The organism is gamma proteobacterium symbiont of Axiagastus rosmarus (assembly GCF_059730925.1).
In genome coordinates this window covers 3,704,195-3,761,167 of the sequence record NZ_AP035925.1, presented here as the reverse complement: position 1 = coordinate 3,761,167, position 56,973 = coordinate 3,704,195, and the positions used below count along the sequence as shown (strand labels likewise).

The window sequence follows — 56,973 nt, the reverse complement described above, 5'->3', positions numbered from 1 at the left end:
TGGCAATTGCGCGCCATCTGCAACTGCTGGAAGGCGATCAGGTGTACCGCATTCGCCGCCTGCGCCGCATAGATGGCCGCGCAGTGCTGTACGTCGAGCATTACCTCAATCCGGCCTTCTTTCCCGGTCTGCTGCGTGAAGATCTCACCCGCTCGCTGACCGATCTGTATGACCAGCGCTACGGCATTCATTACGGCGGTGCGCGATTTACTATTGTACCCGGCCCGCTACCGGCACGGGCGGCGCCAGCACTCAATGTGGCGAGCGGTACGCCCGGCCTGCTGATTACGCGTATCAACCGTGACCAGCATAAGCGGGTGATTGACTGCGACTGCGAGTACTGGCGTTATGACGCGCTGTGCGTTGATGTTGAGGTGTGATGTATTGTGATTTAGATCACATTACAGCATGATAGCGCCAGAAGAATCTCGTCATCTGAGGCGCAAAATAATGACAACAAAACCAGCGGCGGGGCAGCTTATTGCTTCGGTATTACAGTGGGTACTGAACATTGGCCTGGTGATTCTGGCCGTTATTCTGGTGGTGTTTCTCGGTAAAGAGACCATTCACCTGGCGAATGTGCTGTTCAGTACCGGTGAGCAGGCGTCCTCGTATCTGCTGATCGAAGGCATTGTGATCTACTTTCTCTATTTCGAGTTTATCGCGCTGATTGTGAAGTACTTTCAGTCCGGCTATCACTTTCCGCTGCGCTACTTCGTCTATATCGGGATCACGGCGATTATTCGTCTGATCATTGTCGACCATAAAAATCCTTTCGATACGTTGTGCTACTCGGCGGCCATTTTGATTCTGGTGGTGACGCTGTGGCTGGCCAACAGTAACCGCCTGAAACGCGAGTAATTCCTCCCGCGACGCCAGCGTGGCACAAGCAGATGTGTCACGCTGAGCGCGGTGCGCTACACTAGGGCAACTTTTTTACCGGAGATGTCCTGATGTCGCATGACGCGCTGCGCCAGTTACGCGCACTGCACTGGCTGCCAGCCTCTTCCCCGTTACTTTCACCGCCGCTGCTTGACTGGCTGCTGGAAGAAGACTCAATGACGCGCCGCTTTGAGCAGCACTGCCAGCAGGTTACCGTACAACTGCTGCGGGAAGCGTTCATTACCGCCGATGAGATGCCGCAGGAAGCGGCGTTTCTGCCTGCCGACACGCGCTTCTGGCTGCGTGAAATCGTGCTGTGCGGTGACAATGAACCCTGGCTGATTGGCCGAACCGTGGTGCCGGAGAGCACGCTGAACGGCCCGGAACAGATGCTGCAAAATCTCGGCACGCGGCCACTGGGACGCTACCTGTTTTCCTCCTCGACGCTGAGCCGCGATTTTATCGATCCGGGCCAGATTGATGACCTGTGGGGACGCCGCTCGCGGCTGCGCCTGTCCGGCAAACCGCTGCTGTTAACTGAACTGTTTTTACCGGCGTCGCCGCTGTACCGCGCGCTGAAGCAAGGATAATGCCCCGTGCAAAAGACTTTAACCATGAGCAAATGGCAGGCCTATAGTCGCCTGATGCGTATTGATAAACCGATTGGCACGCTGCTGCTGCTGTGGCCGACACTGTGGGCGCTGTGGCTATCCGGCATGGCGATTCCGCCGCTGTCGGTGCTGGTGGTGTTCGTCCTCGGCGTGTTTGTGATGCGTGCGGCGGGCTGCGTGATCAACGATTATGCCGACCGTAACGTCGACGGCCACGTGAAACGCACCGCCGCGCGACCGTTAGCCAGCGGCGCGGTAACGGAGAAAGAGGCGAAGCTGCTGTTCGCCGGCCTCGGTCTGCTGGCGTTCCTGCTGGTGCTGACTATGAACCGCATGACCATTCTGCTGTCATTTGGCGGGCTGGCGCTGGCGTGGGTTTATCCCTTTATGAAGCGCTATACCCATCTGCCGCAGGTGGTGCTGGGCGCAGCGTTTGGCTGGGCGATTCCGATGGGCTGGGCGGCGGTTAGTGAGTCCTTACCCTTTGTCTGCTGGCTGGTGTTTCTCGCCAATATTTGCTGGACGGTGGCTTATGACACCCAGTACGCCATGGTTGACCGCGACGACGATCTGAAGATTGGCGTGAAATCGACGGCGATTCTGTTTGGGCGTTACGACAAGCTGATTATCGGGCTGTTACAGCTGGCCGCGCTGGGCCTGATGGCGCTGGTGGGCATTTTACTGCATCTGAACGGTGCGTTTTACTGGTCGCTGCTGCTGGCGGGCGGGCTGTTTGTGCATCAGCAGAAACTGATTGCCGGGCGTGAACGTGAGCTGTGCTTCCAGGCATTCCTCAACAACAACTACGTTGGCCTGGTGCTGTTTATTGGCGTGCTGCTCAATACCCAGCCGTTTGTCGCGCTGTTTTGATGGTGGGGTGATTAACCCCGGCGGTGCGTCGGTCGCCGCAGTGGGAAGCGCGTTCTTTCCGCGTCTGAATTCTGACAACGAAAACCGCGGCGCAATCTGGCGTGTGACAGATGCGCCGCGGTTTCCAGTCGTCCATTAGTCGTGCGCCACGGCACTCTCAATGGTCAGACGGACATCGCTGGTGACCAGTTCGGCCAGCATCTGCCACATCATATTGGTACGTTCAGCATCCGCATCACCGGAATCACTGATATAGCCTTCATCACGCAGCGACAGCACCAGCGCGGTAAAGACCGCCTTATCAAAGAACTCCGGCGCATTGATACCGTGCAGCACTGACAGACGCTGAGCCAGCGTGCGGCTCTCTTTCTCCAGCGTGCCACGGTTAATGGTCGGCTTGGCGCTGAGAATGGCGAAGGTGATGGCGAAACGCTGCAGCGTTTCACGAATCCCGGCCGCCAGCAGCTGCAGCGTACGGTAACGCGCCGCACTCATTTTCAGCTGGCCTTCCTGTACGGTGATCAGCCCCTGCCGCGCCATTTCGGCGCAGAGCGCATTCAGCAGGGCCGGCAGTTCGGCACTGTCCCAGCGCAGGAACAGTTCGCTCTTCAGCATCGGATAAACCAGGCTGACCTGACGCAGCAGTTCCGCCTCGCTGATCTCCCGATGCTGCTGCACGATAGCGGCAATCAGCGACGGCATCACCAGCATATGGTGGATGTTGTTGCGATAGTAGGTCATCAGCACCGCCTGCTCGCGCGGCAGAATAATGATCTCGCCAATACTGTCCTGCTCGGTCTCGAACTTGTTCATGCCCATGGCGTGATCGAGCAGCGCTTCAGCGCTGAGATCCGGCACGGTCGACTCGGGTGAGTACGGCACATTGCGCAGCAGCTGGGTGTAGCACTCCAGCTGTTCCGTCAGCTGTTCACGCGTCAGCGAACGCTGGCGCGATGCCAGCAGCGCGGTCACGCACAGGTTCATGGCGTTGGCCGCGCCGGCTTCGTTGATGCGCACCATCAGACGTGCCGCGATATCGTTCACCACCGGCGTCATCCACGCCGGACGCTGAGGATCGATAGGGTCAATCGCGTCGCGCCACTCGGGTACCTGCTTGTTGAGATAGTTAACCAGCGACAGCGGCTCACCGAAGTTCACATAGCCCTGGCCGAGGTTACGCAGCTTGCGCAGGCCGCGCACCATCTGCATGAAACCCTCTTTCTCTTTCGCGGCACCGCGCAGCTCTTTGGCATAAGTGCCGACTTCCATCACGTGCTCATAACCGATGTAGATCGGCACAAAGGTGATAGGACGGCTGCCGCCGCGCAGCAGCGCCTGTAACGTCATCGACAGCGTGCCGGTTTTCGGGTCGAGCAGACGGCCAGTACGTGAGCGCCCGCCCTCAACAAAATACTCAACCGAATAGCCGCGGCTGAACAGCTCGCCCAGATACTCGCGGAACACCGTGGAGTAGAGCTTGTTGCCTTTAAAGGTACGACGAATAAAGAAGGCACCGAGGCGACGGAAAATCGGTCCGGCTGGCCAGAAGTTGAGATTGATACCGGCAGCAATGTGCGGCGGCACCAGGCCCTGATGATAGAGCACGTAGGACAGCAGCAGATAATCCATGTGGCTGCGGTGGCATGGCACGTAAACAATTTCGTGACCATCCTGCGCCAGCTGGCGCACGCGTTCGCCGCCGTGCACGTTAATGCCCTGATAGAGCCGACTCCACAGCCAGCCCATCACACGGTCAGTCACGCGGATCGCTTCGTACGAGAAATCCGCCGCCACTTCTTCCATCATTTCGATGGCGTTCTGCTGCGCTTTTTCATGCGAAATTTTCTTGCTGCGCGCTTCGTCTTCAACCGCTTTCTCAATCGCTTTGGATTGCAGCAGTTTGTTGAACAGATCCTGGCGTGCCGGCAGACGCGGGCCGACGGCTGCCAGCCGCTGGCGGGCAAAATGAATGCGCGCGACACGTGCCAGTTTCTGCGCGATCGACTGATCGGTACCGTGTTCGGTGGCCATCTGACGCAGCGAAACCGTGGGCGAGAAGCGGACAAAGCTGTCGCGACCGTGCCACAGGATGGCAAAGAACTTCTGTATACCGTTAAGAATACGCAGATGTGGCGTCGGTTCGCCCTGAATTTCACGGCCTGGCGCACGGCCAAACATCACGGAAACCGGCAGCATCTGTACGTCCAGCGCCGCATTGTTGCGGTGCAGATCGAGGTAGTCATGGAAAAGCTTGACCGACTCCGGGTTCGCCACGAAATAGGGGAAGACGCGTGGCCCATCGTGAATAAATACGTGGCGCGGCAGCAGGGTGCCGTCAATCTCCAGCGGCGCCAGCGGATCCGGCAGATCGTGCTTCAGGCACTGTGCGCGTAGCGTGAGCAGGTCCGCCTTTGAATCATAAGGCAAAACATACATCACCGGACGGGTCGGATCGATACCGTGTTCCGAGATCGGATCGGTCGGAATGACCTTACTTTTTACCAAAATAGAGAGTGGTAAATTCAACAATTTGTAATAGAGTTTACGCCAACCTGACATAGACAACTTGAAGCCTCTTGTTAGCAAAGCGCGGCAAGCATACCAGAAAGTGCGGCGAAGATCTGTGGCTGTGCCACCTCGCGCGCCCAGACATTGACGTCAAAAACAGTTAAGGGTTCCACAACATGGCAAATAACGTCACCGGTTTCCTGAGAATCATTAAAGCCGCCGGTTATTCCTGGCAGGGGCTGCGCGCTGCCTGGCAGCATGAAGCCGCTTTTCGCCAGGAGGCGATTACCGCACTGGTCGCGGTTGCCATTGCCTGCTGGCTGGATGTCGATGCCATCACGCGTGTGTTGCTGATTGGCTCGGTGGTGCTGGTGGTCATTGTTGAGATCCTTAACAGTGCCATCGAAGCCGTGGTGGACCGCATCGGTCAGGAGCGCCATCCGCTGGCAGGACGCGCCAAAGACATGGGCTCGGCGGCGGTACTGCTGGCTATCTTACTGGCTCTGTTTGTCTGGATCGCGCTGCTTTGGTCGCATTTGCGATAAACATTCCACATTCATCAAGCCGCTGATTTTTCCCTCTGTTTCGGTTTTCATTTCGCCAATACCTGTATATACTCACAGCGACTGTATAAACAACCAGGGGGCGGGATGAAAGCGTTAACCAGCAGGCAGCAACAGGTCTATGACCTGATTCGCGACCATATTAATCAGACCGGCATGCCGCCAACGCGTGCTGAAATTGCTTCGCAACTGGGCTTCCGCTCGCCTAACGCTGCTGAAGAGCACCTGAAAGCGCTGGCGCGTAAAGGTGTCATTGAAATCGTCTCCGGTGCATCGCGCGGTATCCGCCTGCTGATGGAAGAAGAGGCGAGTGAAGGGCTGCCACTGATCGGTCGCGTCGCCGCCGGTGAACCGCTGCTGGCGCAGGAACATATCGAAGCCCACTATCAGGTCGACGCCAACCTGTTCAAACCCTCTGCCGATTTCCTGCTGCGCGTCAGCGGTATGTCGATGAAAGATATCGGCATTATGGACGGCGATCTGCTCGCGGTGCATAAAACACAGGAAGTGCGCAATGGCCAGGTGGTGGTTGCGCGTATTGATGATGAAGTCACGGTGAAACGCTGGAAGAAGCAGGGCGCGATTGTCCAGCTGCTGCCGGAAAACAATGATTTCAAGCCGATTGTCGTGGATACCCGTGAACAGTCGCTGACCGTGGAAGGGCTGGTCGTAGGCATCGTGCGCAACGGCGAGTGGCTCTGAAACCCGGTTGATCTCCCCCGCTGCGGTGGCGCTCGCGCGCTGGCCGCAGTCTGCTTTAATCATACTTTTGTTCCCGGCCCGTAAGGCGCTCGCTCAGGCCGACTACCGTAACCCTCGGGATGGGGCTGATGCAGCTATTTTCCTCTTCTGATAAAGCGCTGTGGCGACTGGCGTTGCCAATGATCCTCTCCAATATCACCGTGCCGCTGCTCGGCGTGGTCGATACCGCCGTGATTGGCCATCTTGATAGCCCGATCTACCTCGGCGGCGTGGCCGTAGGCACCACGGCAACCAGCTTCATCTTTATGCTGCTGCTGTTTCTGCGTATGAGCACCACCGGTTTAACCGCGCAGGCGTTCGGGGCCGGCGATAAACAGGCACTGGCGCGCGCACTGATGCAGCCGCTGCTGATCGCTCTGGCCGCCGGGTTGCTGCTGGCGCTGCTGCGTTCTCCTGCCAGTAGCCTGGCGGCAACGCTGATGGGCGGCAGCGCGGAAGTCCAGCAGCAGGCGCAGATCTTCATTGAAATCCGCTGGCTGAGCGCACCGGCTACGCTGGCTAACCTGGTGATTCTCGGCTGGCTGCTGGGCGTGCAGTATGCGCGTGCGCCGATGGTTCTGCTGATTGTCGGAAACCTGGTCAACATCCTGCTCGATCTGCTGCTGGTGCTGAAACTGCACTGGGGCGTTGCCGGTGCCGCCGCCGCCACGGCGCTGGCCGAATACGTGACGCTGGCAGTGGGATTATGGATGGTGGCGCGCGTGCTGAAACTGCGCGGTATCGATTTCAAACTGCTGAAAAACAGCTGGCGCGGTGACGCGGCGCGGTTATTTCGCCTTAATCGCGACATCATGCTGCGCTCGCTCATGCTGCAGATCTGCTTTGCCTCGCTGACCCTGCTGGGTGCACGCATCGGACCGGATGTGGTTGCGGTCAATGCGGTGCTGTTGATGTTCCTGACGTTTACTGCCTATGCGCTGGACGGCTTTGCTTACGCGGTGGAAGCCTGCTCGGGTGAAGCGGTAGGGGCAAAAGATCGCAGCCGGCTGCTGCTGATCTGGCATGCCGCCTGTCGCCAGGCGGGTATCGTTGCGCTGCTGTTTGCGCTTATTTATGCGCTCAGCGGGCCGCACATTGTTGCGCTGCTTACCTCGCTGCAGCCGCTGCGTGAGATGGCCGATCGCTTTCTGCTGTGGCAGGTAATTTTACCGCTGGTCGGCGTCTGGTGTTATCTGCTGGACGGTATGTTCATCGGCGCGACACGCGGCCGCGAAATGCGTAACAGCATGATCATGGCAGCAGCCGGTTTCGGTATCACTTTGCTGACGCTGCCGTGGTTAGGGAATCACGGTTTATGGCTGGCGATCACGGTGTTTCTGGCGCTGCGTGGCCTGACGCTGGGATGGATGTGGCGCCGCCACTGGCAGCGTGACAGCTGGTTCAGTCAGCCATAAGCGCAGCGCAGGCACCAGAATAATCTGTAATTCCGTGCACAATCCGAAGCGGCTACTATAATTATCTCAAACGGCGCAGATAAGTAGCGCGTTATATGGTTATTTCCGGCATTACATGAGAAATACACCATCTCACTCAGGAAGACGTGGAGGATTGTTATGAACAAAGACGAAGCGAGCGGAAACTGGAAGCAGTTTAAAGGGAAGTTTAAAGAGAAATGGGGCAAGTTGACCGATGACGATTTGACCGTGATCGAAGGGAAACGCGATCAGCTGGTGGGTAAAATCCAGGAACGTTACGGTTACGCCAAAGATGAAGCTGAACGTGAATTGAAAGACTGGGAAAGTCAAAACAAAGATTACCGCTGGTAAGTCTCCCGCTTTAAGGATGATGCTCCTACCCGCTGATCGTTACGATCGGCCTGGCACACGGACGTGCCAGTTACCCTTTACGCATCTTCTTCTTACTTTCGACTTCATGATCGTGATGACAGCTACCCGGCTGCGTGCAGGCAGCAACTTCAGCACAGTTTTCACACAGGCCGTGCGCCTCAATAACGCTATGACGTAAGGTAAAACCCGCCTGATCGGCCAACCCGGCAATGATCTTTTCCACGCCGTGCGCGTGCTTCTCACTGACGGCGGCACAGTTGTCGCACACCAGCATCACCGAGGTGTGCGCCGGCTCGTCGAAATGGTGGCACACCACATAACTGTTATTTGACTCTACCCGATGAATAAATCCCTGCTCCAGCAGGAAATCCAGCGCGCGATAAATAGTCGGTGGTTTCGCCTGGGGTTCACTGATGCGCAGCTGGTCCAGCAAATCGTAAGCGCTAATGGAACCGTTCTGCTCCGCCATCAGGCGCAACACTTCTGCGCGCTGCGTAGTGAGGCGCACGCCACGGTCAAGGCACAGAGATTCAGCCTGCGTGAGCAGTTGTTCGGGCGTGAGGTTTGGCATAAGCATTCTCCAGGTGATGGGTGATGTTATTTTATCACACAAACTTTTACGCTGCTGCCATTGCTTTTTTACCTTATATCACCCAGGAAATGTCCGGCTTTCAGCCACTTATCTGACGCGTTACGCCCTGGTACCTCCTTCTGTTAAGCCATGCTTTTCCTTCCTGAGTTTTTTCTCACAGGTTAACCCATCTTTTTGCTTTGCAACTCACTGACTTAGTGGCTATGGTTCAAAAGGTTTTAAGTAATTTCTGGCATCAATTTAGCTGACGTTCATATTTCTGCATAAAACAACAGCAGAATGGTGCGGGCGTGACCAATTCTGCGAATAGCAATGCTAATTCCTTTCAATTCACAGCAATAAAGCGTTAGCCAGCGTTCAGAATAGGGCTAATAAACTATTCCGTCGTAGAGACAGTCCACGACAATTAAAAGGTGATGGCAGACTCATGGTGAAGACATTATTCAGACGCAAGAAAATTGCTTATGTTGTTGGTTTTAATGCGGTATTTGTTACCTCATCAGCATTTGCTGCTGGCACCTGGTACGATGCGCGTAACGATGCCATGGGGGGAACTGGTGTCGCTTCCTCAACCTGGAGCTCGGCAGTGCTGGCTAACCCGGCATTGATGACCAAAGCGCAGCCTGAAGATAACGTCAGCATCATTTTTCCTTCAGCCGGTGTGCAGATTACTGACAAAGACAAATTAGTGGATCGCGTAGACGAAATTACTGATACGGTGGACCGCTATCGTGACGTGATCAACAACATCACGCTGCCGGAGATCATCAATGGCGCGCCTCAGGTCAGAGCCGCGGCAGGTGATATGGCCAATCAGCTGCGCGATCTGCGCGGTGATAAAGCGAATGGCACCGCAGGCGTGGCGTTAGCCGTCAGCATTCCCAACGAGACCCTTCCTTTCGCCTTCATCACCAAAGCCTACGGCACGGCGCACATCCGCGCTAACGTGGTACAGAGCGATATCGATTATCTGGATCAGGTCGCAAATGGCCGCATTCCCTTGCCGGGCGACCAAAATAATCTGCGCTCCAGTGCCAACGGCCTGGCTGCCCTGATCACCGATTACGGCGTCGCAATGGCGCACGAGTTCACCATCGCCGGTCACCCGGTCTCCGTTGGCGTCACGCCAAAGCTGCAGAAAACCTGGCTGTATAACTACACCGCCAGCGTTTATAACTACGACAAGAATGATATTAACGACAGCCGCTATCGCAGCACCGATACCGGTTTCAACGTCGATGCCGGTATCGCTACCGACTTCGCGGAGAACTGGACCTTCGGCGTGACCGGGCAGAACCTGGTCTCGCGCGATATCGACACCAAAGAGGTTAACGGCTATCGCGATACGTATCAGATTCGCCCACTGGTAACCACCGGCCTGGCGTGGAATCGCGGACCCTTTACCCTGACCGGCGATGTTGATCTGACGGAAACCAAACGTTTTAAATCGCAGGAGAGCAGTCAGTACGCTGGCGTGGGTGGTGAATATCGCGTGCTGGACTGGCTGGCGCTGCGTGCCGGCTATCGCGCGGATATGAAGTCGAATGACACCGATGTGTTTACGGCCGGTCTCGGCGTGTCGCCGTTCAACAATGCGGTGCATCTGGACCTGGCCGGTTCGGTCGGCAAAGACAATACCTGGGGCGCCATGGTGCAGCTCGGGTTTAACTTCTGACCACACGATGACGGGCGGCTGTGTCGCCCGTCACAGCTGTGATATCATTGCGCAGTTTCTCATCACTTAACTGCGGATTTACTGCGTTTCATGACCGATACATTCTCTTCGCAACGTTTCTCCATCGCCCCAATGCTGGACTGGACCGACCGTCACTGTCGCTATTTTCACCGTCAGCTGAGCGGCGACACGCTGCTGTACACCGAAATGGTGACCACCGGTGCCATCATCCACGGCAAAGGCGACTATCTGGCCTATAGCGAGGCGGAGCATCCGCTGGCGCTGCAGCTGGGCGGTAGCGATCCGGCCGCGCTGGCAACCTGTGCAAAGCTGGCAGAAGCGCGCGGATACGATGAGATCAACCTGAACGTCGGTTGTCCGTCCGATCGGGTACAGAATGGCCGTTTTGGCGCGTGCCTGATGGGTGAGGCGGCACTGGTCGCGGACTGTATCAAAGCGATGCGCGATGTGGTCAGCATTCCGGTCACGGTGAAAACCCGCATCGGTATTGACGACCAGGATAGCTACGCCTTCCTGTGCGATTTTGTCGGCACCGTGGCGCAGCAGGGCGGTTGTGATACGTTCATTATTCATGCGCGTAAAGCGTGGCTGTCGGGTCTCAGCCCGAAAGAGAACCGTGAAGTTCCACCGCTTGATTATCCGCGCGTGTATCAGCTGAAGCGGGATTTCCCGGCGCTGACCATCGCGATCAACGGCGGCATCAAAACGCTCGATGAGGCCAAAGCGCATCTGCAGCACCTGGACGGCGTGATGATGGGGCGCGAGGCCTATCAAAATCCCGGCATTCTGGCGCAGGTTGATCGCCAGCTGTTTGGCCGCGAGACACCGGTGGCCGATCCGGTCGCCGTGGTGCGTTCCATGTACCCTTACATCGAAGCCGAACTGGCACAGGGCACCTATCTGGGACACATTACGCGCCACATGCTGGGCCTGTTCCAGGGCATTCCCGGCGCGCGCCAGTGGCGCCGTCACCTGAGCGAAAATGCCCACAAACCGGGCGCCGACGTCCGCGTGCTGGAAGCGGCGCTGGCGCTGGTGGCCGACCGCATTGTGCAGGAAGCCTGATCCCGCGAGCCGGCCTGGTCAGGCTGGCAGGACGGTTTGAACCGCACGGTTTCATCGTGCGGTTTTTAATTCACCACCAGTTAGTCAATTTCACCAAATCAACGTCCCCTCTGCCCTGCATCAAAGCAATAAATCAATGACTTAGCGATCGTTACGACCTGGCACGTATCTTGTAATACCTTCTGCATTACTGATACAGGAGAGCGCTCGTGGAAATATTATTCGTTATCGGCTTTTTTATGATGCTGCTGCTGACAGGCGTATCGCTGCTGGGCGTGATCGCCGCGCTGCTGGTGGCCACCGTGGTGATGTTTCTGGGCGGGCTGTTTGCGCTTGTTATAAAATTGTTGCCGTGGCTGGTGCTGGCGGTGGTCGCCGTGTGGCTGTATCGCGCATTTACCACGCCGCAGGGAGAAGTGAAACTTAACCGGCTGAAAAGGAAAATCAGCGACTTAGAGAAGAGAAGCTGGCGCTAAATGCGGTTACGATCACAGAGTTGGTGATTGCTTAGTACGAATTCGCAATTAAACATATTTTTTACTTATGTTTTCTGTCAGGATAGGTAAAGAAATTCAGACGAATTCATCGCCGCTGTCCCTACACCAGCGCGAACTATAAAAAAGAAAGAAAAGGGCTTCCTTCGGGAAGCCCTTCATCATTTCTGCTATCAGGGAATTAACAGGCTGGAACCCTGAGTGGCACGACTCTCCAGCACCTGATGCGCACGTACCGCATCGCTCAGGGCAAATTTCTGCTGCTCCGGCACGTTAAGCTGAATAGCGCGGCTGGCGATAAGCGAAAACAGTTCGCCGCTGGCGCGATCGAGCTCTTCACGGTTGGTGATATAGCCAAACAGGGAAGGGCGGGTGACAAACAGCGAGCCTTTCTTGTTGAGAATGCCAAGGTCAACGCCGGTCACCGGGCCGGAGGCATTACCAAAGCTCACCATCAGGCCGTGGCGGCGCAGGCTGTCGAGGGAGGGTTCCCAGGTATCTTTGCCCACTGAGTCGTAGACTACCGCCACTTTTTCACCGTTGGTCAGTTCGCTGACGCGCTGGGCGATATCCTCTTCGCGATAATTGATGGTGGCCCAGGCGCCGGCATCTTTGGCGATCTGCGCTTTCTCCGCAGAACCGACGGTGCCAATCAAATGCGCGCCCAGCGCTTTCGCCCACTGGCAGGCAATCAGGCCCACGCCGCCTGCAGCGGCATGAAACAGGAAAATTTCATCGGCTTTTACTTTGTACGTCTGACGCAGCAGATACTGCACCGTAAGGCCCTTGAGGAAAGAGGCCGCAGCCTGCTCAAAGCTGATGCTGTCCGGCAGAATCACCAGCCGATCTTCCGCCACATTGTGCAGCTCGCTGTAGGCGCCCAGCGCGGCCTGGCAGTACACCACGCGATCGCCCGGCTTGAAACGCGAAACCGCGCTGCCCACTTTTTTCACGATGCCTGCCGCTTCAGTGCCGAGGCCGGACGGCAGCGAGGAGACCGGATACAATCCGCTGCGCACGTAGGTATCGATGTAGTTAATACCAATCGCCTTGTTCTCCACCTGAACTTCATGGTCGGCGGGATCGGCTGGTGTGAAATCGACCCATTGCAATACTTCCGGGCCGCCGTGCTGGTTGAACTGAATTCGCTTTGCCATTCTGACTCCTGTGATTGTTCATCCTGGGACGGTATACTTGCGCGTCCCTTTCACGATCGGTAATGCATTCACTATGGCAGGAAATAAACCCACCAACAAATCGAACGAACCCCGCGATCGGCAGCTCGAAGGCGTGAAAATGCCGCCGCACTCTCTCGAAGCGGAGCAGTCGGTGCTCGGTGGGTTGATGCTGGATAACGAACGCTGGGATAACGTCTCCGAGCGCGTGGTCGCGGAAGATTTCTTCAACCGTTCGCACCGCATGATTTTCTCCGAAATGCAGCGCCTGCTGGAAGCCGGTCAGCCTATCGATCTGATCACCCTGTCAGAGTCGCTGGAAACGCGTGGCGAGCTGGAAATGGCCGGCGGCTTTGCCTATCTGGCCGAGCTGGCAAAAAATACTCCAAGTGCGGCAAACCTCGGTGCTTATGCCGACATCGTGCGTGAACGTGCGGTGGTGCGTGAGATGATTTCGGTGGCCAATCAGATCGCTGATGCCGGTTACGATCCGCAGGGCCGCAGCAGCGAAGAGCTGCTGGATTTCGCTGAATCCAACGTCTTTAAAATTGCCGAACAGCGCGCCAATAAGGATGAAGGCCCGCAAAATATCGAGCAGATTCTCGAAGCGACGGTATCGCGCATTGAAGCGCTGGTGTCAACGCCACACGATGGCGTGACCGGCGTCGATACCGGCTATCAGGATCTCAACAAGAAAACCGCCGGTCTGCAGGGTTCAGATCTGATCATTGTCGCGGCGCGTCCGTCGATGGGTAAAACCACTTTCGCCATGAACCTGTGCGAAAACGCCGCCATGCTGACAGACAAACCGGTGCTGATTTTCAGTCTCGAGATGCCCAGCGAACAGCTGATGATGCGTATGCTGGCCTCGCTGTCGCGCGTTGATCAGACGCGTATCCGTACCGGTCAGCTGGAGGATGAAGACTGGGCGCGCATCTCGGCCACCATGGGCATCCTGTTAGAAAAGAAGAACATGTTCATCGATGACTCGTCCGGCCTGACGCCAACAGAAGTGCGTTCACGCGCGCGCCGCGTGTTCCGTGAAAACGGCGGCCTGAGCATGATCATGATCGACTACCTGCAGCTGATGCGCGTACCGGCGCTCTCCGACAACCGTACGCTGGAGATCGCCGAGATCTCACGCTCGCTTAAAGCGCTGGCGAAAGAGCTTAATGTACCGGTGGTGGCGCTGTCGCAGCTTAACCGCTCGCTGGAGCAGCGCGCCGATAAGCGTCCGGTTAACTCGGATCTGCGTGAATCGGGCTCGATCGAGCAGGATGCGGACCTGATCATGTTCATCTATCGTGACGAGGTATATCACGAAAACAGCGATCTGAAAGGCATCGCCGAGATCATCATCGGTAAACAGCGTAACGGTCCGATCGGCACAGTACGTCTGACGTTCAACGGCCAGTGGTCACGCTTTGATAACTACGCCGGACCGCAATACGACGACGAATAATCGCGCTTCCACAGTTGCATGCACGATTTGTGCATGCATTTCACGTCATCAGAAAATAGTGTTGGACAACCTCGTCAATTATCAGGTTATCTGTAGCAAAGCGAATCCTATAACGCTGTGGACACAGAATGACTCAGGTAGACGATTACGACCTTAAGATACTGACACTACTACAATCTAACGGCCGCCTTACCAACCAGGAACTCAGTGATTTAGTCGGACTTTCGGCGTCGCAATGTTCACGCCGGCGCATTAATCTCGAACAGGCAAATCTTATTCTCGGCTATCACGCGCGGCTCTCGCCGGACGCGGTAGGGCTGGGCATGGTCGGCTTGATCGAGGTGCGACTAAAAAATCACACGCCCGATTACGAAGAGAGTTTTCACCGCATGGTGGAGCAGGAAGCGGCGATTGTCGACGCGTTCAAAACCACCGGTGACGCCGACTATTTGTTAAAAGTCGCGGTGGCCGATTTAGCGGCGCTGAGCGCGCTGATCAGTCAGCTCGTCGCTGGCCATCAAAGCGTGGCGCATGTGAAAACCTCGGTGGTACTCAACCGTTTAAAAGAGAACGGCTTGATGATGATCCCCGAGCACAAAGTGCGCCAAAAGAGTGCATGATGTGCTAGTGTGGTGCAGATTTGTGCCGTTTTTCGCGCAAAGTGCGCACCAGAAACCGAATTTGTGCATGAATCGATTATTTTACAGCAGATTGATGCACATAAACCTGCAATAAAGCGCCTTAGTTATCAATTGGATAATCGCTGGCACCCATCGGCGGCGACAGGAAGCCGCCGATGTGGTGCGTTTTTTGCAAATGAACGCCATCATTTGCAAAGAGATCGCGCCATGGATAACGCTGTACAACCTTCCCGCATTCCCCACACCCGTACAGAAGATGCGCTGGCTATCGTGCTTGGCACGCTGATGGTGTCGTTTGGCGTCATTTTGCTGAAACAGGCGGGCGCGCTGACCGGCGGTACGGCGGGCGTGGCTTTTCTCATCAGCTACCTGTCGCCGCTCTCGTTCGGCAGCGCCTTCTTTCTGATTAACCTGCCGTTTTACTGGCTGGCCATTCGCCGCATGGGCTGGGAATTTACCCTGAAAACCTTCTGTGCGGTGGGGCTGGTATCGCTGTTCACCCATCTGCACCCGCTGTTTATCCATTTTTCTGCGCTAAATCCGTTTTATGCGACATTGTTCGGTAACGTGGTGATGGGGATTGGGTTTATAGTGTTGTTTCGTCACAAAGCCAGCCTCGGTGGTATCAATATTCTGGCGCTCTGGCTGCAGGATCGCTCTGGTCTGCGCGCCGGCAAACTGCAAATGGCGCTGGATACCTGTGTGGTACTGGCCTCGCTTTTTGTGGTATCGCTGCCGATGCTGCTGGCCTCCATCGCCGGCGCGGTGATGCTCAATCTCATCATCGCCATGAATCACCGTCCCGGCCGCTATTTTGTTTGATGACGTCGACCCACACATTTATGAATAATCATGGAGATCTGCACCGTGTTTCAAAACGTTGATGCCTATGCTGGCGATCCGATTCTGTCGCTGATGGAAACCTTCAAACAGGACCCGCGTGACCACAAGGTGAATCTGAGCATCGGCCTCTATTACAACGAAGCCGGCATCATTCCTCAGCTGCAGGCGGTGGCCGCCGCGGAAGAGCGTTTGCAGGCGCAGCCACATCAGGCTTCGCTCTATCTGCCAATGGAAGGGCTGGGTCCGTATCGTAACGCCATTGCCCCGCTGTTGTTTGGTAAAGAGCACCCGATGCTGCAGGCGGGGCGCATTGCTTCCATCCAGACGCTGGGCGGCTCCGGCGCGCTGAAAGTGGGCGCAGATTTCCTGAAGCGTTACTTCCCGGACGCCAGCGTATGGGTCAGCGATCCGACATGGGAAAACCATGTGGCGATCTTTAACGGTGCCGGTTTTAACGTTAACACCTACCCGTGGTACGACGACGCCACCAACGGCGTGAAGTTCGATGCCTTCATCGCCAAACTGAAAACGCTGCCGAAGCAATCCATCGTGTTGCTGCATCCGTGCTGCCACAACCCGACCGGTGCGGATCTGACCAACGCGCAGTGGGATCAAACCGTTGAGGTCCTGAAAGCGCAGGAGCTGATTCCGTTCCTCGATATCGCCTACCAGGGCTTTGGTGCCGGTATGGAAGAGGACGCTTACGCGATTCGCGTGATTGCCGCGGCGGGCCTGCCGGCGCTGGTGAGCAACTCCTTCTCGAAAATCTTCTCGCTGTACGGTGAGCGCGTGGGCGGCCTGTCGATTGTCTGCGACAGCGCAGAAGAGTCGGCACGCGTGCTGGGTCAGCTGAAAGCGACCGTACGTCGCAACTACTCCAGCCCGCCGAACTTCGGTGCTCAGGTGGTTTCCTGCGTGCTGAACGACGAAGCGCTGCTGAACAACTGGCTGGCGGAAGTGGAAGCGATGCGCCTGCGCATCATCGAAATGCGCCAGGTGCTGGTCAATGTGCTGAACAGTAAACTGCCCGGCAAAAACTTTGATTATCTGCTGAAGCAGCGCGGCATGTTCAGCTACACCGGCCTGAGCGCACAGCAGGTGGACCGCCTGCGCGAAGAGTTCGGCGTGTACCTGATCGCCAGCGGCCGCATGTGTGTCGCCGGTCTCAACAGCCGCAACGTCAATCAGGTGGCTGAGGCGTTTGCTGCCGTAATGTAATTGACGCGATGCCTGTCAGCCGCGCGGCTGGCAGGCACCCGTTCAGCCATCCACGCATTTTCTGTTCCCGCTGTACCTTCTGCCGCCCCCCGCTTTTCCACGCTCTTCTTTGCCGGCTATGCTGGCTGGCGGCCGCATTCCGCATGGCTATAACACCTTAACCCCGGGTAATCGGGACGGGTCTTGTGTGTTCCTGTTAGTGAGGGCGCTATTTTTTGCCGGCGCGCTTTGGCGCACTGCCAGAGCGCTCGCCAATCACAATAAGGAACCGCCCATGAGCTATTTCCCTTCCGCACTGAAACCCCTCTGCATTGCCATGACGCTGGCGCTCGCACTGCCTGCTGCGGCCGTTGAGCTGACGCGTGATAACGGCGCGCCGGTCGGCGATAACCAGAATTCACAAACTGCCGGCGCCAATGGCCCGGTGCTGTTACAGGACGTGCAGCTGATTCAAAAGCTGCAGCGCTTTGATCGTGAACGTATTCCGGAACGTGTGGTGCACGCGCGTGGCACCGGCGCGCACGGTGAATTTCGCGCCAGCAAAGATATCAGCGATCTGACTATCGCTGAGGTGTTTAAACCGGGAACGGTGACGCCGGTCTTTGTGCGCTTCTCCAGCGTGGTGCACAGCAAGCATTCGCCGGAAACGCTGCGCGACCCGCGTGGTTTTGCCACCAAATTCTATACCAGCCAGGGCAACTGGGATCTGGTTGGCAACAACCTGCCGGTATTCTTCATCCGCGATGCGATCAAGTTCCCTGATATGGTGCACGCGTTTAAACCGGATCCGCGCACTAACCTCGATAACGATGCGCGCACCTTCGATTTCTTCTCCCACGTACCGGAAGCCACACACGCGCTCACCATGCTGTTCTCCAACATGGGCACGCCGGCGACCTATCGCGAAATGGACGGTAACAGCGTGCACGCCTACAAGTTTGTGAACAGCAAAGGCGAAGTGCACTACGTGAAGTTTCACTGGAAAACGTTACAGGGCGAACGCAACCTCGATCCGGCTGAATCGGCAGCGATCCAGGGCCGCAGTTACAGCCACATGACAGAAGATCTGGTGGCGGCGATTAACCGCAAAGCGTTTCCGAAGTGGGATCTCTACATTCAGACCATTAAAGCCAGCGAACTGGATAAGTTCGGTTTCAATCCGCTCGACTCCACCAAAATCTGGCCGAACGTGCCAGAGGTGAAAATCGGGCAGATGGTGCTGAATCGCAACGTCGACAACTTCTTCCAGCAAACCGAGCAGGTGGCGATGGCGCCGTCCAATCTGGTGCCGGGCATTGAGCCGTCTGAAGATCGCCTGCTGCAGGGCCGCCTGTTCTCCTATGCTGACACCCAGCTGTACCGCGTGGGCACTAACGGCCTCAGCTTGCCGGTCAACGCGCCGCGCGTACCGGTCAGCAACGGCAATCAGGATGGCCTTATGGACAGCGGTAACGCCGATGACAAGGGCGTTAATTACCAGCCAAGCCGCATCTATCCGCGTGAAGAGCTGCAAAGCGCGCGTTACAGCCATACGCCGCTTAGCGGCAGTACGCAGCAGGCGATGATCGCCAAACCGCAGAATTTCCGCCAGGCAGGGGAGCTGTATCGTTCCTTTAACGCGAAAGAGCGGGGCGATCTGATTACCTCGCTCGGTGGCGCGCTGAAAAGCGCCGACGCGCAAAGCCGGCTGGCGATGCTCTCGTTCTTTTATAAGGCCGATAGCGAGTACGGCACGCGGCTGGCGGCGGTAACGCAGGACGATGTCACCTCGGTAAAAGCGCTGGCTGACAAGCTGAGCGACTGATATGCCGGCGGCAGAGCAAGCGCTCTGCCGCTTTTTCCCGCTGAAGGGTTTACCTTTCGCCGACATGCTGCACACTTAAGTAAACGGTTTAACCCAGGAATGTGGCATGTGGCAGCAACAAACTCTCACGCTGAGCGCGAAGGCGCGCGGCTTTCATCTGATCACCGACGAGATTGTCGGCCAGCTTAATGGCTTAACGGACCTGCGCATCGGCCAGCTGCATCTGCTGTTGCAGCACACCTCAGCGTCGCTGACGCTCAATGAAAATTGCGATCCTACGGTGCGCAGCGACATGGAGCAGCACTTTCTGCGGCACGTTCCAGAGGATGCGCCCTACCAGCACGACTATGAAGGCGCTGACGACATGCCGGCGCACATCAAATCGTCACTGCTTGGCGTATCGCTGCTGATCCCGGTCAGCCGCGGCAAACTGCTGCTCGGCACCTGGCAGGGGATCTGGCTGGGCGAACATCGGGTACACGGCGGCGCGCGGCGCATCGTCGCCACCTTACAAGGGGAATAAAACATGAACACGTCGGATTTACTGACCTACTGCATGAGCAAACCGGGCGCTTCACAAAGTTATAAAGATGAGTGGGACGCAACCCAGGTGAAAAGCGAAGGCGTGCTGTTTGCCATGGTGCATGACGTTGAAGGGCGACCGGCGTTGTCGCTGAAGACCTCGCCCGCACTGGCGGAGTTATTGCGCGATGAACACCACGATGTGTTTCCCAGTGAACATCTCAATAAGTCGCACTGGAGCACGCTGTGGCTGGATGGATCGCTGAAAGATTCGCAGATTTACTATCTGGTTGATGCGTCATGGCAACAGGCTGACGCCACGCGCGCGGCGGGCGTCAGCCATGATGATGAGACGCGCTGATTAAGCCGCAGACTCTTCACGCAGGGTGTTGATATCAATCACGAAGCGATACTTCACGTCGCTTTTCAGCATGCGCTCGTAGGCGTCGTTGATTTGGTTCATGGCGATCAGCTCGATATCCGAAGTGATGCCGTGCTTGCCGCAGAAATCCAGCATCTCCTGGGTTTCGGCGATACCGCCAATTAGTGAACCGGCAATGCTGCGACGCTTGAGGATCAGGTTAAATACCTGTGGCGCCGGGTGATCGTGCTCCGGCGCGCCGACCAGCGTCATGTTGCCGTCGCGCTTCAGCAGGGCGATAAACGGGTTGAGATCGTGCTGCGCGGCGACGGTATTTAAGATGAAGTCGAAGCTGTTGGCGTGCTGCGCCATCTGGTCAGCCTCTTTCGAAATCACCACTTCGTCAGCGCCGAGGCGTTTGCCGTCTTCAATTTTTGACGGTGAAGTGGTGAACAGCACCACGTGCGCGCCCATCGCATGCGCGATCTTCACGCCCATATGGCCGAGGCCGCCCAGACCAACGATACCAACTTTTTTGCCGGGACCGACATTCCAGTGACGCAGCGGGGAATAGGTGGTGATACCGGCGCACAGCAGAGGCGCAACGCCCGCCAGATCGAGGTTTTCCGGTACGCGCAGCACAAAGCTTTCATCAACCACCATGCTGGTGGAGTAGCCGCCGTAGGTGATGGCACCGGTTTCACGATCCTGGCCGTTGTAAGTGCCAACAAAGCCGTTTTCACAGTACTGCTCGAGTCCTTCCTGACAGCTTGGGCAGCTGCGGCAGGAGTCGACCATACAGCCGACGCCGACTAAATCGCCCACTTTATATTTGTGCGTGTGCGCGCCAACGGCGGTAACGTGACCCACGATTTCATGGCCTGGCACCACCGGGAATACGGTGTTGCGCCATTCGTTGCGCGCCTGGTGCAGGTCCGAGTGGCAGACGCCACAGTACAACACTTCAATCTGCACATCATGAGCGCGCAGTTCGCGCGGCTTATAATCGAACGGGGCGAGTTTGGCTTTCGCGTCCTGTGCGGCATAGGCATGCGTAATATTCATGGTGTCTCCAGTCAGATGTGTCGTGAGTATTTGCGAGGGGTCCGTTCAGTGAGGACACTGAAGGACAGAGGCGCGTCAGCGGCGCCAAAAGGAACGCAGTAAGAATAGTCAGCGGGACGCGATGCGTATATGCCTGAAGTTGTCTGTTTCTTGCCTGTTTCTGCATTTGCTAAGGCATTCAGACAATGGCACCGGCTGGCGAGTAACCGGAGCGGTAAGCCGTGGCGAGATCAGAAAAAACGCGCCGCAACAGCGGGTGCGGCGCGTTAAACCTACTTTTTCAGCATCGGCTTGAGGAAGCGTGCAGTATGCGATTTTTCGCACTGTGCAACGGTTTCCGGCGTACCAGCCACCAGGATTTCACCACCGCCGCTGCCGCCTTCCGGACCGAGATCGACAATCCAGTCAGCGGTTTTGATCACGTCGAGGTTGTGCTCAATGACCACGATGGTATTGCCCTGATCGCGCAGTTGATGCAGCACTTCCAGCAGCTGCTGGATGTCGGCAAAATGCAGGCCGGTGGTCGGTTCATCTAGAATGTACAGCGTCTGACCGGTGCCGCGCTTCGACAGCTCACGCGCCAGCTTAACGCGCTGCGCTTCACCGCCGGACAGCGTGGTTGCCGACTGGCCAAGACGAATGTACGACAGACCGACATCAATCAGCGTCTGCAGCTTACGCGCCAGTGCAGGTACCGCATCAAAGAACTCACGCGCCTCTTCGATGGTCATCTCCAGCACTTCGTGAATGCTCTTGCCTTTGTATTTAATCTCCAGCGTTTCGCGGTTATAGCGTTTGCCTTTGCACTGATCGCACGGTACATAAATGTCAGGCAGGAAGTGCATTTCGACCTTAATCACGCCGTCGCCCTGACAGGCTTCACAGCGCCCGCCGCGCACGTTAAAGCTGAAGCGGCCCGGATTGTAGCCGCGCGAACGCGCTTCCGGCACGCCGGCAAACAGTTCACGCACCGGGGTAAAAATCCCGGTGTAGGTGGCCGGGTTTGAGCGCGGCGTCCGGCCGATCGGGCTCTGATCGATGTCGATCACTTTATCGAAGTGCTCCAGCCCGGCGATCTCGCGATACGGCGCAGCTTCACCGCTGGTGGCACCATTCAGCTGGCGCTGCGCAATCGGGAACAGCGTATCGTTAATCAGCGTTGATTTGCCGGAACCGGACACGCCGGTGATACAGGTAAACAGCCCAACCGGAACCGTCAGCGTGACATCCTTGAGGTTATTACCGCGCGCGCCGCTCAGTTTCAGTACTTTGGACGGATCGCCTTTCACCCGCTCTGCCGGCACCGCGATTTCACGCTTGCCGCTGAGGAACTGACCGGTGAGAGAATCTTCGTGCGCCATGATGGCATGCACATCGCCCTCGGCTACCACCTGGCCGCCGTGCACGCCAGCGCCCGGACCGATATCAATAATATGGTCAGCGGCGCGAATCGCGTCTTCATCATGCTCAACCACGATCACGGTATTACCGAGATCGCGCAGGTGAATCAGCGTCGACAGCAGGCGCTCGTTGTCGCGCTGATGCAGACCGATGGACGGTTCATCCAGTACGTACATGACGCCAACCAGACCGGCACCAATCTGGCTCGCCAGACGAATACGCTGTGCTTCACCGCCGGACAGCGTTTCCGCTGAACGCGACATCGACAGATAATTCAGGCCGACGTTGACCAGGAAGCTCAGACGGTCGCCAATTTCCTTCAGCACTTTCTCGGCGATTTTGGCGCGCTGGCCGCTCAGCTTCAGATTGCGGAAGAAGTCCATGGCGTGGCCGATGCTCATATCCGAGATGGTCGGCAGGTTGGTATCTTCCACGAACACATGGCGCGCTTCACGACGCAGGCGCGTCCCTTCGCAGCTGGCGCAGGCGCGGTTGCTGATAAACTTCGCCAGCTCTTCGCGCACCGCGTTGGATTCCGTCTCTTTGTAGCGGCGCTCCATGTTATGCAGCACGCCTTCGAACGGATGACGACGCACCGAGGTATCGCCGCGATCGTTGATATATTTGAACTCAATGTTCTCTTTGCCGGAGCCGTACAGAATCACTTCGCGCGCTTTGTCGCTCAGGCTATTGAACGGCGCTTCAACATCGAAATCCAGATGTTCCGCCAGCGAGCGCAGCATCTGGAAATAGTAGAAGTTACGGCGATCCCAGCCGCGAATGGCGCCACCGGCCAGCGACAGCTCCGGATTTTGTACCACGCGATCGGGATCGAAATATTGCTGAACGCCGAGGCCGTCACAGGTCGGGCAGGCACCGGCCGGGTTGTTGAACGAGAACAGGCGCGGCTCCAGCTCACGCATGCTGTAACCGCACACCGGGCAGGCAAAATTGGCCGAGAACAGCATCTCTTCGGTATCGGGATCGTCCATATCCGCGACGATCGCCGTGCCGCCACTCAGTTCCAGCGTCGTTTCAAAGGATTCGGCCAGACGCGTCGCCAGATCGTCACGCACGCGGAAACGATCGATCACCACCTCAATGGTGTGTTTCTTCTGCAGCTCCAGCTTGGGTGGATCCGACAGATCGCACACTTCGCCATCGATACGTGCGCGGATGTAGCCCTGCGCCGCCAGATTTTCCAGCGTTTTGGTGTGCTCGCCTTTGCGATCTTTTACCACCGGTGCCAGCAGCATCAGGCGCCGACCCTCTTCCTGCGCCAGGACCTGATCGACCATCTGGCTGACGGTTTGTGCCGCCAGCGTGACGTTATGATCCGGACAGCGCGGCTCGCCCACGCGGGCAAACAGCAGACGCAGGTAGTCATGAATTTCAGTGATGGTGCCGACGGTCGAGCGCGGGTTGTGCGACGTCGATTTCTGCTCAATGGAAATGGCAGGCGACAGCCCCTCAATGTGGTCTACGTCCGGTTTCTCCATTAAGGAAAGAAACTGGCGCGCATAGGCAGAAAGCGATTCAACATAGCGGCGCTGGCCTTCGGCATACAGCGTATCAAACGCCAGCGAAGACTTACCGGAACCCGACAGACCGGTCACTACAATGAGCTTGTCGCGTGGGATGATCAGGTTGATATTCTTCAAATTATGGGTGCGAGCACCGCGGACTTCAATCTTATCCATTCACCTTTCCCGGATTAGGCAACGCTCGCCATGCCTTGCCAGCACGACCAGCAGAAACGCATCATTATGGCACAAAAAATAAACTGAATAAATATCCAGTGTTTTTGCTATCCTGTCACGGTCGAAAAACTGGAATCCCGCTCGAAAGTGGGAAGCGTCATTGTGACGTGATACAATTTTTCGCTTAGACTTTTAGCATCAACTCATCGGGAGACAGCAACATGGCCAGTCGTGGCGTAAACAAAGTGATTCTTGTCGGGAATCTGGGTCAGGATCCGGAAGTGCGCTACATGCCGAATGGTGGCGCGGTAGCCAACATTACGCTGGCCACGTCAGAGAGCTGGCGCGACAAGCAAACCGGTGAAAACAAAGAGATCACCGAGTGGCACCGCGTCGTGCTGTTCGGCAAGCTGGCTGAAGTCGCCGGCGAATATCTGCGTAAAGGTTCGCAGGTCTACATTGAAGGCCAGCTGCGCACCCGTAAATGGCAGGACCAGAGCGGTCAGGATAAATACACCACCGAAGTGGTGGTGAACGTGGGCGGCACCATGCAGATGCTGGGCGGCCGTCAGCAGGGCGGCAACGGCGGTGGCGCACCGATGGGCGGCCAGGGCGGCGGCAACAATAACGGCTGGGGCCAGCCGCAGCAGCCACAGGGTGGGGGCAACCAGTTCAGCGGCGGCGCGCAGCAGCGTCCACAGCAGCAGAGCGCACCGGCGAACAACGAACCACCAATGGATTTCGACGACGATATCCCGTTCTGAAGTAGAACTAAGACACTTTAGTAAAATATTTAAAACAAATCCCTGTATATACAGGGATTTTTTTATTTCTATGAACAAAAATTGTCAATTATCTATTGCCAAAATAATAACATAAGTATACTATGAACTAACTGTAAAATTGTAAAATATAAGGAGGTGTTTATGAGTTATGGAATATGCAATTTCATTTTAAAGAGTTCTGAACGCTACTGTATAGTAATAGATAAATCTTCAAACCTACCTCCTTATTATCCAAACCTATTTCTTACGTTACAAATCAGAAATAATAGTAAATCAGTATCTTCTGTAATCTCAAATGCCACCAACTTAACTATCTTCTTAAACTTTCTTGAAGAAAGAAATATAGATTTAGTAGATAGAATTCTTCAAATTAAATTTCTTGATATTTATGAGATTGAAGATTTGAGGAATTACACACAGAGAAAGAAAGATCAAAGTATAAAATCAATAAGACCCCAAGATTATGTCAATGAGACCTCTCAATATACAAGGCTTACAACTATTTATAAATATGTTGAATGGCTATCACTACACTTAATAACCGAGCAATCAGACATTTTCATTGATAACCTGAATAAATTTGTTGAAAGAATTAAAGTTATGCGCCCAGCTAAAAAAGGACGCAATGGTCATTTGAAAGAAAGATCATTATCTTCTAATGAGATTGAGGTCTTGTTTGAAATTGTAAAGATAAATTCTTCAATTAATCCCTTTGATAAAGCCCTTCAAAAAAGAAATCGAATAATTATTCTAATGTTATATTATTTTGGCTTGCGGTGTGGAGAATTACTTAACATAAAAATAAGTGATATTGATTTTTCTTCAAATATGTTACATGTCGTTAGAAGAGCTGACGAAAAAACAGATAACAGGATAAGACAACCGTTAGTAAAAACAAATGAACGAGTGATTCCTGTGAAAGAATCTCTTATTAAAGAAATCCACGATTATATATTGAATGAAAGAAAGCTTATTACAAAAAGACAAAAACATGATTACTTGTTTGTAATCCATAAGAGCAGCTCAAAAATAGGAGCACCTTTGAGTTATGCAGCTTATAGTAAAGTAATAAAAGTAATTGAAAAAGCTTCACCAAGTTTAAAAGGTTTAACTGGGCATATGCTTAGACATACATGGAATAATGAATTTTCCAAACGAATGGATTCAATGGATATTACACCAAGCGAGGAGAGGCAGGAGCAACTTCGTTCTTATTTAATGGGGTGGAAGCCTGGCTCCGGCACTGCAAGTACTTATAACAAGAGATATGTAGAAGAAGCTGCACATGAAGCCGCATTGAGGCTGCAAAATAGTATAGAGAAAAATTAATCATGTATAAATTATCTATAAATAATTATTTAAAAAATGCCAGAGCGAAACCATACAGTTTCTCATTATATGAAGATATATGGGTTCTGAGTAAGGAAGTAACATTAAACTTCGAGATAGTTAAGAAGTTAGTAGACAGAGAGCTATACGAAAACATAATAAATACTATTTCGTATTTTGCAGAAAAAAATAGCGCTAATTATGTTAAGATAATACTTTATACAGTAAAAAGTTATTTGCAATTCCAGTCTAATGAAAAAGTAAAATTTAGTTCGGAAGCTTTGATAAACTTTCGTGCAAGTTTAAATGAAAATAATGTTTGGCTACTTGGTATAGTAAGGATTTTCCTCAAAAAATGGTTTATTCTCGGATATTCCGGTATTCCTAAAAGTATTATTAATCTTCTAGAGAGTTGGAGGGTAAAAGGAAACCTCAAAGGAGACATGGTTAAAAGAAAAGACCCGAATTATGGTCCTTTAAATGATAATGAGCTTTCAGTTTTTAATGAGAGAGTTACCTATTCTTATGAAAAAAAATCGATTAGTAAAACTGAATTAGTTATTTGTCTGTTATTGAGTCATTCAGGAAGACGTCCAATTCAGATAAGTCATTTAAAAATTAAAGACGTAATCAGTACATTAAACAGAAAGAATGAAACGGTTTTTTTTATTAATGTACCGAGAGCTAAACAAGGTGGTGATTTTAGGGACAGTTTTAAGCTTTTTGCTTTGAAAGAAGAAATTTGGAACTTAATAAAATCATTGACCGAAGAAAATATCACAAAGTTCAAAAGTGAGGGAAAAGTAGGTTTGAAGGAGAGTGAGATTGCGGAACTACCTCTTTTCCCAAACTGGAATGAAATGTTAAAAATAGAAAATCATAATGATTTTATTTATTTACTTAACACCGACAAGTTCCATATTAAAAACCAAAGAATAGATTTTATAGTAAAAAAAGTAGTTAAGAAGGAAAAAATTCATTCAGAAAGAACAGGAGAATTATTAAGCTTATCTTCTAGGCGTTTTAGATACACAATCGGAACAAGGGCTGCAAAAGAAGGGTTTGGTGAATTAGTTATAGCTGAACTGCTGGATCATTCGGATACTCAAAATGCGGGTGTTTATATAAAAAATATCCCAGAGCACGTCGAAAGACTAGACGAAGCGGTGGGGTATCAACTTGCTCCGTTCGCACAAGCGTTCGCAGGGAAACTAGTTGATAATGAGGCTGATTCAGTTAGAGGAAATGACAGAAATAGCCGAATAAGGACAGAGGAAGGTAATGCTGTAGGAAACTGTGGTGATTTTGGCTTTTGTGGCGCTAATGTGCCGATTCCATGCTATACGTGCATACACTTCCAGCCTTGGGTTAATGGACCTCACAAAGAGGTGTATGAGAGCCTTTTATCAGAGAGAAAAAGAATTGAACAGATAACAGGCGACATAGCTGTAACTCAAATTTTAGATAGAAGTATCATTGCAGTAGCCGAAGTAGTACTGAAATGTGAAGAAAGGAAAGAGGAAATAATTAATAATAAAAAAATTCAGGAGAATATTAAATGAGTAACCTATTCCAATTTAAATCAAAATCCACGATAGAATCAGATAAAAATTTAGCGGATTTCATTTATCGCTGCAAAAATGAATTAACAGTTTTTGGAAGTGATTTAAATTGGGATAGTGTTGTTTGGCCTAATATTGCTGTATTCGCAAAGTTAGGAGTAATAACAAGAAAGCCCAAACCTGAAGAGTTAATGGAAGAAGAGTTCCTTGATTTTGCAAAGGCATATTTGAGATATCAGCAGGGCCATAACCCGACAGGTGCAAGAAATGAGTTGAAGGCACTTAGAGCAATCGATTCAGCCCTAAAAAATGTTACAGGTAAAAGTGATATTAGTAATATAAATATTACAGTTCTCAATAAAGCAATTGAAATGGCAATGCCTAACTATTCAGAGGGAGGAATGTACCAGTGTGGTCGAGAGTTAGAAAAATTAGCAAAATTTTTAACAACGAACAAACTCATTTCAAACAAACTTGATAGTTGGAAAAATCCCATAAGAAGACCCAGCGATAATAACAAAACAGGTAAAGAAGCAAAAGAAAATAGAGAGAAAAAATTACCTAACGAAGCTTCATTAAATGCAATTGCTGAAATATTCTCAAATAATCCTACATATCCACGTGATATTTTTACTTCTTCTATATTTACTATTTTAATGTCAGCACCTTGTCGGATTTCAGAAGTATTAACACTGCCAGTAGATTGTGAATATATTGAAAAAGATAGCAAAGGTGTTGAAAGATACGGCTTGAGGTTTTTTGCAGGTAAAGGGGCTGAAGGAGATATAAAATGGATACCCTCAGTCATGGTAAAAAATACTAAAGAAGCTATTAAAAGAATAAAAGAACTGACCGAGCCTGCAAGAAAATTTGCCGCATGGATAGAAAATAATCCAAATGAATTTTATTTTTTAAATCAATCTGTATGCGACAATAAAGACAGAAATTTGACAGTTAAAGAAATATGTAAGTATTTAGGAATCACTTATAAAAAGACTAATACACTTAATTTTTTAAGAAATAAGGGTTTTCTTGTAAACAATGACAAGAGCAGTTCTTTAAACAAAATGTGGACCGTAATTATTGATAATTTGCCTGAAGATTTTCCTTGGTTAAATAAAAAGACTCGAACAAAGTATAGCAATGCATTATTTTGTCTGAATGAAAGTCAGTTACATAAAACAAAAATGACAATAGCGCATTCATTATTTAAACCAGATAGTACCTATTTTAATAGTGATCTTATTAAACAGATTGGAAGAGATAATATCTTTGTAAGAAACGGATACTCTACTGCGAAAGGGAGTCCTTATGGTCTTACTAGTCACCAAGCAAGGCACTTATTAAATACATTAGCTCAACGTGGTGGTTTATCTAATCTGGAAATTGCGAAATGGTCTGGTAGGGCTGACGTAAAACAAAATCGTACTTATAACCATATGTCAGAATTCGAGTTGGTTAAAATGGCCGAGTTGGTCGATTTTTCTGCTAACAAAAAATCAGTCCTTGCTGAAACAAGCTATGGAAACATTCCTATTACTACACAGGAATTTAACCTTTTAGAAACGGGTTCTGTTCATGTCACTGAGTTCGGATATTGTGTTCATGATTACACAATGAGTCCTTGTGATAAATACAGAGATTGTATCAACTGCTCGGAGCAAGTATGTATTAAAGGTGATAGTGAAAAACTAGAAAGGATCAAAGAAAGATATGAAAAGATATCTCGCGCATATAATAATGCTTTATCTGACAGTGGGGAATTTTATGGAGAGGAACGCTGGATTGAACACCATAAAAAGACTCTCGAACGATTAGAAGAGTTAATTGGGATTATGGAAAATCCAGATATCGAGGATAATGCTCAGATAAAACTAAGAGGAAAAGATTTCAGTCAATTAACCAGGGTAATGAATAAAGAATCAGAGCAAAGACTGACAAATAATTCTGATAACATTGATTCTGATATGCTTAATGAACTTAAACTGATTATGGGAGATTAAAACCAATGGCTAAACATTTAACTGAAAATGACATAGAAGCAATTGTTAACATGATCAACGGCTGGGGATCTGAAAAGATTTCTTGGACTAAAATCTGTGAGTCAGCAGAACCCCTCATAGGGAAGCTTCCTACACGCCAATCCTTGAACTCGTATAAAGATATCGTATTCGCTTACACAGCTAAGAAAAAAGGGCTTAAAATCGCAGAGCCTGCGCCTAAGAAGGTATCGAGCTTAACTGTCGCTGCTCAAAGATTAAGTAGTCTTGAAAGCAAGATAGCTCAGTTGAAAGAGGAGAATAACAGCTATAAAGAAATGTTTGTTCTCTGGCAATACAATGCTTACAGATTAGGGATTAAGGAGCATGAATTGAATGCCCCATTGCCTAAGATTAATAGAGAAAGGACTGACGGGGAGAGAAGGTGAGTAATTATATGTCTTCAGATTCGTCAGGCTCGGTGTATGTTACTATGCCATTTATCCAAGGTAGAACTAGGTCATTGTAGAGATTATTATAGTAAGGCGTCCATTCTCCTCGATCATGAGCGTTTGGACCAATTATAGCTAAAATAAGGTATGCTTTGTTAATGCGGTCGTAAGCATAAATTAGCCAATAATCGTCTTCCGGCTTTCCTTTAGCCGTAGTTCTTTCATTCATATTAGTGATATTACGCCATTTATCGACTAAGTCTTTATTCCTGGCGAGGTGGATATGAGACAATAGGGGGGTATCTAACGGTGCGTCACGACCGAAAACGTCAATTATTTCACTACAAATTTTGTAGTTATAAAAATCAACGTAAAAGCCATAGAAGTTTTTTTCTTTTTTGAAGTCGTCAGTGACAAATACTATCCTTTCTTGGCTCAATTTGAATTACCTTGTAAACGGTAATTTACCATGTTCAAGAAAATAATTAAAATTTTCTGTTCCACGTTTTCCAGCAGCTTCGATATCTTCAAAGGAAACTCTTCTCTTAGATTGTTTTCTTTTAGGCATAGACTCAGACTTAAAAGAGGTGTGACCTTTAAAAGCATTAGGTTTCAGAAGAGTATCTTCTTCTGATTTATATAGTGGATTGATCGAGATAAAGTGCAACATTGCATACCCCCTAAATATTTTTTGCTCAAGCGATACAATTATGCAGTATTAATGCCAATATGTCAATCCTCAAAATTTTCTAAACTAAACATATTGAGAATTTGAATTTTATGTTATAGATAAATTAAACCAATTTTGAAGGGATATCATATGAACAATGAACAAAAAAAGATTGAAACGACATTTGCACTTGAACGCAGATTTCCTGACGTAAAAAAAATATTTACAGTATATGAAGAGTTAGATACTCAATCAGATAATGTGATCTATGTTTTAGATACTAACGTCTTACTTTTGCCTTATAAAAATGCCAAGATTGGTGCTAAGCAAATGGAAGAAATAAAATCTATTCTCACAGATCTTAAAAATGATAATAAATTATATATTCCTGAGAGGGTGATTAGAGAGTTTGCAAGCAATCATGGCGAAAAAATATCCAATCTTATCAGTCATTTAAATAACAACAAATCATTAATTAATTTCCCTGTAATTGAATTTCCTAAAATTCTTCAAGATCATGAGTTGTTTAATGAACTTAATGTCAAAGGACAAGAAATTAAGGAAAAAATTCAAGACTACAAGAAGGATTATAAAAAGTTAGTAGAAGATATTAAGGCGTGGAAAGGGAATGACCCAATAAAAGCTATTTATAATGACCTGTTTGATCAAGATAACATTGAGCCTTGTCCTGATAGTGAAGAAGATTTGATCAAAGAATGGGAAGTAAGATTATTGACGAAGCGTCCACCCGGATATAAAGATCAAGGTAAAGACGATTCTGGTATTGGTGATTTTATAATTTGGAAAACTATTATTGGTCTTGCCAGAAAATATGATAAGGACATAATATTTGTTACTGGGGAACAGAAAAATGATTGGTTTGTACGTGGTAATAACGAAGCACTATTTATGCGACCTGAATTGAGTAATGAGTTTTCAGAGTTAACAAATGGCAAAAAAATCGCTCTACAAAGTTTTGATAGCATGTTATCGTTTTATGCAGCCTCCGATAATTTGATTGAAGAAATTGTACAAGCGGAAAAGAATATTCATATCAATCAATTTACCAGCTTTTTAAACCTTTATAATAACATTAAACAGAATCTTGCTGGCTTCGATTATTCAACAAACAATGGATATGTTACTTTAACGGACGATCACAGAAATCTAAGTTTCAAAATTAGGTTCTCTAAAGCAAGTGATAATGCTATTCATATTTACAGTGACGGATTGGCATACATTGGTAGAATAAAAGATAAGCCTCCTTTATCGCAATTAAATATAAGCGAATACGATACTTCTTCGAGGTCATACACGATTAAGACGGGAGAGGCATTCTTTGCTGTCGACAATGCTGGTAACGTTCTTTCTGGTCGTATTAAAGACATTAAAGACGACAGCAGGAATGACAATAACGATTACGTGAATTTTGTCTATGTAATATTTTCTCCAAATGAGAATATGTTTATCTGTTAATACAAATAATTAAGCAAGATCTAAGCGTCGAAGCGCTACGCTTCTTCTCCTGCTTAGTTCTTGCTTTTACCGCCCTTCGGTTGTAAAAGGAAGCAGAAGTAAATCCCCTCAAGCCGCAACAAAAGGAGTTGCTAAGTGAATTTTTCAGACAATATCTTACCATTCCTCTGGAATTTTATTATAGATCATTTTTTAATGTTTGTTCTTTTAGTGATATTTATTGTTGGAGCATTAGTTGTGTGGTTTTTTCATGAAAAACTTCCCCGAAATATCCAAAGTGAAATATACCCAATTAGAATTTTAGTCACATTTTTTTTAATCGTCATGATTGGCTTCAACGGGTTTTATCTATTAAATGAATGGCCTAAACAATTAGATAGTAATACTGAAACCTACAATTCACTTTAATAAAAAACTGCAGTCTTAAAAAACTGCAGCTATAAAATACCCCAATCCGTAAATTAAGATTCCAACTGGAATGATCAAGTCTTTATCATTTCTAATTATGCTGATTAATTTATTCATATATTCTCCTCTTTTAATTAATAATTAAATATATATTTATACTCAAGTCAATAGTTGACAAATCTGGTTCCTGATTTATAAAAGAACAATCAGCATAAATGGTATATGGATATGCCCGCTGTGTTTCTTGAATCGCCACGGATAATCTAGACACTTTCGAGCCGTTGATAATATTTGTTTTCGTATTCAGTTGGTGGCATCTGATCGCTCGAGCCATGCCGACGCTTACTGTTATAAAACATTTCGATGTAATCAAAAATATCACTGCGGGCTTCTTCCCGTGTTCCGTAGATCTTTTTCTTAATCCGTTCGCGTTTCAGTAGCTGGAAAAAGCTTTCCGCAACCGCGTTGTCGTGACAGTTACCGCGACGACTCATGCTGCCTTCCAGACCGTGTGATTTCAGGAACGATTGCCACTCATGGCTCGTGTATTGACTGCCCTGATCAGAATGAACCAGTACCTGTTTTTGAGGATTACGCCTCCACACCGCCATTAATAATGCGTTCAGGACAATCTCTTTTGTCATGCGGGGTTGCATTGACCAGCCGACAACTTTCCGGGAGAACAGGTCAACCACCACGGCCAGATACAGCCAGCCTTCGTGAGTTCGGATGTAGGTTATGTCCGTCACCCAACGCTCATCTGGTGAGTCCGGATTGAACTGCCGCTGGAGCCTGTTCGGTACCACGATGCTGGCTTCGCCTTTACGTGCCCGTGGGCTACGGTACCCAACCTGAGCTTTTATACCGGCACGCTTCATCAGCCGCCAGACCCGGTTCACTCCGCACTGCTGCCCGCTATCCCGCAGGTCCAGATGGATCTTGCGATAACCATAGACGCAGCCAGACGCAAGCCAGAACTGTTTGATCTGCCCGGTCAGCATCTGGTCTGCCTGGTGACGCTGTGAATGTGGCTGCTGAAGCCAGACATAAAATCCACTCGGATGGACGTCCAGAACCCGACAGAGCAAACGAACAGGCCAGCAACGGCGGTTGTCGCGGATAAAGGCGTACCTCAGTCGGACAGTTTTGCGAAGTACGCCGCGGCTTTTTTTAGTATGTCTCTCTCGTCGGTAACCCGCTTCAGCTCTTTCTGGAGTCGGCGGATCTCGGCCTGAGCATCTGACTGTTCTTTATTAGTGGATGAGTCCGGGCCGTACTTCTTTATCCAGGCGTAAAGACTGTGGGTGGTGATATCGAGACGTGTTGCAACGCTGGAAACAGAATGACCGCGATCAACAACCTGTTTGACTGCTTCGATTTTAAACTCTTCGGGATAACGCTTACCGCTCATGGGCACCTCTCTTTAAGCCATCTTAAATGACTCCGAGGTGTCTGTTAAAGCCGTGGCGATTCATCTTAAATATAAAAAGGAGTTTATATGGAAACTTTAAATCACTCATTCATGAATGAGGAATCTATCCTCAATTCTGCTTCAGAAACAATATCCCTTCCTAAGATTGAAAATCTTCGTATTCATTGCGTCAGTGTAAGACTAAAAGCTTCTGAGCTACAAAGGCTCAATGAGCTTAGGGGAATCACGCCAAAGGGAGAATGGCTTCGAATGTGTCTTACAGACAGCCTTCCGGTCGTTGTCCCAGAGATAAATAGAAATGCTTGGATTAAGCTGGGTCATATCTCTTTGTCGTTTGAAAAATTAGTTAGTTTATTGCAATCAAAACACCAGGATAGCACCCTAAGCAGAACAGAACTTTTTGTTATCAAAAAGCAAATAAATGATTTACGTATTCAACTTCTAACCTCTAATTACTGGAGTTCTCTTGCTAATGAAAGGAATGCATAGGGTTAAGCGGGGAAAATCGTTTGAAGGTGTAGTCAAATACGTATTAAAGCCTGCACCCCACCATAAACAGAATCCGTTCGTTATCGGTGGGAACATGAGTGGAGAGCAGGTTTCTCAGTTAGTGAAAGAATTTAATTTAACTAAACAGATTAGGACTGATATAGCTAAACCTGTCTGGCATAATTCTTTACGTCTTCCAAAAGGCGAGACGCTCACGAATACACAATGGTTTGCATTTGCAGACGATTACATGAAGCAAATGGGATTTAGTGAAAGCCATATGAGAATCTATGTATTACACGACGACGCAGAAGGACAACATATTCATATTGTTGCAAGCAGAATAAGTTTAGATAAAGGTAAATTATATCTTGGGCAAAATGAAAATCTTATAAGCACGAGGATAATCGAAAAGCTTGAATTAAAATATGGTCTGACTTATACAGGTAATAACAAAGCTGACTCCATTAAGTCAAAATTAAAAACGAAATTATCAAGAAATGAGCTGCAAAAGGAAAAGCGGGAGAACACACCTGTTCCTAAGCGAATCCTGCAACAAAATCTCGAGGATATACTCTCTACCACCTCTGACATTGAGAGCTTTTTGAACAAGCTTTCTGATAGAAGTATTGTAGCTGTTCCAAATATTTCTGAGACTGGAAAAATGAGTGGTTTCTCTTTTGAATTCAGTGGAATCGCTTTTAAAGCTTCGCAAATAGGAAAAGATTATAGTTGGCTGTCTCTTAGTAAAAGACTTAATTATCTTCCTGAACGTGACAATCATTTTTTATTTGTTAGTAAAAGAAAATTCAACAACCGTGAAAAGATTAAATTAATAAATGATACGGATACTGTAGAATCACATGAAGTTGATATTGCATTAGAAATGCAGCCTGAAAAAGCTTGCATTCGCATACCTCCCACACCCAAGTCTACTTTCAGTCATAAACCCTCTGACGTGTTAGAAACCAACGTATTACGCTGGTTGGGGCAGATTCCATATTTAGGTATTTTAATCAAATTGCTAAAAATGAGAGGACTGACGTTGCTATCCCCGAAGAAGAGCATTTCGGTGATACATAAAGGGATTTCTATGGAGATCACTTTACCTAAAACTTTTTCCGCTGTTGAAGTGCCAGAAATAGGTCACAAAAACCCTTCGTAAATTAATCCATTTAAATCATTGTTTTATGCGAGTTTTTTGAATTTTGCCAAACTAATTGATCGATAAATACGATCAATAAACTAGTCATGATAGTCTGTGCCTATCATAAAGCAGGCATTGATCGGTACAAATGATTTGCTTAAGTTTTGAGCTTGCTCAAAAATCGATTTCAAAAGTAGTGACCAATCATATAGTTATCGATATCTGCAAGCTCACTTAACTCAAATCAGGTAGAAACAGCAATGGAAATCAAAAATTTACGTCAGCCGTCCTTTTTCCGCTCTTTCAGAGTCTGGATTGTTGTTGGGGTAGCTTTATATCTGTATCTGCATATCACTGCGGATAACAAAGCAAAAGACGTTCTGATTTTATGGTGTATTCCCTCTTTCTTTATTTTATTAAGCGCTTACGTGTCTTATCTCTATAAAAAACTTAATGCTTCGACTATTGATAAGTATGATAACAACGGCACCTGGAGTCATGAATTCAAAGATTCGAAAATGCTTTTAGACACTCATACCCGAAAGTTGACTTTGAAAAACGGTAAACGTGAAAAAACTTACTCTTTTGATCAGGTTGAGAAGTGGTATTGCCAAATTGAATCTGGAGGTGAAATTGTCGCTTTTGACCTTGTTAGTATTTTAGGAGCAACGGGACACAATCAATCTACCAAACACAATAATATTGAAAATTCTGGTTTTTTTATCAGAGTCAATGATATTGAATTCCCCACTTGGCAAATTAAATTCTATCCACGTGAAGGGAAGTTTCACCACCTTAAAGGAATTAAAGACACAGAAGAACAACTTCAACTCTGGTGTAGGATTTTTGACAATGTTATCAATGGAGAAGTGAAATGAATAAGATTATTTTTTCGTTCCTCATTTTCGGAATTGCTGGTTGCAGTTCAACAGCTGGAAATCATTCTATTTCAAATGAGACGAAGCAAAGTGTAAGCACGAAAATCAAAAATGGAAAAACTACGAAGAATGAGGTTCTTGCTTCCTTCGGCAAGCCAGGCCGTGAGACCAGTACGGGTAGTAATGAAGAACAATGGTTATACTTTTCTTATAAATCAGATATGACCGCATTAACTTATGTGCCTATTATTAATCTTTTTTCTTCTGGATCAGACACGCAATCAAAGTCATTGACTGTCACTTTTAAAGGAGACAAAGTAAGCGACTGGAATTTTAGCTCTAACTCCGACTCAGTTCATAACGGCTTTTAACTAAATGGCATGTAGAGGCATAATAGTCTCTACAGTCTTCTTCCTTTCCTTTTTTTCTTAACAGCATGTATTTTATCTGATAAAAGTGCTTTTTCGTATTTTGCTCTTTCCTTACTGTATATACTTTCAGCTTCAACATTGTTATTGATAACATAGTGAATTAAATACCTGAAAAGAAAAGTGAGTTCATGCTCATATCCCAAATGTTCTACAAGTCTGTCAGTGCTGTTTATCAAAGCATTTGATAGCATGGCAATAATCGTAAAACTATCTATTTTGTTGTTTTGATTAATTGGCAAGTAATATTTTATGTAATATCCCACGCAGAAAAGCCAAATATATCGAATGATTTTCTCCTGTTCAAAACCAGACTTTTTCAATCTTTCAACATATTTTTGTAGCAACAGTATAAGTTTCTCTTCCTGAGAAATATATTTCAGTTTGTTCATAAGTTGCGTCCTTGCAATCAAATAAAATTGTCTTCCTGACATTGATAACTAGTAACATATAAATTTAATAAATCAATAGGCTTAAACTATTAATTGATAATTTTCTAATTATTTATTTTTAAATTATTTACCAAATATTTTACAATTTACGTATAATTCTATATATATCAACAAGATAAAATAATTTTAATAATTTAGGTTAAAGGAACCGTTCTGATTGGCGTACCGATCACCGCGTTATCCAGCCCTCGCTTCTGCGAGGGCTCCATTTCAAAAGCTCTTGTCCAATAAAACTTTTCTCTCCGCACGTTCATACAACGACGTTAATGCGCGCGCCACTCCCGCAGTAATTCTTCCGTGGTTTTAACCCGCACCGGATTGCCCGGCATGATCAAATCCGCCCACACTTCGTTGTGCTGATTAATAAGTTGCTGCGCCGACACATAAGTACGATCGGCGGTGGTGTGGGCGTCGGCCGCCACGGTGATGTGATAGCCAAGGCTGGCCCCGACTTTGATGGTGGTATCGACACAATAATCGGTGGCGCAGCCGCAAATGACAAAGCTTTCAATCTGATGCTGTTCAAGCTGCGCCGCGAGCCCGGTTTGCCAGAAGCTGTCGCAGGCGGTTTTGGTGATGTAAAGCGCGTCGGCGGGTTGTTCCAGTTCGGCGACTATTTGCCAGTCTGCGGAGTCAGCGGCTAAATCCGGCCCGCTATGCTGAATAAAAATGACCTGATCGGCGGCGGCCATCAGCTGATTAATGCGCGCGCAGCGTCCGGCGCGGTCGTAACGCGGCGTTGCCAGCACGCCATTTTGCATATCCACTACCATTACCACCCGTTGTGCCATTGTCGCCTCCTTTATAGGTCAGGCCCCAGTGTCGCGCTGAACGGGTAGGCGCGTAAAGCGATTGGGCTTTGCTTTTTTGGTGCGCGCCGCGCATGCTTACTGCCTGATAGCGTATGGAGGTGTGTGGTGACGGTGGTTCCCGAAGTCTTTCCCTGTGAGCAGGATCGTGCGCAGTTTCAGCACTTTGCTGAGCTGCCGGGCATTGAGCTTTATCAGGCGCACATCTCCCGCTACGCTTTTGAGCCCCATACCCACGAAGCCTTCGGGATTGGCACCATTGAATCCGGCGCGCAGCGCTTTCGCTACCGCGGCACCAATTATGTCGCGCCGGTGCATTCGCTGGTGATGATGAATCCCGATGAACTGCACACCGGTGAATCGGCCTGCGCCGAAGGCTGGCGTTATCGCATGATCTATATCGATCCGGCGGAGATGGATCGGCTGACCGGCGATCGCAACTGGTGGTTTAGCGATGCGCTGCGCACCGATGCGCGCCTGGCGCAACCTTTCTCTCACGCGCTGGCACAGATGTGGCAGGCGCAAAGTGCGCTGGAGCGGCAGGGCGCGCTGCTGGATCTGCTGGAGTGGCTGCGTCCGCTGGCGCAGCAGGGCGTCGCGCGGCCGCGCGAAGGCGCCCACCGCTTTGATGTGGTAAAAGCCTGGCTGCGCGATAACCTGGCAGAGCCGGTGCGGCTGGAGGAGCTGGCGGCGCTGGTATCGCTGTCGCCGTGGCATTTTCTGCGCAGTTTCAAACAACACTTTCACGTCACTCCCCATCAAATGCTGATGGCCTTCCGCCTGTTCGAAGCCAAACAGCGGCTGGCGCAGGGCGAGAGCGCCGCCAGCGTGGCGGCGGCGGTTGGCCTCACCGACCAGGCGCATCTGACGCGGGCGTTTGCCCATCGCTACGGCATCACGCCGGGACGCTATCAAAAGCAGGTGTTCAGCGGACGTTAACCGCAATCTGCTACAAGCCTTTCACCTTTTCCTGCGCCACACTGTGGCGGATTAAAGATAAAGGAAAGGTGTATGTTTGCAGGAATAGTGTTTGCCCTCGCGGCGGGGCTGATGTGGGGCATGATTTTTGTCGGGCCGCTGCTGATACCCGATTATCCGGGCACGTTGCAATCGGCGGGTCGCTATGTTGCCTTTGGTCTGGTGGTGCTGCCGCTGGCGTGGCTCAGCCGGCGCCGGCTAAAACAGCTGACGCGCCCGGACTGGACGGAGGCGGTGAAGCTGTCGCTGGTGGGCAATCTGCTCTATTACGCCTGCCTCGCCAGCGCGATTCAGCGCACCGGCGCACCGGTCTCCACCATGATCATCGGCACGCTGCCGGTGGTGATCACCGTTACCGCTAACCTCTGTTATGGCCACCTCGAAGGGCGACTGCCGTGGCGCCGCCTGATGCCCGCGCTGGTCATCATTGCTGTCGGGCTGGGCTGCGTCAACGCGGCGGAACTGCACGGGCAGGGGTCGGCATTTGATCTCTGGGGCTACCTGAGTGGCCTGCTGCTGGCGGTGCTGGCAGTGGTGTGCTGGACCTGGTATCCGCTGCGCAATGCGCGCTGGCTGCGCGAACATCCTCAGCACAAACCGTCGAGCTGGGCCACCGCGCAGGGGCTGGTGACATTGCCGCTGGCGCTGGTGTTTTATGGGCTGGTGAGCCTGCAGATTCACTGGCAGCAGCCCGATTTCGCTTTGCCGTTCGGCCCGCAGCCGGCGCGTTTTATTTGGCTGATGCTGGCGATTGGTTTGTTCTGCTCATGGCTGGCGGCGTTGTGCTGGAATGCCGCCAGTCAGCGTTTGCCAACGGTGGTGATGGGGCCGCTCATCGTATTCGAAACGCTCTCTGGCCTGCTGTGGACCTTCATTTACCGCCAGAGCTGGCCACCGCTGCTCACCAGCATCGGCATCGGCTGTCTGATCGTTGGCGTGATCTATGCCATGCGCATTAAACCGCAGCGGCTGAGCGCGCTTCCTTAACCCTGCCTCGCTGCTGAGTCATCCACTCAGCAGCGCTTTCCCCTGATATTTTAGGAATTTGACCAGCCGGTAATCCCGCCTCAGTGACCTGATACTGGCCGCCACGCGCACGCTATATAACCGACCAGCGCTACGGCCGCCCGGTTTTCATTCTCTTCCGCTATAAAACTCTCTGCCGTCAGCACGCTAAAAGGTCGACTTTCGCTGCCTTAAAGCGTTCCGGTGGGATAAAAAAAGCGCATATCGGGCAACAATTCGCCGGTTTAGCGCGTAAAAAACTCTTCGCCAGTCGGATTTTTACCCGACTGTGGCACTGAAATTCCAGCGTGAGAAGCCACCTTAGCCTTAAGCGTTACCGGCATTGTTAAGAATGATTCCCAACAGCTGCCAGAAAAAAAGATTAAAGATGACGATGGATTTAAGCGCAGTATTTACCGTGGATAACCGTTTTTCGGCTTTATAGTTTAAACATCATAACGTTTTTGAACCGGAGTATTCCTGGTGTGGTTTAAGAGTTAGCCGACTAGCGCTGATCGCCAAAGCGATCATAAACGCAGCGGCCAGATCCAGTTTAAAACTGAGCCAATGTGTGAGCGGTTACACCGTGTTGTTCATTAACGCTTAACAGAATTGTCTGTGATCAGGTCTGATTATTAGTAATCGTGAAGTAATAGACTAAGCACCAATCTCACCAAAATGAGATTGGGCTAAGTCTAAATGGCTTGAAACGCGAGGCTTTTGCTGGTGTGAATCAATTTTACCGCAAAAAAGGAAGTGATTCCGTGATGGCATTCATCAGGAAAAAGTGGTTCGAATTGTTATGTAGCGAATGCCGAATTTAATGATCTTCATCTCTTCTGGTAAGAACAAATCTCAGCATTAAGTCATATAACATCGGCCTCAATGGTATTAGCGATTATCGGAACCGGAAGGGTAATGATAAACGCTACGGCTAATATCCAGTAAACGACAGCTGCGACGGGTACCGATGTCGAAAGTGGTTTGCAGGAAGTTGACCGCCTGACGCTTTTCATTCGTAGTGAAGAAGTTTTTCAGCACGCTTTGCAGCATCTCCTTGTCGGAGCTCAGGGTCTGCAGCTCGCGCGTAAGGTTCTGCAGTTTATCCTCCAACTCCTTGATTTTTCGACCCTCCTCTGAAGAAAGCCCGGAGAACTTCTTCTTCCAGCTATAGAAGGTGGCCTCGGAAATGCCCAGCTCCTCACAAATCTCCCTGACTTTCACTCCCGTTTCAGAAGCTTTAATGGCATTTGTGATTTGCTCTTCGCTATATCGTGACTTTCTCATAAATGCTCTTACCTTTCTTATCAATTAGTGGATGAGAATTACTGTATTAATATCTGGTACTGCAAAAACGGTATTAATGCAGTATTAAAGTGCGCGATTAGAATTGCGAGGGTTAAATTAAGTTATTTAGAATAAATATCATCATGGGATAAATCTTATTTTATTCTGAATGCCATTGAACGCCTTCCTGGTGCTGGGTTTTTGATATAGATTCATTCCATCCCAAATGCAGAAAAATACGACAATCATTGGAAATTCGGCATAGCCTGCTTGCAAAAAACTCAGGATATGCCTGTGAACTTTTGTCCTGAATTCGGGTTGAAATCGTTTACATCCATCGGGCTTCGCACCAGGTTTAATCGGAATTTTCCTGAATTTAATCGCTAAACTCTGACGCGAGTCTCATTTTTCGGACCAGCCTGGTTTGAAGTTATTAAATTGTGTCAGGCCCACTGAGCGCTTGTTAATTCATTTCAAGGACGTTGTACCGAAAAGCAGTTGCTGTACGTAATACTAAGGACCAGTCAATGAAATTGAGCGTAATGTCTAATGCCGCCTGGATGATGTCTGAGAAGATCGTCTCGGTATTCGGCGTCATATTTGTGACCTCCTACGTGGCAAAATCCTTTGGCCCAACGGTGTTTGGTCAAATGGCGTTTTCGACCTCGCTGTTCTCCATGGTGCAAACCGTGGCGATTTTTGGTACCGAAACCATCCTGTTCAAGCGCATCAGCAAAAGTGCGCCGAAAGGCCTGCGGCTGATGACCGTGGCGCGGACCATGCGCCTGGTGCTACTGTTGCTGACATCAATCCCGGTGTTGATTTGGGTCTGGTACAACATGCAGGAAAACTTCCTTGCGTTTGCACTGGCCTCGTTTATCTCGTCGGTGTTTGTCACCCAAGACACGTTCAGCGTTTATAACAATGCGCGACTGGCGTCGCGGCTCAATACCATTGCTAACTCGGCCGGCTTGCTGCTGGGCTTTGCCATGAGCTTCACCATCGCCTGGCTGCATCTCAATCCACTGTGGCTCACCGCCTCGATTGTGGCCGTCACACTGGTGCCGTACGCCATCAAGCGCGTCAATTTCTATCGCGAACATCAGGATCTGGCACCGCCGCAGGACAAGCGCACCACCTACCTGCGCTACCTGATGTATGCCGGCCTGCCGCTGGCCATCTCCAGCATCTTTATCTCGGTGCAGGTGAAAGCCGCACAGATGTTCCTCGCGGGCATCGCCTCAGCGCGCGACCTTGGCCTGTTCGCCGCCGCGAATACCATTTCGGCTTCCTGGATTTTTATCCCGGTTGCCATCATCACTTCCTGCTTCTCGGAGATTTTCCGCGAGCGTGGAGCAGCCGCGATCAAGCTCACCGCGCGGCTGAACGGCTATGTCATGGGAGTTTCATTGCTGTTATTAGCGGTGATCGCCTTATACGGCGAAAAAATCATCATCGCTTTATATGGTCACGAGTACACACAGTCCGGAAGTCTCATTACGTTACTGTCGTTAGCAACCTGCTTTTCGGCAATGGGGACCGTCGCTTATCGCTACATGGTGAAAGAGGGCGGGTTTAACTATCTGTTGAAGAAGATCATTTGTCTGATGGTCATCAGCCTGCCGCTGTCGTGGTGGCTGATCCAGGGCTACGGCATCATGGGTGCCGCCTGGAGCGTCTTCATCACGGAGTTACTGTCCCTGACCGTAATGAATTACTTCTTCAAAAACGGCGTCATCCAAAAAATTCAGGTTTCCTCACTCAACTACAAAACCTACAAATGAGGTCAGATATGATCAGGTTGAAAGACGAACTCAGAAGAAGCGTACAGTATTTCATCAAAAAGATGCCCTGGGCTTACCAGGATCGCATCTACTACTTTCACAAATTCCGTAAGCTGCCGAACCTGCGTCAGCCGAAGGTGTTCAACGAGAAAGTGCTGTATCGCAAATTCGTCTACGGCGACTACCAGTGCTATGGCCGCCTGTCGGACAAATTTTCGGTGCGTGAGTACATTGCCGAAAAGGTGGGCAGTGAGTATCTGATTCCGCTGGTTTATGAGACCAGCGATCCGCACTCACTGCATACGCTGCCGAGCTGGAAGAACACGGTTATCAAGCCGAATCACGGCTCCAACATGGTTGAGATCCTGCTGGAAGAACCGGATGCGCTGAAAAAACAGCAGATTATCAGCGACTGCCAGCGCTGGCTGAAGACCGACTTCGCCAACGAGGCGCGCGAGATTCACTATCGCTATATCAAGCCGCGCATTCTGGTGGAGAAGTACATCGGCGATGGCAAAACCGCGCCGATCGATTACAAGTTTCACATGTTCAACAAGCGCGACGGCAATTTTGAATATGTGCTGCAGGTGATCTACAACCGCTGTAATCCGCTGCTGTCGATGAACTTTTACGTCAACAATCTTAACGAGGCGTATCACAAAATCCGTGATACCGGGCTGGATGTGTCACCGTTGCTGCCACAGCTGCAGCACGCGCTGGCACTGAGTAAAACGCTGGCCAGCGACTTCGATTATGTGCGCGTGGACTGGTATATCGATGGCGAACAGATCTACTTCGGTGAGCTGACGTTCACGCCAGGCGCCGGGCTGGTCACCGGGTTGGATCGGGGGCTTAATCAGATGATGGGTGATATGTGGATTCAGGATCGTCGCGATACGCAGAGATCGGACGTCACGGTGCCGGAAGTACCACTTCCAGCCGTATTGAAGAAAATTTGAAATCACACAGCAAAATAAAAAACCCCGCTTAGCGGGGTTTTTTATGCGCCGCGTTTACGGCATTGGCCAGTCGGCTGGTGTCTGGCTCATCACCTGAATAAACGCTTCTTTGGTGATGGACATAAAGTTATGCACGTTTTCCATGCTCAGCGTAATGCCGAGCAGACCGGTAACGAACCAGCATGACATCGCTACGCCCACGCCGCCGCACATCAGCGCCATCACGTGGTGGCTGTTCTGACGCAATTTAATTTTCATGGTGCTGGCGAAGAACATCATTAGCGCGCTGAGTAGTTCCCAACGCATGACGATCAGACTGGTAGTTAACGTAGCCATTGGCGAAAAACCTCTTGAGATCAGTAATATCCCTGACATTCATCGGACATCACTGGCGGCAGAAAAGGGAGGTCAGGGAAGCCCTTCTGTCGTCTTAATACAGCTTGAATCTGTGACTTGGGTCACATTATATCACTGGATTTGAAAATTTGAACAAAATTTAGACCTGGTATGGCAGGCAAAGAAAGGGCTGGAGGAAGGTGAAGAGGAGGGGAAAGGCGCGCCCGCGTGGGGCGCACTGACTTCAGCGTACCGGGCAGCACTCGCCGGTGGTGCGCTGGGCAAAGCTGTTCATGCCTTCGCTGCAGTCAAAGTTGACCAGACGCGGACGCTGCACCATTGCCTGGCGACGCATGCTGTGACGATAAGCGGTAGGGGTTTGCGAGAACTGACGGCGGAACACGCGCGAAAAGGTCTGCTGCGAGTCGTAGCCGTACTGCATCGCAATGTCGAATACCGGACGCTGCGTCTGACGCAAGGCTTCGGCGGCCAGCGTGAGACGGCGTTCACGAATATAACCACCCAGCGTTTGTTTCGTAACCGTACGGAACATACGCTGAAGGTGCCATTTCGAGTAACCCGATTTTGCCGCCACTTCATCAATCGACAATGTTTTATCCAGATTCTGATCGATCCAGTTAGTCAGTGAATGGATGATTTCCTGTTGCATCATAGCCTGTTCCTTCTGCAAGGTTATCGCCTGGTTTGAAATTCGCTGTTTTGCTGGGGTGCGAGTATAATTCCTCAAGTTAACTTGAGGTAAAGGCCCTAAATGAAAAAAGAACGCAATTACCCGAAACCGGTGCTGACGCCGGGCGAAGTGGCGAAACGCAGCGGCGTGGCGGTATCGGCACTGCACTTTTATGAAAGCAAAGGCTTGATCAGCAGCACGCGCAATGGCGGTAATCAGCGCCGCTACAGCCGTGATGTGCTGCGCCGTGTGGCAATCATCAAAATTGCCCAGCGCATCGGGATTCCGCTGGCGACGGTCAGCGACAGCCTGATGCACGTGCCGGCGAATAAGCGCATGTCGACGCAGGAGTGGGACGCGCTGACGCAGCACTGGCGCGAAGAGCTGGATAAACGCATCGAAACCCTGACGCGTCTGCGCAACGATCTTGACGGCTGCATTGGTTGCGGCTGCCTGTCGATGCGCGACTGTCCACTGCGCAATCCGGGTGACCGCCTGGGGCAGCAGGGCTCCGGAGCGGTCCTGCTCGATCCGCAACAGGACGAGCCGCAGCGTTAATCCGCTATACTAGATGCCAACCCTTAGCAGCAAGGAATCGCGCATGATTACCGTTCACCATCTGGAAAACTCCCGTTCTCATCGGGTGCTGTGGCTGCTGGAAGAGCTGGCGGTGCCGTATCAAATCAAACGCTATCAGCGGGAAAATACCCTGCTGGCGCCGGACGAATTAAAGAAAGTGCATCCGCTGGGTAAATCGCCGGTGATTACCGATGGCAATCGGGTGATCGCCGAATCGGGCGCCATCCTCGAATATCTGCAGCTGAAATACGACAGCGAGCATCTGCTGGCGCTGCATGAGGAAGAGGAGCAAATTCAGGCGCGTTACTGGCTGCACTATGCTGAAGGTTCGCTGATGCCGCTACTGGTGATGAAGCTGGTGTTTGCGCAACTGGGCAAAAAGCCGGTGCCATGGCTGCTGCGCCCGGCCGGCGTGGCGCTGAGTAAAGGCATTCAGAAAGCGTGGCTGAACAAGCAGCTGGCGCTCCACGGGCGCGTGATTGAGCAGCATCTGAGCCAGCAGCGCTTTTTTGCCGGTTCACGCTTCAGTATTGCCGATGTGCAGATGAGTTTTCCGCTGCTGGCGTTGCAGATGCGCGGCGCGCTGGGTGAGATGCCCGCCACGGCGCGCTGGCTGGAGAATATGCAGCAGCGCGCCGCGTGGCAGCGCGCGCTGGAGCAGGGCGGCCCGATTCAGTTCAATAACGGCTGAGGCGCAGCGGTAACGCAACGAAACAGGACGCCGCGACGCGCTGTCGCGGCACCGCAGCAAACCACCTGAAATGCCAGCCTTTTTCCTCCATGATTTCCTGCTCCCGCTAGCGTAACGCCAGCCATAATTGCGCCAGAGCTGCGCATTATCCTGCCTGCCAGGTGATTAGCAGTTGAAAACGCCACCCCAAACGCCAGATAATCGTTTGCCTTTTTTCCGCGTCACCCCTTTTTGACCTGGAATACGCGGCCACGTAATCGTTTGCCTGCTTTTCTCTCTGAGACATCTTCACCAGGATGATGCGCAAACGCGAGCCGCGCGGTGACCTATATCTTAAAAAACACAGAGGAATAACTATGTCTGGCGAATCACGCCCGGCCAGGGGAAAACTGGACGCCTGGTTCCACATTTCAGCACGCGGCAGCAGCGTGCGGCAGGAAGTGCTGGCTGGCCTCACCACCTTTTTAGCGATGGTTTATTCAGTCATCGTGGTTCCTGGCATGCTCGGTAAAGCGGGCTTCTCACCGACGGCGGTGTTTGTCGCTACCTGTCTGGTGGCCAGCTTTGGCTCCCTCATCATGGGACTGTGGGCCAACCTGCCGATGGCGATTGGCTGTGCCATCTCCCTGACCGCCTTCACCGCGTTCAGCCTGGTACTGGGCCAGCACATTAGCGTGCCGGTGGCGCTGGGCGCGGTCTTCCTGATGGGCCTGCTGTTCACGCTGATTTCCGTGACCGGCATTCGCGCATGGATTCTGCGTAACCTGCCGATGGGCGTGGCGCACGGCACCGGCGTCGGTATCGGCCTGTTTCTGCTGCTGATTGCCGCCGATGGCATTGGCCTGGTGGTAAAAAACCCGGCGGCAGGCCTGCCGGTGGCGCTTGGTCACTTCACCTCTTTCCCGGTGATCATGGCGCTGATCGGGCTGGCGGCGATTTTTGGTCTGGAAAAACGGCGGGTACCGGGCGGCATTCTGCTGACCATCATTGCGATTTCGCTGCTTGGGCTGATTTTCGACCCGGCGGTAAAGTGGCAGGGGCTGTTTGCCATGCCGAGCCTGCGTGATGCCAGCGGCCAGTCGGCAATGTTTAGCCTGGATATCATGGGCGCGCTGCAGCCGGTGGTGTTACCGAGCGTGCTGGCGCTGGTGATGACCGCGGTGTTTGACGCCACCGGCACCATTCGTGCGGTGGCCGGGCAGGCGAACCTGCTGGATAAAGAGGGCCAGATTATCAATGGCGGTCGCGCGCTGACCACCGACTCTATCAGCAGCCTGTTTGCCGGACTGGTGGGTGCCTCGCCCGCCGCAGTGTATATCGAGTCCGCTGCGGGTACTGCCGCCGGCGGTAAAACCGGCCTGACAGCGATTGTCGTGGGTCTGTTGTTCCTGCTGATTCTGTTTATGTCGCCGCTGGCTTATCTGGTTCCAGCCTATGCCACCGCACCCGCGCTGATGTATGTCGGCCTGCTGATGCTGAGCAACGTGGCCAAAATCGACTTCAATGATTTCGTCGATGCGATGTCTGGCCTGCTGACGGCGGTATTCATCGTACTGACCTGCAACATCGTCACCGGCATCATGCTCGGCTTTGCCGCGCTGGTGATTGGCCGCCTGTTTGCCGGCGAGTGGCGCAAGCTCAACGCTGGCACGGTGGTGATTGCTGTGGCGCTGGTGGCGTTCTACGCGGGCGGCTGGGCTATCTGACCGCAATCCGGGCGTCAGTCCGGATTATTCTCTTTATCGCACACGCCGCACATCGGGTAGCCCCGCCGGGCGGCGTTTTGTTTTACACTTTCCGACGCAACATCGCTTCGATTAATATGATTCGCCTAAGGAAAGCATGGAAATCTTCTTTACTATTCTCATCATGACGCTGGTGGTTTCGCTGTCCGGCGTTGCGGCACGTATCCTGCCGTTTCAGATCCCGCTCCCGCTGGTACAGATCGCGGCCGGCGCGCTGCTGGCCTGGCCAACCTTTGGTCTGCACGTCGATTTTGACCCCGAACTGTTCCTCGTGCTGTTTATTCCGCCGCTGCTGTTTGCCGATGGCTGGAAAACACCGATCAACGAGTTTCTGCATCACGGCCGTGAAATTATCGGCCTGGCGCTGGTGCTGGTGCTTATTACCGTGGTCGGTATCGGCTACCTGATTTACTGGCTGGTGCCGGGCATTCCGCTGATTCCGGCGTTCGCGCTGGCGGCGGTGCTGTCTCCGACCGATGCGGTGGCGCTCTCCGGCATCGTTGGCGAAGGGCGCATCCCGAAAAAGATCATGTCGATTGTTCAGGGCGAGGCGCTGATGAATGACGCGTCGGGCCTGGTGTCACTCAAGTTTGCCGTCGCGGTGGCGATGGGCACCATGGTGTTCACCTGGGGCGGCGCCAGCGTCGAATTCCTTAAAGTGGCGATTGGCGGCCTGGTGGCCGGTGTCGCCGTTTGCTGGCTGTATGGCCGTTCGCTGCGCCTGCTCAGCCGCTGGAGTGGTGACGATCCGGCAACGCAAACCGTACTGCTGCTGCTGCTGCCGTTCGCCTCTTATCTGATTGCTGAACACCTCGGCGTCTCCGGCATTCTGGCGGCGGTAGCGGCCGGTATGACCATCACCCGTTCCGGCATCATCCGTCAGGCACCGCTGGCGATGCGCCTGCGCGCCAACAGCGTATGGCAGATGCTGGAGTTTGTGTTCAACGGCATGGTGTTCCTGATGCTGGGCCTGCAGCTGCCGGACATTCTCTCCACCTCGATTGCTCAGGCGAACGCCGATCCTAACGTCGAGCTGTGGATGCTGTTCGCCGACGTCGGGCTGGTCTATGCGGCGCTGATGATCGTGCGCTTCGGCTGGCTGTGGATCATGAAGCGCACCAGCCTGCGCCTGCTGAAGAAGAAGCCGCTGGAGTTCTCCAGCTACTCGCTGCGTGAACTGCTGATCGCCTCTTTTGCTGGCGTGCGCGGTGCTATCACGCTGGCCGGTGTGCTGTCGATTCCGCTGTTCCTCAGCAACGGCGAACCTTTTCCGGCGCGCTACGAACTGGTGTTTATCGCCACCGGCGTGATTCTGTTCTCGCTGTTTGTCGGCGTGATTCTGCTGCCGATTCTGCTGCGCGGCATGGAGAGCCACGACAAAGTGGGGCACCGTCGCGAAATCCAGAGCGCGCGTGCCGCGATGGCCGGCGTGGCGATCGAAAGCCTGCACAAAATGGAGCAGCGACTGGAAAACGACGCTGAAGAGAACATCGATCCTGAGCTGCTGAAAGAGGTCAGCCTGCGGGTGATTGGTAATCTGCGTCGTCGCGTCGATGGCAAAGATGATATGGAACAGGCGCTGTTTGCGGAAAATCTGGAGCGCCGTTTCCGCCTGACCGCGCTGCGCGCCGAGCGTGCCGAGGTTTATCATCTGCGCGCCACCCAGCAGATCTCCAACGAGACCATGCAGCGCCTGCTGCGCGATCTCGACCTGCTGGAAGCGTTGCTGATAGAAAAAGAGGAATAGCCGCCGCGTTTTGCTGCTCTCCGATCCCGCGGCCGCCTGACAGACAGGGCGGCCGCTTTGTTACAGCGATAGCCGTGGCGCGTTATCCGGCCAGTGTTCACGGCAGCAGGCAATCCACGCCTGCGCGCTGCGCGACAGATAACTGCCTTCGCGCCAGATTAGCCCCAGACGCCACTGCAGCTCCGACTCCAGCGGCAGCCACAGCAAGGCCTGTTTATCCAGCCGCTGGCAGATCGGCTCCGGCAGGATCGCCAGCCCCATATCCGCCTGCACCATCGCGGCAAGAAAATCCCACTGCGCGCTGCGCAGCGCGATATCCGGCATCACTCCCTGGCGCTGAAACGCTTTCATCAGCTGGCGGTTAAGCGAAAACTCTTCGTTGAGGATCAGCAGGGGATGCTGAGCCAGCTCGGCCAGCGTCAGGCTGGTGCGGTTGAGCCAGCGCGCGCTGCGCGGCAGCAGCACGCACAGCGGATGGCGCATCAGTTCCAGCGTGTTCAGCGGCAGCTCCGCATCAATCGGCAAGGCGGTCAGCGCAATATCCAGCCCGCCGCTCAACACCGCCTGCTGCACCGTCAGGCCACCAAATTCGGAGATTTTCAGCTGTACGCCGGGATAGCGGCGGCGGAACGCGGAGATCGATCCGGCAATCTGCATGCCGACCATCGGCGGAATGCCCAGCCGCAGCTCACCGGTTTTCAGCTGGTTGATGTCACTGATTTGCGCCTCCAGCTGATGAAACTCCTGCAAAATCGCCAGGCCGCGCTGATATACCGCCTGGCCGCTGTCGGTGAGATGCAGCTTGCGTCCCTCGCGCAGCAGCAGCGTACAGCCCAGCTCTTCTTCCAGCTGGCGCAGCATTTTGCTGATGGTGGGTTGCGTCACGAACAGCTTCTCCGCCGCGCGGGTAAAGCTCTGCTGACGCACCACTTCGGTAAAGTAACGCAGCGCACGCACGTCCATAAGCATTCCTTTTTGGCATAGTTTGAATAATTTTAATTCATTTCTTTCACACTCTGGCGAGGATTTATACTGCAACCCTGAATTTTTAACGGGAAGAGAGAAATGGCGTCCGCGCTTCGTCCGCGCACCACGGATATCCTGCAACGCGTCACGGTGCCGCTGCAGCTGGTGCTGTATATCGCCCTGTTCGTTGCCAGCGGTCAGCTGGTGAGCTGGCTGCATCTGCCGTTACCGGCCAACGTCGTGGGTATGGTGTTGCTGTTACTGTTGATCGTTAGCGGTATCGTGCCGCTGCGCTGGGTTAAAGCCGGGGCCAACTGGCTGCTGGCCGAAATGCTGCTGTTTTTTATTCCGGCGGTGGTGGCGGTGGTGAATTACAGCGACCTGCTGCGCAGTGAAGGCTGGCGCATCTGTGTGGTGATCGCCGTCAGTACGCTGATGGTGCTGGCGGCCACCTCGCTGGTGGTCGATCGCTTATACCGTTTCGAACTGGCGCGCGCCGCGCGTAAGCAGGGCGATCGTGACTGACTTTATCATTAGCCTGTTATGTCTGGCGCTGACGCTGCTGGTTTACTACCTCAATAAACGCCTGTACCGGCGCAGACCCACACTGCTGCTGATGCCGTTGGTGTTAACGCCGCTGGTGCTGGTGGCGCTGTTGCTGCTGACGCACGTCAGCTGGCAGGATTACATCGCCGAAAGCCACTGGCTGCTGTGGCTGCTGGGTCCGGCGACGCTGGCCTTTGCGGTGCCGGTTTACGAAAACCTGCACATTATCCGCCGCCACTGGCTGTCACTGAGCGTGGGCGTGATCACCGCCACGCTGGTGGCCGTGTGCAGTTCGGTATGGCTGGCGCGGCTGCTGACGCTACCGGAGAGCATCCAGCGCAGCCTGGCGGTGCGCTCCATCACCACGCCTTTTGCGCTGGCAGCGGCCCAGCCGATTGGCGGCCAGCCCGATTTGGTCGCGCTGTTCGTGGTGATTACCGGCGTATTTGGCATGGCGGTGGGCGACGTGCTGTTTTTACGCATCGCGATTAAGCAGGGCGTGGCGAAAGGCGCCGGCTTTGGCGCGGCCTCGCACGGTGCCGGCACGGCACGCGCTTATCAGCTCGGCCAGCAGGAGGGCGTGGTCTCCAGCCTGGTAATGATGCTCTCCGGCGTGCTCACGGTGCTGCTGGCCCCGCTGCTGGGTCAGCTGCTGTGGCATGCTTAAGTGGACAAATTTGAGCCTGGGCTCATATAAGAGTTTCCTCGCTTTGCTTACCGTTTGCGCGCGCAAACAACAAGGAAGCGAGAATGAAAAATACCACATTAGCATTAGGCCTGCTGCTGGCCGCCACCGGGAGCAGTGCCGCTGAGATCGGCGGGCAGGGCGGCAGCCATTTCTGGACAGCCCGGATTAACAGCGACCGCACCGCACCAGGCGTGCAGGCAGCACTGGAGTATGTGCATGGTCATCAGCAAACCCATCTGCTCGACGCCAGCCTCGGCTACGGCTTTTCCCTCGGCGCGCTGCAGGTAGCACCGCGTATCGGTGCATTCTGGGCCGATGTGAAAACCACCTCAACATCAAGTCGTGGCATGAATGGCGGGATTCGTCTGATGGCACCTCTGCCGCGGGCAGGGGCCACCTGGCTCTATCTGGATTACAGCCTGTCGCCTGATTTTGCCAACCACAATCTGCATGCGCTGCATCAGCTGGAAGCGGGCGTCTATTACCAGCCGGCGAAGTGGTTATCACTCAGCAGCGGCTATCGCTACCTCTCCGTCAACGGTGATTATGGCCATGCCGATCAAAGCCTGATGGATGGCCTGTTTATCGGCGCTGCCGTGCGTTTCTGATCCCTCCACGGCCGTTCGCGGCCGTTTTCTGCCCGCTGTAACCCATTTTTACGTAAAGCTTTCCAAATAAAGTTGTGTCACGTCGCCGCGCTGTTTACCCTTTGCGCCGAATTATGTGTCCTTCATGGAGTGGATTGTTATGTTTAAGCAACTTGTTACGGGAAGCGTTTTAGGTCTGGCACTGCTGAGCGGCGGCGCGCAGGCGATTGAGGGCAGTGTTGACGTGGGTGAGCACAGCACCAACCTGAACCTTGGCCTCGGCACCGCTTCACCGGGTCTGTTTCTGAAAGGCAACTGGCTGCGCAGCGATCACGACGGCAGCACTTACGGCCTTGGTATGGGTTATAACCTGGATGTGGGTGATTTCCGCGTGGCACCGACGGCAAAAGCGCTGTTCACCCATCCGGAAGATGGCCGTGATGGCTTCACCGTGGCGCTGGGTGCCGGTGCGCAGTATAACTTTAACAGCATGTGGGGCCTGTACGGCGAATATTACTATGCGCCGGAAGCGTTCTCCGATCGTCTGGACAGCTATAAAGAAGCCTCAGGCGGCCTGAGCTTTACGCCGATTTCACTGCTGAACCTGCGCGTTGGCTATCAGTACATTGAGCTGAACAACAAAGGCGACCGTAAAGATAACGTGCTGGTCGACGGCCCGTACGTCGGTGCGTCGCTGCGTTTCTGATGACTGTACCAGGTGCGCATGAATGCGCACCCTACGAAATTCCGTAGGGTCGCCATTTATGGCGACCTGGTCAATCACCGCACTACGTTCATGGCGACCTGGTCAATTACCGCACCGTGTTGATGGCGACCTGGTCAATCACCGCACCCTCTCAATCTTAATGTGCTTTCCCTTGCGAAATCCCGACGCCCGTTTGTGAACGGATGAACTGTCCGCGGAATTTCGCCCGCTCCAGCGCCCCCTGCTGGGAATGATCGGTAATGGAAAACAGCCAGGTGCCGACAAACGCGACCAGCATCGAGAACAGCGCCGGATACTCATACGGATAGACTGGCGTTGCGTGTCCCAGTACCTGCACCCAAATGGTCGGGCCGAGAATCATCAGCACCACCGCCGTCAGCAGGCCCAGCCAGCCTCCCACCATGGCGCCGCGCGTGGTCAGCTTTGACCAGTACATCGACAGCAAAATAATCGGGAAGTTACAGCTGGCGGCAATCGAGAACGCCAGGCCGACCATGAAGGCAATGTTCTGTTTCTCGAACAGAATGCCCAGCGCAATCGCCACCACGCCCAGCACCAGCACGGTAATCTTTGACACCCGCAGCTCTTCTCGCTCGGTGGCCTGACCTTTGCGGATCACGCTGGCATACAGGTCATGCGACACCGCCGAAGCACCGGCCAGCGTCAGGCCGGCCACCACCGCCAGAATGGTGGCGAAGGCTACCGCCGAGATAAAGCCGAGGAACAGGCTACCGCCGACCGCATTGGAGAGATGCACTGCCGCCATGTTAGTGCCGCCAATCAGCGCGCCGCTGGCGTCTTTGAAGGCCGGATTAGCGCCGACCAGCAGAATCGCGCCGAAGCCGATAATAAAGGTCAGGAAGTAGAAGTAGCCCATAAAGCCGGTGGCCCAGAACACGCTTTTGCGTGCTTCTCTTGCATCGGCGACGGTGAAGAAACGCATCAGAATATGCGGCAGGCCGGCGGTGCCAAACATCAGGCCCAGACCGAGCGACAGCGCCGAGATCGGGTCTTTCACCAGACCGCCTGGCTGCATGATTGCGCTTCCTTTCGGATGCACCGCCATCGCCTCGGTAAACAGCGTATTAAAGCTGAAACCGGTGGCTTTCATCACCATGATGGCCATAAAGCTGGCGCCAAATAGCAGCAGCACCGCTTTGATAATCTGCACCCAGGTGGTGGCGAGCATGCCGCCAAACAGCACGTACAGCACCATCAGAATGCCGACCAGCACCACCGCGATGTGGTAGTCGAGACCGAACAGCAGCTGGATCAGCTTACCGGCACCCACCATCTGCGCAATCAGATACAGCGCCACCACCACCAGCGAACCGCAGGCGGAGAGGGTGCGGATGGGCTTTTGCTGCAGGCGATAGGACGCCACATCGGCAAAGGTATAGCGGCCCAGGTTACGCAGGCGTTCGGCTATCAGGAACAGAATCATGGGCCAGCCGACGAGGAAGCCGAGCGAGTAGATCAGCCCGTCGTAGCCGGAGGTGTAGACCAGCGCGGAGATACCGAGAAACGAGGCGGCCGACATAAAGTCACCGGCCATCGCCAGGCCATTCTGGAAACCGGTGATGTTGCCGCCGGCAGTGTAGTAATCGCTGCGCGAGCGGGTGCGTTTGGACGCCCAGTAAGTAATGCCGAGCGTGGCCGCCACGAAGACCACGAACATGATGATCGCTTCGTAGTTGGTGGCCTGTTTTTGCACCGCGCCGGTAATGGCATCGGCGGCAAATACGCTGGCTGGTACGATAGCCAGCGAGGCGGAGAGCAGGCGCTTCATGATTTCACCTCGCTGACAATCTGTTTGGTCAGACGATCAAACTCGCCGTTGGCGCGCCAGACATAAACGCCGGTCAGCAGAAACGACACCACAATCAGGCCGACGCCGATGGGGATGCCGCGCGTCACATTGGTGCCGGCGTGCAAGGGCGTGCCGAGCCAGCCGGGCGCGAAGGCAATCAGCAGAATAAAGCCGACGTACAGTACCAGCATGATGAGGCTGAGCAGCAGCGCAAACGACTGACGTTTGTGCACCAGCTCCTGAAAACGCGGATTGCTTTCGATTTGTTGCCAGACGGCTTCCTGTTGGTTCAGGGCTTCGTTCATCACATTTTCTCCAGAGGCAAGGCAGACAGAAAACTCACGGCAATGTGATTTAACTGGCTGAATATTCTAGTTATAAAGGTTGTGCGATGGTGAAAAGCATACGGCGTAAGGATGGAAGAGCGGAGAGTTGCCTGCCGGGGACAGGCTGATACTCTCCGCCGGGTCAATGCCGGTTATGGCATGGTGATCGATTGTTTCTCCTCGAGCAATTTCTCCACCACGCCCGGATCGGCCAGCGTTGAAGTATCGCCAAAGTTGCTGGTATCGCCGGCGGCGATCTTGCGCAGAATACGGCGCATGATTTTGCCGGATCGGGTTTTTGGCAGCGAATCGGTCCAGTGCAACACGTCTGGCGTGGCAATCGGGCCGATCTCTTTACGCACCCAGTTGCGCACCTCACTGTACAGCTCTGGCGACGGCTCTTCGCCGTGATTCAGCGTGATATAAGCATAGATCGCCTGGCCTTTAATGCTGTGCGGTATCCCCACCACCGCGGCTTCGGCAATTTTCGGATGCGAGACCAGCGCGGACTCGATCTCCGCCGTGCCAAGCCGGTGGCCGGAGACGTTCAGCACGTCATCGACGCGGCCGGTGATCCAGTAATAGCCATCGTCGTCACGGCGCGCGCCGTCGCCACTGAAGTAGCGATTTTTAAACGTCGAGAAGTAGGTTTGCTCAAAGCGATCGTGATCGCCAAACAGCGTGCGTGCCTGGCCGGGCCATGAGTCGACGATCACCAGGTTACCCTCGGTGGCACCGTCCAGCGTATTACCTTCGTTATCCACCAGCGCCGGCTGGACGCCAAAGAAGGGTTTGGTGGCCGAACCGGCCTTCAGCTCGGTGGCACCGGGCAGCGGCGTAATCATGAAGCCGCCGGTTTCGGTCTGCCACCAGGTATCGACGATCGGGCAACGGCTGTCGCCAATCTTTTTGTAATACCACTCCCAGGCTTCCGGGTTGATGGGCTCGCCGACCGATCCCATGATGCGCAGGCTGCTGCGCTGGGTGCCGGCAATCGCTTTATCACCCTCGGCCATCAGCGCGCGGATAGCGGTTGGTGCGGTGTACAGCAGCGTGACCTTATGTTTATCCACCACTTCCGCCATGCGGCTGGGCTGGGGCCAGTTGGGTACGCCTTCGAACATCAGCGTGGTGGCCCCGCAGGCCAGCGGACCGTAGATCAGATAGCTGTGCCCGGTAATCCAGCCCACGTCGGCGGTGCAC

The 56,973-nt window shown here is 52.0% G+C and carries 56 protein-coding genes and 1 pseudogene (2 of these 57 only partly in view); 40 read left to right on the top strand and 17 right to left on the bottom strand.

Going from position 1 to position 56,973, the window contains the following annotated elements:
• The 4 genes from AC6I8F_RS17785 to ubiA form a co-directional block, all read left to right on the top strand.
• Positions 1–380, top strand: partial view of a UTRA domain-containing protein gene (locus AC6I8F_RS17785; RefSeq protein WP_498028310.1) — the 3' portion only. Its footprint begins 319 nt before the window's first position; the window shows 380 of its 699 coding nt (coding positions 320–699); the start codon falls outside the window, past its left edge; it ends in the stop codon at positions 378–380.
• 70 nt (positions 381–450) lie between these two features.
• Positions 451–861, top strand: a complete 411-nt coding sequence (gene psiE / locus AC6I8F_RS17780; RefSeq protein ID WP_010616618.1) for a phosphate-starvation-inducible protein PsiE — start codon at positions 451–453, stop codon at positions 859–861.
• A 92-nt stretch (positions 862–953) separates the two neighbouring features.
• The gene (gene ubiC / locus AC6I8F_RS17775) at positions 954–1,472 is read left to right on the top strand and encodes a chorismate lyase (protein ID WP_010616617.1); all 519 of its coding nucleotides are present in this window, start codon (positions 954–956) and stop codon (positions 1,470–1,472) included.
• A 24-nt stretch (positions 1,473–1,496) separates the two neighbouring features.
• Positions 1,497–2,363: a 4-hydroxybenzoate octaprenyltransferase gene (ubiA, locus tag AC6I8F_RS17770; RefSeq protein ID WP_176428066.1), complete on the top strand. Its 867-nt coding sequence runs from the start codon at positions 1,497–1,499 to the stop codon at positions 2,361–2,363.
• A gap of 135 nt (positions 2,364–2,498) precedes the next feature.
• On the opposite strand, the gene plsB is transcribed toward ubiA, so the two are convergent.
• Entirely contained in the window at positions 2,499–4,922 is a 2,424-nt protein-coding gene (gene plsB, locus AC6I8F_RS17765) for a glycerol-3-phosphate 1-O-acyltransferase PlsB (RefSeq protein ID WP_031279763.1), read from the bottom strand.
• Between the two features lie 125 nt (positions 4,923–5,047).
• Here plsB and AC6I8F_RS17760 point away from each other — a divergent pair, with 125 nt between their 5' ends.
• From AC6I8F_RS17760 to AC6I8F_RS17745, 4 genes are all read left to right on the top strand, one after another.
• The gene (locus AC6I8F_RS17760) at positions 5,048–5,416 is read left to right on the top strand and encodes a diacylglycerol kinase (protein ID WP_498028309.1); all 369 of its coding nucleotides are present in this window, start codon (positions 5,048–5,050) and stop codon (positions 5,414–5,416) included.
• A 105-nt stretch (positions 5,417–5,521) separates the two neighbouring features.
• Positions 5,522–6,136, top strand: coding sequence for a transcriptional repressor LexA (gene lexA / locus AC6I8F_RS17755; RefSeq protein ID WP_498028308.1), 615 nt, complete (start codon positions 5,522–5,524; stop codon positions 6,134–6,136).
• 128 nt (positions 6,137–6,264) lie between these two features.
• Complete coding sequence (gene dinF, locus AC6I8F_RS17750) at positions 6,265–7,590, top strand: MATE family efflux transporter DinF (RefSeq protein WP_088515746.1); 1,326 nt, start codon at positions 6,265–6,267, stop codon at positions 7,588–7,590.
• 159 nt (positions 7,591–7,749) lie between these two features.
• Positions 7,750–7,962, top strand: a complete 213-nt coding sequence (locus tag AC6I8F_RS17745) for a CsbD family protein (RefSeq protein WP_021507857.1) — start codon at positions 7,750–7,752, stop codon at positions 7,960–7,962.
• 70 nt (positions 7,963–8,032) lie between these two features.
• Here the strand turns inward: AC6I8F_RS17745 and zur are convergent, their stop codons facing one another.
• Positions 8,033–8,554, bottom strand: a complete 522-nt coding sequence (gene zur, locus AC6I8F_RS17740) for a zinc uptake transcriptional repressor Zur (protein WP_058774937.1) — start codon at positions 8,552–8,554, stop codon at positions 8,033–8,035.
• 448 nt (positions 8,555–9,002) lie between these two features.
• On the opposite strand from zur, the gene AC6I8F_RS17735 reads away from it, so the two are divergent.
• From AC6I8F_RS17735 to pspG, 3 genes are all read left to right on the top strand, one after another.
• Positions 9,003–10,250 (top strand): conjugal transfer protein TraF, encoded by a 1,248-nt coding sequence (locus AC6I8F_RS17735; RefSeq protein ID WP_058780893.1) that lies wholly within the window; start codon positions 9,003–9,005, stop codon positions 10,248–10,250.
• A 90-nt stretch (positions 10,251–10,340) separates the two neighbouring features.
• A complete protein-coding gene (gene dusA, locus AC6I8F_RS17730) occupies positions 10,341–11,336 on the top strand; it encodes a tRNA dihydrouridine(20/20a) synthase DusA (protein WP_498028307.1) in 996 nt (331 codons plus the stop codon).
• A 209-nt stretch (positions 11,337–11,545) separates the two neighbouring features.
• Positions 11,546–11,812: an envelope stress response protein PspG gene (gene pspG, locus AC6I8F_RS17725; RefSeq protein ID WP_058770016.1), complete on the top strand. Its 267-nt coding sequence runs from the start codon at positions 11,546–11,548 to the stop codon at positions 11,810–11,812.
• Between the two features lie 191 nt (positions 11,813–12,003).
• Here the strand turns inward: pspG and AC6I8F_RS17720 are convergent, their stop codons facing one another.
• Positions 12,004–12,987: a quinone oxidoreductase gene (locus AC6I8F_RS17720; protein WP_088515721.1), complete on the bottom strand. Its 984-nt coding sequence runs from the start codon at positions 12,985–12,987 to the stop codon at positions 12,004–12,006.
• A gap of 73 nt (positions 12,988–13,060) precedes the next feature.
• On the opposite strand from AC6I8F_RS17720, the gene dnaB reads away from it, so the two are divergent.
• The 7 genes and pseudogenes from dnaB (at position 13,061) to AC6I8F_RS17685 (ending at position 19,856) form a co-directional block, all read left to right on the top strand.
• A complete protein-coding gene (gene dnaB, locus AC6I8F_RS17715) occupies positions 13,061–14,467 on the top strand; it encodes a replicative DNA helicase (protein ID WP_021507851.1) in 1,407 nt (468 codons plus the stop codon).
• Between the two features lie 128 nt (positions 14,468–14,595).
• A complete protein-coding gene (locus tag AC6I8F_RS17710; RefSeq protein ID WP_058757562.1) occupies positions 14,596–15,087 on the top strand; it encodes an Lrp/AsnC family transcriptional regulator in 492 nt (163 codons plus the stop codon).
• 228 nt (positions 15,088–15,315) lie between these two features.
• The gene (locus AC6I8F_RS17705) at positions 15,316–15,930 is read left to right on the top strand and encodes a YitT family protein (protein WP_021507849.1); all 615 of its coding nucleotides are present in this window, start codon (positions 15,316–15,318) and stop codon (positions 15,928–15,930) included.
• A 45-nt stretch (positions 15,931–15,975) separates the two neighbouring features.
• A complete protein-coding gene (locus AC6I8F_RS17700) occupies positions 15,976–17,169 on the top strand; it encodes an amino acid aminotransferase (protein ID WP_031279758.1) in 1,194 nt (397 codons plus the stop codon).
• A 346-nt stretch (positions 17,170–17,515) separates the two neighbouring features.
• Positions 17,516–18,973, top strand: a pseudogene (locus tag AC6I8F_RS17695) (catalase); the annotation flags it as partial.
• A gap of 106 nt (positions 18,974–19,079) precedes the next feature.
• Positions 19,080–19,496, top strand: coding sequence for a secondary thiamine-phosphate synthase enzyme YjbQ (locus AC6I8F_RS17690; protein WP_021507846.1), 417 nt, complete (start codon positions 19,080–19,082; stop codon positions 19,494–19,496).
• A gap of 3 nt (positions 19,497–19,499) precedes the next feature.
• Positions 19,500–19,856, top strand: coding sequence for an MmcQ/YjbR family DNA-binding protein (locus AC6I8F_RS17685; protein WP_262264520.1), 357 nt, complete (start codon positions 19,500–19,502; stop codon positions 19,854–19,856).
• Here AC6I8F_RS17685 and AC6I8F_RS17680 read toward each other — a convergent pair whose 3' ends face one another.
• Positions 19,857–20,921 (bottom strand): NAD(P)-dependent alcohol dehydrogenase, encoded by a 1,065-nt coding sequence (locus AC6I8F_RS17680; RefSeq protein WP_498028306.1) that lies wholly within the window; start codon positions 20,919–20,921, stop codon positions 19,857–19,859. It abuts the gene before it with no gap.
• A gap of 272 nt (positions 20,922–21,193) precedes the next feature.
• A complete protein-coding gene (uvrA, locus tag AC6I8F_RS17675; RefSeq protein WP_021507843.1) occupies positions 21,194–24,022 on the bottom strand; it encodes an excinuclease ABC subunit UvrA in 2,829 nt (942 codons plus the stop codon).
• Positions 24,023–24,243: 221 nt separating this feature from the next.
• Here uvrA and ssb1 point away from each other — a divergent pair, with 221 nt between their 5' ends.
• The 5 genes from ssb1 to AC6I8F_RS17650 all read left to right on the top strand — a co-directional run bounded on the left by ssb1 (position 24,244) and on the right by AC6I8F_RS17650 (position 30,126).
• Positions 24,244–24,786 carry a single-stranded DNA-binding protein SSB1 gene (ssb1, locus tag AC6I8F_RS17670; RefSeq protein WP_021507842.1) on the top strand — a complete coding sequence of 181 codons (543 nt, stop codon included), beginning with the start codon at positions 24,244–24,246 and terminating at the stop codon, positions 24,784–24,786.
• 162 nt (positions 24,787–24,948) lie between these two features.
• Complete coding sequence (locus AC6I8F_RS17665; protein ID WP_498028305.1) at positions 24,949–26,136, top strand: tyrosine-type recombinase/integrase; 1,188 nt, start codon at positions 24,949–24,951, stop codon at positions 26,134–26,136.
• A gap of 2 nt (positions 26,137–26,138) precedes the next feature.
• Positions 26,139–27,698 (top strand): site-specific integrase, encoded by a 1,560-nt coding sequence (locus tag AC6I8F_RS17660; protein ID WP_498028304.1) that lies wholly within the window; start codon positions 26,139–26,141, stop codon positions 27,696–27,698.
• The gene (locus tag AC6I8F_RS17655) at positions 27,695–29,701 is read left to right on the top strand and encodes an integrase (RefSeq protein WP_498028303.1); all 2,007 of its coding nucleotides are present in this window, start codon (positions 27,695–27,697) and stop codon (positions 29,699–29,701) included. Before AC6I8F_RS17660 ends, AC6I8F_RS17655 begins: the two co-directional genes overlap by 4 nt.
• Positions 29,702–29,706: 5 nt before the next feature.
• Positions 29,707–30,126 (top strand): hypothetical protein, encoded by a 420-nt coding sequence (locus AC6I8F_RS17650; protein WP_498028302.1) that lies wholly within the window; start codon positions 29,707–29,709, stop codon positions 30,124–30,126.
• A gap of 4 nt (positions 30,127–30,130) precedes the next feature.
• Here the strand turns inward: AC6I8F_RS17650 and AC6I8F_RS17645 are convergent, their stop codons facing one another.
• Together AC6I8F_RS17645 and AC6I8F_RS17640 are read right to left on the bottom strand one after the other, a co-directional pair.
• Complete coding sequence (locus AC6I8F_RS17645) at positions 30,131–30,568, bottom strand: type II toxin-antitoxin system YafO family toxin (RefSeq protein ID WP_498028301.1); 438 nt, start codon at positions 30,566–30,568, stop codon at positions 30,131–30,133.
• A 6-nt stretch (positions 30,569–30,574) separates the two neighbouring features.
• Positions 30,575–30,799, bottom strand: coding sequence for a hypothetical protein (locus AC6I8F_RS17640; protein WP_498028300.1), 225 nt, complete (start codon positions 30,797–30,799; stop codon positions 30,575–30,577).
• Positions 30,800–30,949: 150 nt separating this feature from the next.
• Between AC6I8F_RS17640 and AC6I8F_RS17635 the strand changes: the two genes are divergently transcribed.
• A complete protein-coding gene (locus AC6I8F_RS17635) occupies positions 30,950–32,275 on the top strand; it encodes a PIN domain-containing protein (protein ID WP_498028299.1) in 1,326 nt (441 codons plus the stop codon).
• Positions 32,276–32,946: 671 nt separating this feature from the next.
• On the opposite strand, the gene AC6I8F_RS17630 is transcribed toward AC6I8F_RS17635, so the two are convergent.
• Positions 32,947–34,094 (bottom strand): IS3 family transposase gene (locus tag AC6I8F_RS17630; RefSeq protein WP_117111563.1). Its coding sequence is split into 2 segments (ribosomal slippage): positions 32,947–33,857 and positions 33,857–34,094, totalling 1,149 coding nucleotides; the frame shifts between segments, so codons are not numbered across the junction.
• 87 nt (positions 34,095–34,181) lie between these two features.
• Between AC6I8F_RS17630 and AC6I8F_RS17625 the strand changes: the two genes are divergently transcribed.
• The 4 genes from AC6I8F_RS17625 to AC6I8F_RS17610 all read left to right on the top strand — a co-directional run bounded on the left by AC6I8F_RS17625 (position 34,182) and on the right by AC6I8F_RS17610 (position 37,000).
• On the top strand, positions 34,182–34,604 hold the full coding sequence (locus AC6I8F_RS17625; RefSeq protein ID WP_498028298.1) for a hypothetical protein: 423 nt from the start codon (positions 34,182–34,184) through the stop codon (positions 34,602–34,604).
• Entirely contained in the window at positions 34,588–35,769 is a 1,182-nt protein-coding gene (locus AC6I8F_RS17620) for a relaxase/mobilization nuclease domain-containing protein (protein WP_498028297.1), read from the top strand. Before AC6I8F_RS17625 ends, AC6I8F_RS17620 begins: the two co-directional genes overlap by 17 nt.
• A 242-nt stretch (positions 35,770–36,011) precedes the next feature.
• Positions 36,012–36,629 (top strand): DUF4755 domain-containing protein, encoded by a 618-nt coding sequence (locus AC6I8F_RS17615; RefSeq protein ID WP_498028296.1) that lies wholly within the window; start codon positions 36,012–36,014, stop codon positions 36,627–36,629.
• Positions 36,626–37,000: an SEN1984 family lipoprotein gene (locus tag AC6I8F_RS17610; protein WP_498028295.1), complete on the top strand. Its 375-nt coding sequence runs from the start codon at positions 36,626–36,628 to the stop codon at positions 36,998–37,000. Before AC6I8F_RS17615 ends, AC6I8F_RS17610 begins: the two co-directional genes overlap by 4 nt.
• 29 nt (positions 37,001–37,029) lie before the next feature.
• Here AC6I8F_RS17610 and AC6I8F_RS17605 read toward each other — a convergent pair whose 3' ends face one another.
• Entirely contained in the window at positions 37,030–37,449 is a 420-nt protein-coding gene (locus AC6I8F_RS17605; RefSeq protein ID WP_498028294.1) for a hypothetical protein, read from the bottom strand.
• Positions 37,450–37,772: 323 nt separating this feature from the next.
• Complete coding sequence (locus AC6I8F_RS17600; protein ID WP_021507839.1) at positions 37,773–38,300, bottom strand: isochorismatase family protein; 528 nt, start codon at positions 38,298–38,300, stop codon at positions 37,773–37,775.
• 126 nt (positions 38,301–38,426) lie between these two features.
• On the opposite strand from AC6I8F_RS17600, the gene AC6I8F_RS17595 reads away from it, so the two are divergent.
• Together AC6I8F_RS17595 and AC6I8F_RS17590 are read left to right on the top strand one after the other, a co-directional pair.
• Positions 38,427–39,257, top strand: a complete 831-nt coding sequence (locus tag AC6I8F_RS17595) for an AraC family transcriptional regulator (RefSeq protein ID WP_058757554.1) — start codon at positions 38,427–38,429, stop codon at positions 39,255–39,257.
• A gap of 72 nt (positions 39,258–39,329) precedes the next feature.
• A complete protein-coding gene (locus AC6I8F_RS17590) occupies positions 39,330–40,283 on the top strand; it encodes a DMT family transporter (protein ID WP_058780887.1) in 954 nt (317 codons plus the stop codon).
• A 909-nt stretch (positions 40,284–41,192) separates the two neighbouring features.
• On the opposite strand, the gene AC6I8F_RS17585 is transcribed toward AC6I8F_RS17590, so the two are convergent.
• Positions 41,193–41,588, bottom strand: a complete 396-nt coding sequence (locus tag AC6I8F_RS17585) for a transposase (RefSeq protein ID WP_031279757.1) — start codon at positions 41,586–41,588, stop codon at positions 41,193–41,195.
• 527 nt (positions 41,589–42,115) lie between these two features.
• On the opposite strand from AC6I8F_RS17585, the gene AC6I8F_RS17580 reads away from it, so the two are divergent.
• Entirely contained in the window at positions 42,116–43,372 is a 1,257-nt protein-coding gene (locus AC6I8F_RS17580; RefSeq protein ID WP_021507835.1) for an oligosaccharide flippase family protein, read from the top strand.
• An 8-nt stretch (positions 43,373–43,380) separates the two neighbouring features.
• Complete coding sequence (locus AC6I8F_RS17575; protein WP_031279756.1) at positions 43,381–44,331, top strand: ATP-grasp fold amidoligase family protein; 951 nt, start codon at positions 43,381–43,383, stop codon at positions 44,329–44,331.
• A gap of 54 nt (positions 44,332–44,385) precedes the next feature.
• Here the strand turns inward: AC6I8F_RS17575 and AC6I8F_RS17570 are convergent, their stop codons facing one another.
• Positions 44,386–44,667 carry a YjcB family protein gene (locus AC6I8F_RS17570; RefSeq protein ID WP_058770027.1) on the bottom strand — a complete coding sequence of 94 codons (282 nt, stop codon included), beginning with the start codon at positions 44,665–44,667 and terminating at the stop codon, positions 44,386–44,388.
• 244 nt (positions 44,668–44,911) lie between these two features.
• Complete coding sequence (gene soxS, locus AC6I8F_RS17565; protein ID WP_058757551.1) at positions 44,912–45,340, bottom strand: superoxide response transcriptional regulator SoxS; 429 nt, start codon at positions 45,338–45,340, stop codon at positions 44,912–44,914.
• A 99-nt stretch (positions 45,341–45,439) separates the two neighbouring features.
• Here soxS and soxR point away from each other — a divergent pair, with 99 nt between their 5' ends.
• The 4 genes from soxR to AC6I8F_RS17545 all read left to right on the top strand — a co-directional run bounded on the left by soxR (position 45,440) and on the right by AC6I8F_RS17545 (position 50,120).
• The gene (soxR, locus tag AC6I8F_RS17560; protein ID WP_021507832.1) at positions 45,440–45,916 is read left to right on the top strand and encodes a redox-sensitive transcriptional activator SoxR; all 477 of its coding nucleotides are present in this window, start codon (positions 45,440–45,442) and stop codon (positions 45,914–45,916) included.
• A 43-nt stretch (positions 45,917–45,959) separates the two neighbouring features.
• Positions 45,960–46,628, top strand: a complete 669-nt coding sequence (locus AC6I8F_RS17555; protein ID WP_021507831.1) for a glutathione S-transferase family protein — start codon at positions 45,960–45,962, stop codon at positions 46,626–46,628.
• 356 nt (positions 46,629–46,984) lie between these two features.
• The gene (locus tag AC6I8F_RS17550) at positions 46,985–48,334 is read left to right on the top strand and encodes an NCS2 family permease (protein ID WP_058757550.1); all 1,350 of its coding nucleotides are present in this window, start codon (positions 46,985–46,987) and stop codon (positions 48,332–48,334) included.
• A 136-nt stretch (positions 48,335–48,470) separates the two neighbouring features.
• Complete coding sequence (locus tag AC6I8F_RS17545; RefSeq protein WP_021507828.1) at positions 48,471–50,120, top strand: Na+/H+ antiporter; 1,650 nt, start codon at positions 48,471–48,473, stop codon at positions 50,118–50,120.
• 60 nt (positions 50,121–50,180) lie between these two features.
• Here the strand turns inward: AC6I8F_RS17545 and AC6I8F_RS17540 are convergent, their stop codons facing one another.
• Positions 50,181–51,083: a LysR family transcriptional regulator gene (locus tag AC6I8F_RS17540; RefSeq protein ID WP_021507827.1), complete on the bottom strand. Its 903-nt coding sequence runs from the start codon at positions 51,081–51,083 to the stop codon at positions 50,181–50,183.
• A 102-nt stretch (positions 51,084–51,185) separates the two neighbouring features.
• Here AC6I8F_RS17540 and AC6I8F_RS17535 point away from each other — a divergent pair, with 102 nt between their 5' ends.
• The 4 genes from AC6I8F_RS17535 to AC6I8F_RS17520 all read left to right on the top strand — a co-directional run bounded on the left by AC6I8F_RS17535 (position 51,186) and on the right by AC6I8F_RS17520 (position 53,613).
• Complete coding sequence (locus AC6I8F_RS17535; RefSeq protein ID WP_021507826.1) at positions 51,186–51,611, top strand: CidA/LrgA family protein; 426 nt, start codon at positions 51,186–51,188, stop codon at positions 51,609–51,611.
• The gene (locus tag AC6I8F_RS17530; protein WP_021507825.1) at positions 51,604–52,299 is read left to right on the top strand and encodes an LrgB family protein; all 696 of its coding nucleotides are present in this window, start codon (positions 51,604–51,606) and stop codon (positions 52,297–52,299) included. The genes AC6I8F_RS17535 and AC6I8F_RS17530 overlap by 8 nt, the downstream gene beginning before the upstream one ends.
• A gap of 83 nt (positions 52,300–52,382) precedes the next feature.
• On the top strand, positions 52,383–52,928 hold the full coding sequence (locus AC6I8F_RS17525) for a YfaZ family outer membrane protein (protein ID WP_166712224.1): 546 nt from the start codon (positions 52,383–52,385) through the stop codon (positions 52,926–52,928).
• A 139-nt stretch (positions 52,929–53,067) separates the two neighbouring features.
• Positions 53,068–53,613 carry a YfaZ family outer membrane protein gene (locus AC6I8F_RS17520; RefSeq protein ID WP_031279754.1) on the top strand — a complete coding sequence of 182 codons (546 nt, stop codon included), beginning with the start codon at positions 53,068–53,070 and terminating at the stop codon, positions 53,611–53,613.
• Between the two features lie 157 nt (positions 53,614–53,770).
• Here AC6I8F_RS17520 and AC6I8F_RS17515 read toward each other — a convergent pair whose 3' ends face one another.
• From AC6I8F_RS17515 to acs, 3 genes are all read right to left on the bottom strand, one after another.
• Positions 53,771–55,423 (bottom strand): cation acetate symporter, encoded by a 1,653-nt coding sequence (locus AC6I8F_RS17515; RefSeq protein ID WP_021507822.1) that lies wholly within the window; start codon positions 55,421–55,423, stop codon positions 53,771–53,773.
• Positions 55,420–55,749, bottom strand: a complete 330-nt coding sequence (locus tag AC6I8F_RS17510; protein ID WP_021313201.1) for a DUF485 domain-containing protein — start codon at positions 55,747–55,749, stop codon at positions 55,420–55,422. Before AC6I8F_RS17510 ends, AC6I8F_RS17515 begins: the two co-directional genes overlap by 4 nt.
• Before the next feature lie 173 nt (positions 55,750–55,922).
• Positions 55,923–56,973, bottom strand: the 3' portion of a protein-coding gene (acs, locus tag AC6I8F_RS17505) for an acetate--CoA ligase (protein ID WP_058774926.1). The gene runs 905 nt beyond the window's last position; only the last 1,051 of its 1,956 coding nucleotides appear in the window; its start codon lies beyond the right edge, outside the window; the stop codon is at positions 55,923–55,925.

Bases quoted from the DNA above. Each gene is read 5' to 3' on its own strand.
- psiE (WP_010616618.1), top strand. From the start codon at position 451: ATGACAACAAAACCAGCGGCGGGGCAGCTTATTGCTTCGGTATTACAG.
- ubiC (WP_010616617.1), top strand. From the start codon at position 954: ATGTCGCATGACGCGCTGCGCCAGTTACGCGCACTGCACTGGCTGCCA.
- ubiA (WP_176428066.1), top strand. From the start codon at position 1,497: ATGAGCAAATGGCAGGCCTATAGTCGCCTGATGCGTATTGATAAACCG.
- plsB (WP_031279763.1), bottom strand. From the start codon at position 4,922: ATGTCAGGTTGGCGTAAACTCTATTACAAATTGTTGAATTTACCACTC.
- AC6I8F_RS17760 (WP_498028309.1), top strand. From the start codon at position 5,048: ATGGCAAATAACGTCACCGGTTTCCTGAGAATCATTAAAGCCGCCGGT.
- lexA (WP_498028308.1), top strand. From the start codon at position 5,522: ATGAAAGCGTTAACCAGCAGGCAGCAACAGGTCTATGACCTGATTCGC.
- dinF (WP_088515746.1), top strand. From the start codon at position 6,265: ATGCAGCTATTTTCCTCTTCTGATAAAGCGCTGTGGCGACTGGCGTTG.
- AC6I8F_RS17745 (WP_021507857.1), top strand. From the start codon at position 7,750: ATGAACAAAGACGAAGCGAGCGGAAACTGGAAGCAGTTTAAAGGGAAG.
- zur (WP_058774937.1), bottom strand. From the start codon at position 8,554: ATGCCAAACCTCACGCCCGAACAACTGCTCACGCAGGCTGAATCTCTG.
- AC6I8F_RS17735 (WP_058780893.1), top strand. From the start codon at position 9,003: ATGGTGAAGACATTATTCAGACGCAAGAAAATTGCTTATGTTGTTGGT.
- dusA (WP_498028307.1), top strand. From the start codon at position 10,341: ATGACCGATACATTCTCTTCGCAACGTTTCTCCATCGCCCCAATGCTG.
- AC6I8F_RS17720 (WP_088515721.1), bottom strand. From the start codon at position 12,987: ATGGCAAAGCGAATTCAGTTCAACCAGCACGGCGGCCCGGAAGTATTG.
- dnaB (WP_021507851.1), top strand. From the start codon at position 13,061: ATGGCAGGAAATAAACCCACCAACAAATCGAACGAACCCCGCGATCGG.
- AC6I8F_RS17710 (WP_058757562.1), top strand. From the start codon at position 14,596: ATGACTCAGGTAGACGATTACGACCTTAAGATACTGACACTACTACAA.
- AC6I8F_RS17705 (WP_021507849.1), top strand. From the start codon at position 15,316: ATGGATAACGCTGTACAACCTTCCCGCATTCCCCACACCCGTACAGAA.
- AC6I8F_RS17690 (WP_021507846.1), top strand. From the start codon at position 19,080: ATGTGGCAGCAACAAACTCTCACGCTGAGCGCGAAGGCGCGCGGCTTT.
- AC6I8F_RS17685 (WP_262264520.1), top strand. From the start codon at position 19,500: ATGAACACGTCGGATTTACTGACCTACTGCATGAGCAAACCGGGCGCT.
- AC6I8F_RS17680 (WP_498028306.1), bottom strand. From the start codon at position 20,921: ATGAATATTACGCATGCCTATGCCGCACAGGACGCGAAAGCCAAACTC.
- uvrA (WP_021507843.1), bottom strand. From the start codon at position 24,022: ATGGATAAGATTGAAGTCCGCGGTGCTCGCACCCATAATTTGAAGAAT.
- ssb1 (WP_021507842.1), top strand. From the start codon at position 24,244: ATGGCCAGTCGTGGCGTAAACAAAGTGATTCTTGTCGGGAATCTGGGT.
- AC6I8F_RS17665 (WP_498028305.1), top strand. From the start codon at position 24,949: ATGAGTTATGGAATATGCAATTTCATTTTAAAGAGTTCTGAACGCTAC.
- AC6I8F_RS17660 (WP_498028304.1), top strand. From the start codon at position 26,139: ATGTATAAATTATCTATAAATAATTATTTAAAAAATGCCAGAGCGAAA.
- AC6I8F_RS17655 (WP_498028303.1), top strand. From the start codon at position 27,695: ATGAGTAACCTATTCCAATTTAAATCAAAATCCACGATAGAATCAGAT.
- AC6I8F_RS17650 (WP_498028302.1), top strand. From the start codon at position 29,707: ATGGCTAAACATTTAACTGAAAATGACATAGAAGCAATTGTTAACATG.
- AC6I8F_RS17640 (WP_498028300.1), bottom strand. From the start codon at position 30,799: ATGTTGCACTTTATCTCGATCAATCCACTATATAAATCAGAAGAAGAT.
- AC6I8F_RS17635 (WP_498028299.1), top strand. From the start codon at position 30,950: ATGAACAATGAACAAAAAAAGATTGAAACGACATTTGCACTTGAACGC.
- AC6I8F_RS17625 (WP_498028298.1), top strand. From the start codon at position 34,182: ATGGAAACTTTAAATCACTCATTCATGAATGAGGAATCTATCCTCAAT.
- AC6I8F_RS17620 (WP_498028297.1), top strand. From the start codon at position 34,588: ATGAAAGGAATGCATAGGGTTAAGCGGGGAAAATCGTTTGAAGGTGTA.
- AC6I8F_RS17615 (WP_498028296.1), top strand. From the start codon at position 36,012: ATGGAAATCAAAAATTTACGTCAGCCGTCCTTTTTCCGCTCTTTCAGA.
- AC6I8F_RS17610 (WP_498028295.1), top strand. From the start codon at position 36,626: ATGAATAAGATTATTTTTTCGTTCCTCATTTTCGGAATTGCTGGTTGC.
- AC6I8F_RS17605 (WP_498028294.1), bottom strand. From the start codon at position 37,449: ATGAACAAACTGAAATATATTTCTCAGGAAGAGAAACTTATACTGTTG.
- AC6I8F_RS17600 (WP_021507839.1), bottom strand. From the start codon at position 38,300: ATGGCACAACGGGTGGTAATGGTAGTGGATATGCAAAATGGCGTGCTG.
- AC6I8F_RS17590 (WP_058780887.1), top strand. From the start codon at position 39,330: ATGTTTGCAGGAATAGTGTTTGCCCTCGCGGCGGGGCTGATGTGGGGC.
- AC6I8F_RS17585 (WP_031279757.1), bottom strand. From the start codon at position 41,588: ATGAGAAAGTCACGATATAGCGAAGAGCAAATCACAAATGCCATTAAA.
- AC6I8F_RS17580 (WP_021507835.1), top strand. From the start codon at position 42,116: ATGAAATTGAGCGTAATGTCTAATGCCGCCTGGATGATGTCTGAGAAG.
- AC6I8F_RS17575 (WP_031279756.1), top strand. From the start codon at position 43,381: ATGATCAGGTTGAAAGACGAACTCAGAAGAAGCGTACAGTATTTCATC.
- AC6I8F_RS17570 (WP_058770027.1), bottom strand. From the start codon at position 44,667: ATGGCTACGTTAACTACCAGTCTGATCGTCATGCGTTGGGAACTACTC.
- soxS (WP_058757551.1), bottom strand. From the start codon at position 45,340: ATGATGCAACAGGAAATCATCCATTCACTGACTAACTGGATCGATCAG.
- soxR (WP_021507832.1), top strand. From the start codon at position 45,440: ATGAAAAAAGAACGCAATTACCCGAAACCGGTGCTGACGCCGGGCGAA.
- AC6I8F_RS17555 (WP_021507831.1), top strand. From the start codon at position 45,960: ATGATTACCGTTCACCATCTGGAAAACTCCCGTTCTCATCGGGTGCTG.
- AC6I8F_RS17550 (WP_058757550.1), top strand. From the start codon at position 46,985: ATGTCTGGCGAATCACGCCCGGCCAGGGGAAAACTGGACGCCTGGTTC.
- AC6I8F_RS17545 (WP_021507828.1), top strand. From the start codon at position 48,471: ATGGAAATCTTCTTTACTATTCTCATCATGACGCTGGTGGTTTCGCTG.
- AC6I8F_RS17540 (WP_021507827.1), bottom strand. From the start codon at position 51,083: ATGGACGTGCGTGCGCTGCGTTACTTTACCGAAGTGGTGCGTCAGCAG.
- AC6I8F_RS17535 (WP_021507826.1), top strand. From the start codon at position 51,186: ATGGCGTCCGCGCTTCGTCCGCGCACCACGGATATCCTGCAACGCGTC.
- AC6I8F_RS17525 (WP_166712224.1), top strand. From the start codon at position 52,383: ATGAAAAATACCACATTAGCATTAGGCCTGCTGCTGGCCGCCACCGGG.
- AC6I8F_RS17520 (WP_031279754.1), top strand. From the start codon at position 53,068: ATGTTTAAGCAACTTGTTACGGGAAGCGTTTTAGGTCTGGCACTGCTG.
- AC6I8F_RS17515 (WP_021507822.1), bottom strand. From the start codon at position 55,423: ATGAAGCGCCTGCTCTCCGCCTCGCTGGCTATCGTACCAGCCAGCGTA.
- AC6I8F_RS17510 (WP_021313201.1), bottom strand. From the start codon at position 55,749: ATGAACGAAGCCCTGAACCAACAGGAAGCCGTCTGGCAACAAATCGAA.